At 67.3% G+C, this 56,664-nt stretch carries 52 protein-coding genes, 1 tRNA gene and 1 pseudogene (2 of these 54 only partly in view); 28 read left to right on the forward strand and 26 right to left on the reverse strand.

The window, feature by feature from the left end; all coding sequences use genetic code 11:
• Positions 1–424, reverse strand: the start of a protein-coding gene (locus CNE_RS02720) for a ClcB-like voltage-gated chloride channel protein (protein WP_013955609.1). It extends 1,262 nt beyond the left edge of the window; 424 of the gene's 1,686 nt are visible here — the first part of the coding sequence; it begins with the start codon at positions 422–424; its stop codon lies off the left edge, out of view.
• Positions 425–724: 300 nt separating this feature from the next.
• Here CNE_RS02720 and CNE_RS02725 point away from each other — a divergent pair, with 300 nt between their 5' ends.
• Positions 725–2,323 carry a DEAD/DEAH box helicase gene (locus CNE_RS02725; RefSeq protein WP_013955610.1) on the forward strand — a complete coding sequence of 533 codons (1,599 nt, stop codon included), beginning with the start codon at positions 725–727 and terminating at the stop codon, positions 2,321–2,323.
• 19 nt (positions 2,324–2,342) lie between these two features.
• A complete protein-coding gene (locus CNE_RS02730; protein WP_013955611.1) occupies positions 2,343–3,389 on the forward strand; it encodes a serine/threonine protein kinase in 1,047 nt (348 codons plus the stop codon).
• Positions 3,390–3,436: 47 nt separating this feature from the next.
• Here the strand turns inward: CNE_RS02730 and CNE_RS02735 are convergent, their stop codons facing one another.
• Positions 3,437–3,877 carry a universal stress protein gene (locus tag CNE_RS02735; RefSeq protein ID WP_041227749.1) on the reverse strand — a complete coding sequence of 147 codons (441 nt, stop codon included), beginning with the start codon at positions 3,875–3,877 and terminating at the stop codon, positions 3,437–3,439.
• 348 nt (positions 3,878–4,225) lie between these two features.
• Here CNE_RS02735 and CNE_RS02740 point away from each other — a divergent pair, with 348 nt between their 5' ends.
• The 5 genes from CNE_RS02740 (at position 4,226) to CNE_RS02760 (ending at position 8,882) form a co-directional block, all read left to right on the forward strand.
• Entirely contained in the window at positions 4,226–5,293 is a 1,068-nt protein-coding gene (locus CNE_RS02740) for a CaiB/BaiF CoA transferase family protein (protein ID WP_013955613.1), read from the forward strand.
• Positions 5,294–5,385: 92 nt separating this feature from the next.
• Positions 5,386–5,796 (forward strand): carboxymuconolactone decarboxylase family protein, encoded by a 411-nt coding sequence (locus CNE_RS02745; protein ID WP_013955614.1) that lies wholly within the window; start codon positions 5,386–5,388, stop codon positions 5,794–5,796.
• Positions 5,797–5,959: 163 nt separating this feature from the next.
• Positions 5,960–6,586: a LuxR C-terminal-related transcriptional regulator gene (locus CNE_RS02750; protein WP_013955615.1), complete on the forward strand. Its 627-nt coding sequence runs from the start codon at positions 5,960–5,962 to the stop codon at positions 6,584–6,586.
• Positions 6,587–6,671: 85 nt separating this feature from the next.
• On the forward strand, positions 6,672–8,264 hold the full coding sequence (locus CNE_RS02755; RefSeq protein ID WP_013955616.1) for a L,D-transpeptidase family protein: 1,593 nt from the start codon (positions 6,672–6,674) through the stop codon (positions 8,262–8,264).
• 30 nt (positions 8,265–8,294) lie between these two features.
• Complete coding sequence (locus CNE_RS02760) at positions 8,295–8,882, forward strand: YcbK family protein (protein ID WP_013955617.1); 588 nt, start codon at positions 8,295–8,297, stop codon at positions 8,880–8,882.
• 103 nt (positions 8,883–8,985) lie between these two features.
• Here the strand turns inward: CNE_RS02760 and CNE_RS02765 are convergent.
• The 5 genes from CNE_RS02765 to CNE_RS02785 all read right to left on the reverse strand — a co-directional run bounded on the left by CNE_RS02765 (position 8,986) and on the right by CNE_RS02785 (position 13,774).
• Positions 8,986–9,062 (reverse strand) — tRNA-Met (locus tag CNE_RS02765).
• 133 nt (positions 9,063–9,195) lie between these two features.
• Entirely contained in the window at positions 9,196–10,896 is a 1,701-nt protein-coding gene (locus CNE_RS02770) for an MFS transporter (protein WP_013955618.1), read from the reverse strand.
• Positions 10,897–11,140: 244 nt separating this feature from the next.
• Positions 11,141–11,476, reverse strand: coding sequence for a DUF4212 domain-containing protein (locus CNE_RS02775; RefSeq protein ID WP_013955619.1), 336 nt, complete (start codon positions 11,474–11,476; stop codon positions 11,141–11,143).
• Entirely contained in the window at positions 11,473–13,029 is a 1,557-nt protein-coding gene (locus CNE_RS02780) for a sensor histidine kinase (protein ID WP_013955620.1), read from the reverse strand. The genes CNE_RS02775 and CNE_RS02780 overlap by 4 nt, the downstream gene beginning before the upstream one ends.
• A 55-nt stretch (positions 13,030–13,084) precedes the next feature.
• Entirely contained in the window at positions 13,085–13,774 is a 690-nt protein-coding gene (locus CNE_RS02785) for a response regulator (protein WP_013955621.1), read from the reverse strand.
• Between the two features lie 226 nt (positions 13,775–14,000).
• On the opposite strand from CNE_RS02785, the gene recA reads away from it, so the two are divergent.
• The 8 genes from recA to CNE_RS02825 all read left to right on the forward strand — a co-directional run bounded on the left by recA (position 14,001) and on the right by CNE_RS02825 (position 22,523).
• The gene (gene recA, locus CNE_RS02790) at positions 14,001–15,065 is read left to right on the forward strand and encodes a recombinase RecA (RefSeq protein ID WP_010812222.1); all 1,065 of its coding nucleotides are present in this window, start codon (positions 14,001–14,003) and stop codon (positions 15,063–15,065) included.
• A gap of 102 nt (positions 15,066–15,167) precedes the next feature.
• Positions 15,168–15,632, forward strand: coding sequence for a recombination regulator RecX (gene recX, locus CNE_RS02795; protein WP_013955622.1), 465 nt, complete (start codon positions 15,168–15,170; stop codon positions 15,630–15,632).
• Positions 15,633–15,941: 309 nt separating this feature from the next.
• Positions 15,942–16,637 (forward strand): DUF2889 domain-containing protein, encoded by a 696-nt coding sequence (locus CNE_RS02800; RefSeq protein ID WP_011614567.1) that lies wholly within the window; start codon positions 15,942–15,944, stop codon positions 16,635–16,637.
• Between the two features lie 89 nt (positions 16,638–16,726).
• On the forward strand, positions 16,727–17,893 hold the full coding sequence (gene sucC, locus CNE_RS02805) for an ADP-forming succinate--CoA ligase subunit beta (RefSeq protein WP_013955623.1): 1,167 nt from the start codon (positions 16,727–16,729) through the stop codon (positions 17,891–17,893).
• Positions 17,894–17,992: 99 nt separating this feature from the next.
• On the forward strand, positions 17,993–18,874 hold the full coding sequence (gene sucD / locus CNE_RS02810) for a succinate--CoA ligase subunit alpha (protein ID WP_011614568.1): 882 nt from the start codon (positions 17,993–17,995) through the stop codon (positions 18,872–18,874).
• Between the two features lie 246 nt (positions 18,875–19,120).
• Positions 19,121–19,816: a TerC family protein gene (locus CNE_RS02815; RefSeq protein WP_013955624.1), complete on the forward strand. Its 696-nt coding sequence runs from the start codon at positions 19,121–19,123 to the stop codon at positions 19,814–19,816.
• 318 nt (positions 19,817–20,134) lie between these two features.
• The gene (locus tag CNE_RS02820; RefSeq protein ID WP_013955625.1) at positions 20,135–20,605 is read left to right on the forward strand and encodes a pilin; all 471 of its coding nucleotides are present in this window, start codon (positions 20,135–20,137) and stop codon (positions 20,603–20,605) included.
• A 106-nt stretch (positions 20,606–20,711) separates the two neighbouring features.
• Positions 20,712–22,523, forward strand: a complete 1,812-nt coding sequence (locus tag CNE_RS02825; RefSeq protein WP_013955626.1) for a PglL family O-oligosaccharyltransferase — start codon at positions 20,712–20,714, stop codon at positions 22,521–22,523.
• Position 22,524: 1 nt separating this feature from the next.
• Here CNE_RS02825 and CNE_RS02830 read toward each other — a convergent pair whose 3' ends face one another.
• The 3 genes from CNE_RS02830 to moaC all read right to left on the reverse strand — a co-directional run bounded on the left by CNE_RS02830 (position 22,525) and on the right by moaC (position 24,200).
• Positions 22,525–23,043: a glycine zipper family protein gene (locus CNE_RS02830; protein WP_013955627.1), complete on the reverse strand. Its 519-nt coding sequence runs from the start codon at positions 23,041–23,043 to the stop codon at positions 22,525–22,527.
• A gap of 14 nt (positions 23,044–23,057) precedes the next feature.
• Positions 23,058–23,492 (reverse strand): hypothetical protein, encoded by a 435-nt coding sequence (locus tag CNE_RS02835; protein WP_013955628.1) that lies wholly within the window; start codon positions 23,490–23,492, stop codon positions 23,058–23,060.
• Positions 23,493–23,720: 228 nt separating this feature from the next.
• Entirely contained in the window at positions 23,721–24,200 is a 480-nt protein-coding gene (moaC, locus tag CNE_RS02840; protein WP_013955629.1) for a cyclic pyranopterin monophosphate synthase MoaC, read from the reverse strand.
• Between the two features lie 97 nt (positions 24,201–24,297).
• Between moaC and CNE_RS02845 the strand changes: the two genes are divergently transcribed.
• Entirely contained in the window at positions 24,298–26,136 is a 1,839-nt protein-coding gene (locus tag CNE_RS02845; protein ID WP_013955630.1) for a beta-barrel assembly-enhancing protease, read from the forward strand.
• Positions 26,137–26,216: 80 nt separating this feature from the next.
• Here CNE_RS02845 and CNE_RS38630 read toward each other — a convergent pair whose 3' ends face one another.
• Positions 26,217–27,260 (reverse strand): helix-turn-helix domain-containing protein, encoded by a 1,044-nt coding sequence (locus tag CNE_RS38630; RefSeq protein ID WP_013955631.1) that lies wholly within the window; start codon positions 27,258–27,260, stop codon positions 26,217–26,219.
• Between the two features lie 244 nt (positions 27,261–27,504).
• On the opposite strand from CNE_RS38630, the gene CNE_RS02855 reads away from it, so the two are divergent.
• Positions 27,505–28,527: a serine hydrolase gene (locus tag CNE_RS02855; RefSeq protein ID WP_013955632.1), complete on the forward strand. Its 1,023-nt coding sequence runs from the start codon at positions 27,505–27,507 to the stop codon at positions 28,525–28,527.
• Between the two features lie 395 nt (positions 28,528–28,922).
• On the opposite strand, the pseudogene CNE_RS39040 reads toward CNE_RS02855, so the two are convergent.
• Positions 28,923–29,009, reverse strand: a pseudogene (locus CNE_RS39040) (IS200/IS605 family transposase); the annotation flags it as partial.
• A gap of 22 nt (positions 29,010–29,031) precedes the next feature.
• Here CNE_RS39040 and CNE_RS02860 point away from each other — a divergent pair.
• Together CNE_RS02860 and CNE_RS02865 are read left to right on the forward strand one after the other, a co-directional pair.
• The gene (locus CNE_RS02860; RefSeq protein WP_049800593.1) at positions 29,032–30,192 is read left to right on the forward strand and encodes an RNA-guided endonuclease InsQ/TnpB family protein; all 1,161 of its coding nucleotides are present in this window, start codon (positions 29,032–29,034) and stop codon (positions 30,190–30,192) included.
• 244 nt (positions 30,193–30,436) lie between these two features.
• Positions 30,437–31,459, forward strand: coding sequence for an IS110 family RNA-guided transposase (locus CNE_RS02865; protein ID WP_013955634.1), 1,023 nt, complete (start codon positions 30,437–30,439; stop codon positions 31,457–31,459).
• Between the two features lie 299 nt (positions 31,460–31,758).
• Here CNE_RS02865 and CNE_RS02870 read toward each other — a convergent pair whose 3' ends face one another.
• The 6 genes from CNE_RS02870 to CNE_RS02895 form a co-directional block, all read right to left on the reverse strand.
• Complete coding sequence (locus tag CNE_RS02870) at positions 31,759–32,340, reverse strand: DUF2946 family protein (RefSeq protein ID WP_013955635.1); 582 nt, start codon at positions 32,338–32,340, stop codon at positions 31,759–31,761.
• A 49-nt stretch (positions 32,341–32,389) separates the two neighbouring features.
• The gene (locus tag CNE_RS02875; RefSeq protein ID WP_013955636.1) at positions 32,390–33,484 is read right to left on the reverse strand and encodes a YheT family hydrolase; all 1,095 of its coding nucleotides are present in this window, start codon (positions 33,482–33,484) and stop codon (positions 32,390–32,392) included.
• 44 nt (positions 33,485–33,528) lie between these two features.
• On the reverse strand, positions 33,529–33,969 hold the full coding sequence (locus tag CNE_RS02880; RefSeq protein WP_013955637.1) for a YybH family protein: 441 nt from the start codon (positions 33,967–33,969) through the stop codon (positions 33,529–33,531).
• Between the two features lie 31 nt (positions 33,970–34,000).
• Positions 34,001–35,023: a lipopolysaccharide heptosyltransferase II gene (waaF, locus tag CNE_RS02885; RefSeq protein WP_013955638.1), complete on the reverse strand. Its 1,023-nt coding sequence runs from the start codon at positions 35,021–35,023 to the stop codon at positions 34,001–34,003.
• A 112-nt stretch (positions 35,024–35,135) separates the two neighbouring features.
• Complete coding sequence (locus tag CNE_RS02890) at positions 35,136–35,330, reverse strand: zinc-finger domain-containing protein (protein WP_013955639.1); 195 nt, start codon at positions 35,328–35,330, stop codon at positions 35,136–35,138.
• Positions 35,331–35,427: 97 nt separating this feature from the next.
• A complete protein-coding gene (locus tag CNE_RS02895) occupies positions 35,428–36,348 on the reverse strand; it encodes a branched-chain amino acid transaminase (protein ID WP_013955640.1) in 921 nt (306 codons plus the stop codon).
• Positions 36,349–36,530: 182 nt separating this feature from the next.
• On the opposite strand from CNE_RS02895, the gene CNE_RS02900 reads away from it, so the two are divergent.
• Positions 36,531–39,527 (forward strand): DEAD/DEAH box helicase, encoded by a 2,997-nt coding sequence (locus tag CNE_RS02900; protein ID WP_041227755.1) that lies wholly within the window; start codon positions 36,531–36,533, stop codon positions 39,525–39,527.
• A gap of 140 nt (positions 39,528–39,667) precedes the next feature.
• Positions 39,668–40,687, forward strand: coding sequence for a Bug family tripartite tricarboxylate transporter substrate binding protein (locus tag CNE_RS02905; RefSeq protein ID WP_013955642.1), 1,020 nt, complete (start codon positions 39,668–39,670; stop codon positions 40,685–40,687).
• Positions 40,688–40,762: 75 nt separating this feature from the next.
• Here CNE_RS02905 and CNE_RS02910 read toward each other — a convergent pair whose 3' ends face one another.
• Positions 40,763–41,905 carry a helix-turn-helix transcriptional regulator gene (locus CNE_RS02910; protein WP_013955643.1) on the reverse strand — a complete coding sequence of 381 codons (1,143 nt, stop codon included), beginning with the start codon at positions 41,903–41,905 and terminating at the stop codon, positions 40,763–40,765.
• A gap of 101 nt (positions 41,906–42,006) precedes the next feature.
• On the reverse strand, positions 42,007–43,113 hold the full coding sequence (locus CNE_RS02915; protein ID WP_013955644.1) for a helix-turn-helix transcriptional regulator: 1,107 nt from the start codon (positions 43,111–43,113) through the stop codon (positions 42,007–42,009).
• A 382-nt stretch (positions 43,114–43,495) separates the two neighbouring features.
• On the opposite strand from CNE_RS02915, the gene CNE_RS02920 reads away from it, so the two are divergent.
• From CNE_RS02920 to CNE_RS02950, 7 genes are all read left to right on the forward strand, one after another.
• On the forward strand, positions 43,496–44,692 hold the full coding sequence (locus tag CNE_RS02920) for a phosphoglycerate kinase (RefSeq protein WP_013955645.1): 1,197 nt from the start codon (positions 43,496–43,498) through the stop codon (positions 44,690–44,692).
• A gap of 54 nt (positions 44,693–44,746) precedes the next feature.
• A complete protein-coding gene (gene pyk / locus CNE_RS02925; protein WP_013955647.1) occupies positions 44,747–46,183 on the forward strand; it encodes a pyruvate kinase in 1,437 nt (478 codons plus the stop codon).
• Positions 46,184–46,351: 168 nt separating this feature from the next.
• Complete coding sequence (gene fba, locus CNE_RS02930) at positions 46,352–47,416, forward strand: class II fructose-bisphosphate aldolase (protein WP_013955648.1); 1,065 nt, start codon at positions 46,352–46,354, stop codon at positions 47,414–47,416.
• A 104-nt stretch (positions 47,417–47,520) separates the two neighbouring features.
• Positions 47,521–48,429, forward strand: coding sequence for a phosphoribosylaminoimidazolesuccinocarboxamide synthase (locus tag CNE_RS02935; RefSeq protein WP_013955649.1), 909 nt, complete (start codon positions 47,521–47,523; stop codon positions 48,427–48,429).
• Positions 48,430–48,482: 53 nt separating this feature from the next.
• Positions 48,483–48,980, forward strand: a complete 498-nt coding sequence (gene purE, locus CNE_RS02940) for a 5-(carboxyamino)imidazole ribonucleotide mutase (RefSeq protein WP_013955650.1) — start codon at positions 48,483–48,485, stop codon at positions 48,978–48,980.
• Between the two features lie 28 nt (positions 48,981–49,008).
• Positions 49,009–50,253 (forward strand): 5-(carboxyamino)imidazole ribonucleotide synthase, encoded by a 1,245-nt coding sequence (locus CNE_RS02945; protein WP_013955651.1) that lies wholly within the window; start codon positions 49,009–49,011, stop codon positions 50,251–50,253.
• Positions 50,254–50,275: 22 nt separating this feature from the next.
• Positions 50,276–51,265: an L-threonylcarbamoyladenylate synthase gene (locus CNE_RS02950; protein WP_013955652.1), complete on the forward strand. Its 990-nt coding sequence runs from the start codon at positions 50,276–50,278 to the stop codon at positions 51,263–51,265.
• Between the two features lie 7 nt (positions 51,266–51,272).
• Here the strand turns inward: CNE_RS02950 and CNE_RS02955 are convergent, their stop codons facing one another.
• The 6 genes from CNE_RS02955 to CNE_RS02980 all read right to left on the reverse strand — a co-directional run.
• Complete coding sequence (locus CNE_RS02955; RefSeq protein ID WP_013955653.1) at positions 51,273–51,599, reverse strand: AzlD domain-containing protein; 327 nt, start codon at positions 51,597–51,599, stop codon at positions 51,273–51,275.
• Positions 51,596–52,423, reverse strand: a complete 828-nt coding sequence (locus CNE_RS02960; RefSeq protein WP_013955654.1) for an AzlC family ABC transporter permease — start codon at positions 52,421–52,423, stop codon at positions 51,596–51,598. Before CNE_RS02960 ends, CNE_RS02955 begins: the two co-directional genes overlap by 4 nt.
• A 190-nt stretch (positions 52,424–52,613) precedes the next feature.
• Entirely contained in the window at positions 52,614–54,206 is a 1,593-nt protein-coding gene (dacB, locus tag CNE_RS02965; RefSeq protein ID WP_013955655.1) for a D-alanyl-D-alanine carboxypeptidase/D-alanyl-D-alanine endopeptidase, read from the reverse strand.
• Between the two features lie 48 nt (positions 54,207–54,254).
• A complete protein-coding gene (locus CNE_RS02970; RefSeq protein WP_013955656.1) occupies positions 54,255–54,842 on the reverse strand; it encodes a MarR family winged helix-turn-helix transcriptional regulator in 588 nt (195 codons plus the stop codon).
• Positions 54,839–55,990, reverse strand: a complete 1,152-nt coding sequence (locus CNE_RS02975) for an ABC transporter substrate-binding protein (protein ID WP_041227757.1) — start codon at positions 55,988–55,990, stop codon at positions 54,839–54,841. The genes CNE_RS02970 and CNE_RS02975 overlap by 4 nt, the downstream gene beginning before the upstream one ends.
• Before the next feature lie 50 nt (positions 55,991–56,040).
• Positions 56,041–56,664: the 3' end of a flavin-dependent oxidoreductase gene (locus CNE_RS02980; protein WP_013955658.1), read on the reverse strand. The gene runs 630 nt beyond the window's last position; only the last 624 of its 1,254 coding nucleotides appear in the window; the start codon falls outside the window, past its right edge; the stop codon is at positions 56,041–56,043.

The following is a 56,664-nucleotide window of genomic DNA, read 5'->3' on the forward strand; positions in this document are numbered from 1 at the left end:
GGAACAGCGAGCCGCACAGCGCCGCCAGCTGGATCATTGCGCCTTCCTTGCCGACCGAGCTGCCGCTGACGATCGAGAAAAACGATGAGAGCGCGCGCAGCAAGGTGATCCGCACCGGCAGGCGGCCGCTGCCGTTGGCCACCGCTTCCATGTAGTCGGTGGCGCCGCTGTGGCTGCCGGCCAGGCGATTGGCCAGCACCAGCAGGCCGCCCGCCAGCGCGCCGCCCGCGGCCGGCACCACCACGCGCCACGCCAGCGCCAGCGTGGCGAATACGGCCACCACGTCGGCATGGCTGGAAAACAGCACGACGCCGGCGCCCTCCAGCGCTTCCTTGAACAGTGTGGTGGCAATGGCCGCGACGATCCCGACCGGGATGGCCGCGAACAGGGTGACTTCCTGGTCTTCGAGGAAACGCAAGCGCATGGCGGCTTTCCGGGGCACATGTGGCGCGGGTGCGGAGCCGGAGAGGGGGCGGGCAGAGGCTGTCATGATAGCGCAGCGCCACCCGCGCAGACCCGATGTGCGCCGGCGCGCATGCGGGGCCGCGCCCGGTGCAGAACCCGCTTGTCACGGACTGGTACACTACCGCTCTTTCCTTCGCGGGCGGGCCGGTGCCCTGCCATGCCGGCTTCCCGGCGTTCGCGTTCCGATTCCGATCCGATTACCAGGAGCCATCCGGCGTTTGGCGCACCGCGTGCGCAGCGATGGCCCAAGCAGCAATACATGTCTTTTTCTGAACTCGGCTTGTCCGACAAGATTGTGCGTGCCGTGGCCGAACAGGGCTACACCACGCCGACTCCCATCCAGGCCCAGGCAATCCCCGCCATTCTCAAGGGCGGTGACCTGCTCGCCGGCGCGCAGACCGGCACCGGCAAGACCGCCGGCTTTACGCTGCCGATGCTGCAGATGTTGTCCGACTCCGCGGCGCGCGGCGCCAATGGCGCGCAGCGTCCGGCCCGCCTGCCGGTGCGCGCACTGGTGCTGACGCCCACGCGCGAACTGGCCGCCCAGGTCGAAGAGAGCGTGCGCAACTACGGCAAGTACCTGCGCCTGCGTTCCATGGTGATGTTCGGCGGCGTCGGCATCAACCCGCAGATCGAGCAGCTCAAGCGCGGCGTCGAGATCGTCGTGGCCACGCCCGGCCGCCTGCTGGACCACGTGTCCCAGCGCACCATCGACCTGTCGCAGGTGGAACTGCTGGTGCTCGATGAAGCCGACCGCATGCTCGACATGGGCTTCATCCACGATATCCGCAAGATCCTCAACGTGCTGCCGGCCAAGCGCCAGAACCTGCTGTTCTCGGCGACGTTCTCGGACGATATCCGCGCGCTGGCCGACCGCCTGCTGAACAACCCGGCCTCGATCGAGGTGGCGCGGCGCAATACCACGGCCGAGACCGTGGACCAGCGCGTCTACCCGGTGGACCGCGAGCGCAAGCGTGAGCTGCTGGCCCACCTGGTGCGCCAGCATGACTGGCACCAGGTGCTGGTATTTACGCGAACCAAGCACGGCGCCAACCGCCTGGCCGAGCAACTGACCAAGGACGGCCTGTCGGCACTGGCGATCCATGGCAACAAGAGCCAGTCGGCGCGCACGCGCGCGCTGTCGGAATTCAAGTCGGGCACGCTGCGGCTGCTGGTGGCAACCGATATCGCCGCGCGCGGCATCGACATCGACCAGCTGCCGCACGTGGTCAACTTCGACCTGCCCAACGTGCCCGAGGACTATGTGCACCGCATCGGCCGTACCGGCCGCGCCGGCGCCGAGGGCGAAGCGATCTCGCTGGTCTGCGTGGACGAGATTGCGCTGCTGCGCGATATCGAACGCCTGATCAAGCGCAAGCTCGAACAGACCGTGCTGCCGGGCTTCGAGGTCGACCCGAGCATTGCGCCCGAGCCGATCCAGAAGGGCCGCCAACAGCGTGGCGGTGGTGGCCAGGGGCAAGGACAAGGCCAGGGCCGCGGACGCGCCCAGGCGCGTCCGGCCGGCAACGAAGGCGAGGGCGCCCAGCGCCAGCGCCCGGCGCGCGAAGCGCAGGCTGCGCCGCGGCAAGCCCAGGGCGGCCAGCCGCGCACGCGCGCTGCCGAAGGCGGCCAGCGCGGCAACGGCGCGGCCAACGGCAACCGTGGCGGCCAGCCCGCCGGCGGCGCGCGCAATCCCGCACCGCGCCGCGACGGCCAGGAGCCGGCGCGCCAGCAGCGGACTGCGGCGCAACCCGCACGCCAGCCGCACGACGCGGCACCGGCACCGGCACCGGCGCGCAATCGCCGTCCGGCGCCGCAGGCCGCGCTGCTCGGCGGCAACCGCAAGCCGGCGCGCTGAGCGGATCAGGGCTGACACCATGCACGCGTCCGACGCCCCGGCCGACCCCGGCGTTCCCTACGCCGGCCTGACGCCGGAGCTGATGCTGGACGCGCTGGAAGGCGCCGGCCTGCGCCCCGACGGGCGCCTGCTGGCGCTCAACAGCTATGAGAACCGCGTCTGGCAGCTGGGCATCGAGGATGCCCCGCCCGTCATCGCCAAGTTCTACCGTCCGGGCCGCTGGACCGACGCGGCCATCCTGGAAGAACACGCCTTTGTGCAGCAGCTGGCCGATGCCGAGATCCCGGCCGTGCCGGCCATGGTGCTGGCACCGGGCGAGTCTGGCACGCTGCTGCATCACGCCGGCTTCCGCTTCGCGGTATTCCCCCGCTGCGGCGGCCGCGAGCCCGCGCTGGACCGTTCCGACACGCTGACCTGGCTCGGCCGCTTTATCGGCCGCATCCACGCGCTGGGGGCGACGCAGCCCTACCAGGCCCGCCCGGCACTGGATCTGGAAACCTTCGGCGTTGCCCCGCGCGACTGGCTGCTCGCCAGCGGCTGCATTCCGGCCGACCTGCTGCCCGCGTGGCAATCGGTGACGGACCTGGCGCTGGACGGCGTGCGCCGCTGCTATGAGCGCGCCGGCGAGGTGCGCCTGCTGCGCACCCATGGCGACTGCCATCGCGGCAATGTGCTGTGGATTGACGAGGACGACGCGCGCGGCGGCACCCATGGCGCGCCGGGCCCGCACTTCGTGGATTTCGACGACAGCCGCATGGCGCCGGCGATCCAGGACATCTGGATGCTGCTGGAGGGCGATCGCGCGGCCATGCAGGACCAGCTGGCCGACATCGTTGCCGGCTATGAAGACTTCTCCGAATTCCAGCCGCGCGAACTGTGGCTGGTGGAAGCGCTGCGCACGCTGCGGCTGCTGCACTACAGCGCCTGGCTGGCCAGCCGCTGGGCCGACCCGGCCTTTCCGGCCGCGTTCCCGTGGTTCGGCACCGCGCGCTACTGGCAGGACCGCATCCTGGAACTGCGCGAACAGGTGGCGCTGATGGACGAAGCGCCCCTGTGGGGCGCCTGAGGTCTACCGGACGGCGCCGCCAGGGCGCCGGTATTCCGCTGCTTTGGTCAGCTCTTCTTTTCCGGCGCCTTGACCAGCAGCACCGGGCACTCGGCCTGCGCCAGTACGCGGCCCGCGACTGAACCGATCACCGCATCGAAGAACGAACCCCGGCCATGCGTGCCCATCACGATGGCCGCGGCGTCGACCGAGCGCGCACAGGCGACGATGCGCTCCGGCGCGAAGCCGTGCAGCGGGTGCCGCTCGAATGGCACCTTGGCTGCGGACAGGATGTCGCAGACCGCCGCCATGGCCTTGTCGCTGGCCTCCTTGTGCCAGTCGTCGATGGTTTCCTTGCTGACAAAGGCGCGCACCTGGCCGCTCACTTCCGGCGCCACATGCACGACATGCACGGTGAAGCCGCTCTGCAGCAGCTTGCCTTCGGCGATAAAACGAGCCGCGGCGTCGCTGAAGGCCGAGCCGTCGGTGGCGAGCACGATATTGGTCATGTTGGGAATCTCCTGGGTGGGGGCTGTCGGCAGACGGTGCGCCATGAGGCGGCACCGCCACTGGAACCATCATGGCACCTAGTGTCCTGCCGGGACCCGATTTAGATCAAGTCGGATCGGATTTATCCGATCCGACCGTGCGATAGCCGGCCGGCCGACGGATTCCGTCAATCCGGCTGAAGCATTTGGCCATTGCCTCGTCAACGCGGTGGCGCGTAGCATGCTCCCGAGCCCCGTGGCAGGCATTGGCACGCCCGCGCTGCCGCAGGCACGGCCCATCCCAGACTAATTCAATGCAGCTGCCCCCGGCCATGGCGCGGGCGGGCGGCGATTCCGGAGACGACGATCATGAGTGAGCGTGGCAACCTGCTGCCCCTGCGCGGTATCAAGGTAGTGGAATTCGAAGGCATCGGCCCCGGCCCGTTGTGCGGCGCGATGCTGGCCGGCCTTGGCGCCGAGGTCACGCTGGTGACCCGCCCGGTCGCGCCGGATGCCCGCCGCATCCTGCGCGGCCAGCCCGTGCCGCCTGAGATGGAGCTGGAGCACGGCAAGCGCGTGGTGCAACTGAACCTGAAGTCGCCGCAAGACGTGGCCGTCGCGCTGGACCTGGTGGCCGGCGCCGACGCGCTGATCGAAGGGTTGCGCCCGGGCGCGATGGAGCGCCTCGGCCTGGGCCCGAAGGTGTGCCATGCACGCAATCCGCGCCTGGTCTACGGCCGCATGACCGGCTGGGGCCAGACCGGCCCGCTGTCGCAGAGCGCCGGCCACGACCTTAACTACATCGCGCTGACCGGCCTCTTGTCGATGGCCGCGCGCGAAGGCTCACTGCCGATGGTGCCGCCGACCGTGGTGGGCGATGCCACCGGCGCGCTTGGCCTGGCATTCGGCATCACCAGCGCCATCCTGAGCGCGCGCGCCAGCGGCGAGGGCTGCGTGGTGGATGCCGCCATCACCGATATCGTCGCCATGCTGGGCTCGCTGGTGCAGGTGTCGCGTGCAGCCGGCACGCTGGGCGGCCCGCAACCCAGCCCCTTCCACGATTCGCCGTTCTATGACGTCTTCCCTTGTGCCGACGGTCGCGCCATCACGCTGGGCGCGCTTGAGCCGCAGTTCTACCGCGAGCTGCTCGAGCGGCTCGAACTGACCGACATCGACCCCGCCGCGCAGTATGACCGCGCCCAGTGGCCCGCGGTGAAGGCGCGCATTGCCGCATGCATCGCAGGCAAGCCCAGCACCCACTGGGAGTCGGTGCTGGGCGGCACCGACGTGTGCTTTGCGCGCGTGCTGACCCTGGACGAGGCCGCGCGCCATCCGCACAACCAGGCACGCGGCACATATCGGCTGTACCAGCAGGGCGAGCGCGAGGTGCCGCGTTCGGCGCCGGCGCCGCGCTTCCTGCCCGCCGGCACGGAATGACCTGGGGCCGCGGCACAGATGCCGCGGCCTCTCGAATCTGTCTGATCGGTTCGGCTACCATGCGGCATCGACCCAAACCGGAGACCCAAGCCATGGCCGAACCCAGCCAAGCCCCCGCCTATACCTCCACGCCGGCCTTCGAGGCCGGTCTTGAGGTGCGCACCGAAGTGCTCGGCCCCGAGCACGTCCGGCGCGCGCTGGACGCCGCCGCGCAGCAGGGCGACACCAGCCTGCAGCAACTGGTGACGGAGTTCGCCTGGGGCACGGTCTGGACCCGCGACGGCCTGGACCGCAAGCAGCGCAGCCTGGCCACGGTGTCGATGCTGATTGCGCTGAACCGGCCGCAGGAGCTGGCCGGGCACCTGCGCGGCGCGCTCGCCAACGGCGTGACGCCGCATGAACTGCGCGAGCTGATGGTGCACAGCGCGGTCTACTGCGGGTTCCCCGCGGCGCTGGATGCCAGCCGCAAGCTGACTGAAGTCCTCGACGCTGCCAACGGGTAACGCTGACCGCGGCATCGATACGAAAACAGCGCGACGCAGAAAAGACTGACTCTGATGCAGATTCTGCTGCATCTGCGCGGAGAGGATTCGGCGCGTCAGGACCTCTCCGGCTCCTTAACTTTGGCAGCAGGCCAAGCCATGCCAGTCATTAAGGAGCCTCAAATTGCATCTCACGCTGATCGTCGACGAACCTTCCCAGTTCCACACCACGCTGTCCGCTGAACTCGGCGCTGAGCTGGGCGCCGGTGAAGTACTGGAAATGGACGGCATGCAGGAAGCGTTCCGGCTGGTCCGCGAGCACCGGCCGGGGCTGGTGCTGGTCGATGTCGACCGCTTCGGCAATCCCGGCATCGACTTTGTCCGGCGCGTCTCGGCGACGCTGCCCGCCGTGCCCTTGCTGGTACTGTCCGACACCGACGCCACGCTGGCGTTGGTGCGGGCGCTGCGCGCGGGCGCCCGTGGCTTTGTGGTCAAGCAGCGTGGGCTGGCCGAGGTGATGCACGCGGTGCGCGGCGCGCTGTGCGGCTACCTGGTATTTCCCATGCATACGCTGGAGACCGTGCGCCAGATCGGCGCGCAGCGGGAATCGGGCTTCGCGCGGCTGAGCAACCGCGAAATCACCGTCCTGCAGTATCTGGCGCGCGGCCATTCCAACAAGTCGATCGCGGAGCAACTGGTAATCAGCAGCAAGACGGTCAGCACCCACAAGGCCAACATCATGGCCAAGCTCAATGTCGGCTCCCTGGTCGAAATGGCGGACTACGCGCGCCGGCATCAGCTGGTGTGGTGACGCGCACCCTGGGGCGGCTTGCCGCACCATGCCGCCATCGCGGGTAGACTGTGGGCGTGTGTGACGAATCCGAGCTTTCCGCCCGATGCCTCCGACCCTGAATGCCGCCGCGCGCCGCCTAGGCGCTGTCGTGCTTGCCTGTGCCGCCGCGTGCCTGGCCATGCCTGCCTTCGCCAATGAGCCGATGTGGTTTGCGCAGGGCCGTCCGGTGCCGGCTGCGCGCCAGGCCGTCGATGCGCTGGCCGCGGCCGCGGCCGACGGCCTCGATCCACGCGACTACGATGCCGACGCCTTGCGCCAGGCGGTGGTCCAGGCCGCCAGCGGGCCAGCCCTGCCGCCGGACGCGGCCGCACGCGTGGATGCCGCGCTGAGCGCCGCGATGGAGCGGATGCTGGCAGACCTGCACGGCGGACGCGTCAACCCGCGCGCGGTCCATGCCAACTTTGCCCCGCAGGCGGAACGGCCCTTCGATGCCGCCACCTGGCTGCGCGATGCCGTCACGCAGCAGCGGCTGCCCGACGCCATCCGCCAGGCAGCGCCCACCTTCCCGCTCTATGGCACGCTGCGGGAGGCCCTGGCGCGGTACCGCGAGATCGCGAAGCAGCCGGCCTGGGGGCAGCCGCTGCCACCGTTGCCGGGGAGCAAGCTGACGCCGGGCCAGCCCTGGGCCGGTGCCGCGGCGCTGAATGCACGCCTGGTTGCGCTGGGCGACTTGCCCGCCGGCGCCCAGGCGCCGGCCCGCTACGAAGGCGCCCTGGTCGGCGGCGTCAAGGCGTTCCAGTCGCGCCACGGCCTGGAGGCCGACGGCGTGATCGGCGCGGGCACGCTGGCACAACTCAACCTGCCCATCGCCAGCCGTGTGCGGCAAATCGAACTGACCATGGAGCGGCTGCGCTGGACGCCGCTGGACGGTCCGCGCATGATCGTGGTCAATGTGCCGGAGTTCATGCTGCGCGCCTATGAGATCCGCGACGGCAAGCTCGACATCAAGCTCGAGATGAAGGTGATCGTCGGCAAGGCACTGGATACGCGCACGCCGCTGTTCGAGGAGGATATGCGCTACATCGAGTTCAGCCCGTACTGGAACATCCCGCCCTCGATCGCGCGCCGCGAGACCGTGCCGCACCTGCGCAGCGATCCGGCTTACTTCAACCGGCAGGGCCTGGAGTTCGTCAGCGGCGACGGCAAGGCCGTGACCACGCTGTCCGACGAGAATCTCGACGCCGTGCTGAACGGCCGCATGCGCATCCGCCAGCGGCCGGGCCCGCTGAACGCGCTGGGCGATATCAAGTTCGTGTTTCCCAACAACGAGAACATCTACCTGCATCACACGCCCTCGCCGCAGCTGTTCAAGCGCGACCGGCGCGACTTCAGCCATGGCTGCATCCGCGTGGAAGCCCCAGTAGCATTGGCCCAGTTCGTGTTGCAGGATATGCCGGACTGGAACGAGACCCGGATCCGCGAAGCGATGACGCGTGGCAAGTCCAATACGGTGCGCCTGCAGCAGCCCTTGCCGGTGGTGCTGGCCTACGGCACGGTCATTGCGCGCGCCGATGGTCGTGTATCCTTCTTGCCTGACATCTACGGTCACGACAAATTGCTGGACAAGGCACTGCGGCAACGCAACGGACGGCCCCAGCAACCAGCTATTGCGAGCGCCTCCGGCACCACCCACTGAGGCGCCACTGGCACATTCAGAGGAAGTACCATGACTGACGCGACGCGCAAGGCACGCCGCCGCTTTCTTCATACCACCGGAGGCCTGGCCCTTGCCGCCGGCCTGATGCCGCTGACGCCGCGCCAGGCGCTGGCCAGCCTGCCTGCAAACCAGGCCCTGGCAGGCCTGCCGGACGCCCGCACGCTGGCCTTCGACCACACCCACACCGGCGAACGCGTGTCGTTGGTCTATGCTGTTGGCGACCGCTTCTTGCCCGAAGCGCTGACGACGCTCAACGGCTTCCTGCGCGACCACTACTCCGGCAAGGTCGGCATGATCGACCCGCAGCTGTTCGACCTGCTGTTCCAGGTCCGCCGCGAGCTTGGCACCGACCAGCCGTTCCAGGTCATTTCCGGCTACCGCAGCCCCGCCACCAACTCGCGCCTGCGCAACACGCGCGGCGGCGGCGTGGCCAGGCACAGCCTGCACATGGACGGCAAGGCCATCGACATCCGCCTGGCCGGCGTGCCGCTGGCGGACGTGCGCGACGCGGCCAAGTCATTGCAGGGCGGGGGTGTCGGCTTCTATGAGTCTGACCAGTTCGTGCACATCGATACCGGGCGCGTGCGTTACTGGTAAGCGTTGTCTGTGGCCGCCCATGATGGGCGGCTCGCTTGCGCCCTGGTAACGACCCAAAGAAAAAAGCCGCGAACCCATGCGGGATCGCGGCTTTTAAAATAGATGGTGGCGAATCAGGGACTCGAACCCCGGACCTGCGGATTATGATTCCGTCGCTCTAACCGACTGAGCTAATTCGCCAACGAAGACTGAGATTATACCTGGGCTTTCGAGGCTGTCAACACCTTGCTGCGAAGATTTTGCATGAAGGGCCCATGCATAAAAAAACGGCAGGCCGGATGGCCTGCCGTTTCCGTTAGTGCCGGGCGACCGCTCAGTCGTTGGCGTAGATGTTCACGTCCTTGGTCTCGCGGATGAACAGCGCGCCGATCACGAAGGTGATGGCTGCGATGATGATCGGATACCAGAGCCCGTAGTAGATGTTGCCGTTCTGGGCCACCAGCGCAAACGAGATGGTGGGCAGCAGGCCGCCGAACCAGCCGTTGCCGATATGGTAGGGCAGCGACATCGAGGTGTAGCGGATGCGGGTCGGGAACAGTTCCACCAGCATGGCGGCGATCGGGCCGTAGACCATGGTGACGTAGATCACCAGGATGGTCAGCAGCACCAGCACCATGATCGTGTTCATCTGTGCCGGGTCCGCCTTGGTGGGGTAGCCGGCGGCGGCCATGGAGTCCGCCACTTGCTTCTTGAAGCTGGCAATCTGCTTCTTGCTGGCGTCGTCGAAGCTATGGCCGGCGGGGACCAGGCTGGCGTTGAAGGAGGGGATCTCCGTGTCGCCGATCTTTACCGTGGCGGTGGTGCCGGCGGGCGCGTCGACGACTTCATAGCTGGCCGATGCCTGGGCCAGGGTGCGCTTGACGATGTCGCACGAGCTGCGGAAGTCGATCTCGCGGGCGATCGGGCTGCCCTGGAAGGAGCACTGCTTCGGATCGGCGGTGACGACGATCTGTGCGCTTTGCTGGGCGCGCTCGAGCGAGGGGTTGGCGTAGTGGGTCAGGCCCTTGAAGATGGGGAAGTAGGTCAGCACTGCCAGCGCGCAACCGGCCATGATGATCCACTTGCGGCCGATCTTGTCGGACAGCGAACCGAAGAACACGAAGAAGGGGGTGCCCAGCACCAGCGCGCCGGCGATCAGCAGGTTGGCGGTCTTGGCGTCGACCTTCAGCACCTGGGTGAGGAAGAATAGCGTGTAGAACTGGCCGGTGTACCACACCACGGCCTGCCCGGCGGTCAGGCCGACCAGCGCCAGGATCACGATCTTCAGGTTGCGCCACTGGCCGAAGGATTCGGTCAGCGGGGCCTTGGAGGTCTTGCCCTCTGCCTTCATGCGCTGGAACGCCGGGGATTCGCTCATCGACAGGCGGATATACACCGACACGCCCAGCAGCAGGATCGACACCAGGAACGGGATGCGCCAGCCCCAGGTCTCGAAGTTGGGCCCGGTCATTTCGCGGCACAGCAGGATCACGATCAGCGACAGGAACAGGCCCAGCGTGGCCGTGGTCTGGATCCACGAGGTATAGGCGCCGCGCTTGCCGTGCGGTGCGTGCTCGGCCACGTAGGTGGCGGCACCGCCGTACTCGCCGCCGAGCGCCAGGCCCTGCAGCATGCGCAGTGCGATCAGGATGATCGGCGCAGCCCAGCCGATGGTGGCATAGCCCGGCAGCAGGCCGACGATGAAGGTCGACAGGCCCATGATCAGGATCGTCACCAGGAAGGTGTACTTGCGCCCGATCATGTCCCCCAGGCGGCCGAACACCAGCGCGCCGAACGGCCGCACGATAAAGCCGGCGGCGAATGCGAGCAGCGCGAAGATGAAGGCCGAGGTGGGATCCAGTCCGGCGAAGAACTGCTTGGCAATGATCGCCGCCAGCGAGCCGTAGAGATAAAAATCGTACCACTCGAACACCGTGCCAAGCGATGAGGCAAAGATCACCTTGCGCTCTTCGGCTGTCATCGGTGCGTTCTGCGCGCCCCCTCCGGGCACCGCAACGTTTTGCACGTTTGCCATATCGTCTCCTCCGTCTGGAATGGATCTCGGGTGGGCGTGGCGCGGAAAAGACCGCGCGGCTGGCCGCTATGCCTGAGTTGCAGAGGATTGTGGGTGGCGAAACTTACTGCGTTCTGACAGAACCGGGCACGGAATCGTCAAAGAATGTCGGGGTATACGCTAGCCGCCGGCGGGCGGCTGGATGCTGCGCTGCGGGGGGGCGATGTGCTTGTGTGGCGCAATGGCGCGCGTTGCAGGGGTGCGGCTATGCAGCATCGGCGCCCGTGCCGCGCGACGCGCCCTGCGAAGGCGCCGGGGCGGGCGCGGCCAGGCTGTCGGTGTCGGTTTCGCCGTCGGCGCGGTTCATGCGCCAGGCGTAGAGCGCGGCCATCAGCACGTACACCACCAGCGCGCCTTGCGCGCCGACCCAGAACGAGAACGGCCAGCCGAAGAAGTCGAAGCGCAGGTCGCGCGCAAACCATGCCACCACGAAGGTGACGATGAACCAGATCGCGAGCAGTCCGCAGATCCAGCGCAGGTTGCGCCGCCAGGCCTGGCGCTGGCGGGCTTCGGCACTATCGGGGGCGGGGCTGTCGTTCATGCGGGCGGGAGGTAGTCGGGCCGGCGCAGCGTCACGCGGAAATGCGCGCCGGCCAGCCGTGGCGATTGCTGGTACACATGGTCGGAAATCTGGACGTCGCCGCCGTGCTGCTGCACGATCTCGCGCACGATCGCCAGGCCCAGGCCGCTGCCTTCGGTATTGGTGCCGAGCACGCGGTAGAAGCGCTCCATCACGCGCTCGCGCTCGGCCGGCGCAATGCCCGGGCCGGTGTCTTCCACATCCAGGTAGGCGAACGGCTCGAAGGCATCGGCGCTGACGCGCACCGTGGCATGCCCGCCGCGCGGCGTGTAGCGGATGGCGTTGTCGAGCAGGTTGTTCAGCATCTCGGTCAGCATCAGGCGGTTGCCCTGCACCATCACCGGATGGTCGTCCGCATCCAGTCCCAGGTCGATGTCGCGCGCCCAGGCCTGCGGCAGCCAGTCCTTGACCACCTCGCGCGCGAGCGCCGCCAGGTCCAGCGCCGCCATGCCGCCGGTGCCCGCCAGGTTTTCCATGCGCGCAAGCGACAGCAGCTGCGTGACCAGGTGCGCGGTGCGCTCAGAGCTGCCGGCGATCTGCGCCAGCGAGCGCCGCAGCTCTTCCGGCGACTGCTCGCGCTGCGCCAGCTCGGCCTGCATGCGCAGGCCCGCCAGTGGTGTCTTCATCTGGTGCGCGGCATCGGCGATAAAGCGCTTCTGGGTCTGCACCGACTGGTCCAGGCGCGCCAGCAGGTCGTTGAACGAACCCACCAGCGGCGTGATTTCCTGCGGTGCGGCGCGTTCGTCGATCGGGCTGGTATCGCCGGGGTTGCGCGCGCGGATGCGCTGCTGGATCGCGGTCAGCGGCGCCAGCCCGCGCGACAGCCCGAACCACACCAGCACCACCGCCAGCGGCAGGATCACGAACTGCGGCAGGATCACGCCCTTGATGATTTCGTTGGCCAGGCGCGCGCGCTTGTCCAGGGTCTCGGCCACCTGCACCAGCACCGGCTGGGTGCCGCTGACCTGCTTCAGGTCAATATAGGTGTAGGCCACGCGCACGTCGTTGCCGGCCACGTGGTCATCGCGCAGGGACACCAGGCCCGCATGGCCCTGGTCTTCCTCGGACGGCAGCGGCAGGTCGTGGTCGCCGGCGATATACTCGCCGCGCTTGCCGACCACCTGGTAATAGATGTTGTCGGTCTCGTCGGCGCGCAGGATCTCGCGCGCCGACAGCGGCAGCTGCAGCGTGATGCGCCCGTTGACCTCGCGCACCTGCTGCGACAGCACGATGGCGCTGGCTTCCAGCGCGCGGTCGAAGGGCCCGTTGGCGATCGACTTGGCCACCAGGTAGGTCACCGCGATGCTCATCGGCCAGAGCAGCAGCAGCGGCGCCAGCATCCAGTCGAGGATCTCGCCGAACAATGAGCGCGGCGACGGATGCGCGGTGCTTTCCTCCAGGTGCGGCAGTGCGTCGGCCAGGTCCTGGTCGGCGGCGTCCGGGGCCGGGGCGGTGGAAGGAGGGGGTGGCGCGGCGCGGGGCGCGCGCCGCCAGGGCAGTCGCAGCAGGCTCATCTCGGCGGTTTGCGCTCAGGTCGGTCGCTTGGCCTGCGGTTGCGTCGGGTGGGGATCAGTGGTGCGTGGCCACCGCCGGCTGGAATTTCTCCAGGCAGTAGCCAAGCCCGCGTACAGTGGCGATGCGGATGCCGCCGACTTCGATCTTCTTGCGCAGTCGGTGCACGTAGACCTCGATGGCGTTGTTGCTGACTTCCTCGCCCCACTCGCACAGGTGGTCCACCAACTGCTCTTTCGATACCAGGCGGCCGCTGCGTGTCAGCAGGATCTCCAGCAACCCGATCTCGCGCGCGGACAGGTCCAGCATCTGGTCGTTGATATAGGCGATGCGCCCGACCTGGTCGTAGGCCAGCGGCCCGTGCCGCATCAGCGTGGCGCCGCCGCCGGCGCCGCGCCGCACCAGCGCGCGTACGCGCGCTTCCAGTTCGGACAGGGCAAAGGGCTTGGCCATATAGTCGTCGGCCCCAAGGTCCAGGCCCTTGACGCGCTCGTCGACGCTGTCGGCGGCGGTCAGGATCAGCACCGGCAGCATGGCGCCGCGCGCGCGCAGGCGCTTGAGCACTTCCAGCCCGGACATGCGCGGCAGGCCCAGGTCCAGGATCAGCAGGTCGAAGGTCTGGGTCGACAGCGCGGAATCGGCTTCCAGGCCATTGGTGACGTGGTCGACGGCATAGCCCGAGTGGCGTAGCGAGCGCGTCAGGCCGTCGGCCAGCACGTCGTCATCTTCGGCGATCAGAATGCGCATGGTTGTCTCCACCCTGGCCGGCATAGCCGGCGCCGGCGGAATGAGGCGCGATGGGGCTTGCCAAGCATACTGTTTTTTTATACAGTACCCGCACGTTCCGCTGGGGCTGCCCGGGGAGACCCCCTGGAGAGCGGCCGCGCAGACAGCCGGGCCGGCGCTGGCGCCAGAAAATGCCGGTGCCGCGCCACATGCGGCCTATTTATACACCATTGATTCAAGGACGACCATGGACGACAAGAAGGCAGGTGCCGGCGTGAGCGCCGAGAAGCAGAAGGCGCTTGCCGCCGCGCTCTCCCAGATCGAGAAGCAGTTCGGCAAGGGCTCGATCATGCGCCTGGGCGACGGCGAGGTCGAGAAGGACATCCAGGTGGTATCCACCGGTTCGCTCGGCCTGGACATCGCGCTTGGCGTCGGCGGCCTGCCGCGCGGCCGCGTGGTCGAGATCTATGGTCCGGAATCGTCGGGCAAGACCACGCTGACGCTGCAGGTCGTGGCCGAGATGCAGAAGCTGGGCGGCACCTGCGCCTTTATCGACGCCGAGCACGCGCTGGACGTCAGCTACGCCAACAAGCTGGGCGTCAATGTCGGCGACCTGCTGATCTCACAGCCGGACACCGGTGAGCAGGCGCTGGAAATCACCGACGCGCTGGTGCGCTCGGGCTCGATCGACCTGATCGTGATCGACTCGGTGGCGGCGCTGGTGCCCAAGGCCGAAATCGAAGGCGAAATGGGCGATTCGCTGCCGGGCCTGCAGGCCCGCCTGATGAGCCAGGCGCTGCGCAAGCTGACCGGCACCATCAAGCGCACCAACTGCCTGGTGATCTTCATCAACCAGATCCGCATGAAGATCGGCGTGATGTTCGGCTCGCCGGAAACCACCACCGGCGGCAATGCGCTGAAGTTCTACGCCTCGGTGCGCCTGGATATCCGCCGCATCGGCTCGATCAAGAAGGGCGACGACGTGATCGGCAACGAGACCAAGGTCAAGGTGGTCAAGAACAAGGTGTCGCCGCCGTTCCGCGAAGCCTTCTTCGACATCCTCTACGGCCAGGGCATCTCGCGCCAGGGCGAGATCATCGACCTGGGCGTGGACGCCAAGATCGTCGAGAAGTCCGGCGCCTGGTACAGCTACAACGGCGACAAGATCGGCCAGGGGAAGGACAACGCGCGCGAATACCTGCGCGAGAACCCGGACATTGCCGACGAGATTGAAAACAAGGTGCGCGCGGCGCTGGGCGTGGTGGCCATGAACCCCACGGCGGCTGCCACGCCGGTAGCGGTCGAAGACTGACCGCGCCAGCGGCCATTGCGCCATCCGGAAGGCCGGGGCATCGCCGATGCCCCGGCCTTTTTGCTTGGCGCGGACCCCTCCATCCACAGAATTCGGTAACCCATGGCACGTCCCCCGCTCTCGCTGAAGGCCCGCGCCGTCGGCTACCTGTCGCGCCGCGAGCACAGCCGTGCCGAACTGGCGCGCAAGCTGGCGCCGCATGCCGAGTCGGCCGAGCAGCTGGAGCAGTTGCTGGACGCGCTTGAGCGCGAGAACTGGCTGTCGAACCAGCGCTTTGCCGACAGCCTTGTGCACCGCCGCGGCGCCCGCTACGGCACCGCGCGCGTGATGCAGGAGGCCAAGACCCACAAGCTCGGCAGTGAGCAGCTGGGTGATCTACAAGAGCGGCTGCGCGCCACGGAAGTGGAGCGCGCCCGTGAGGTCTGGCGCAAGCGCTTCGGCACTCCGCCCGACACACCCGAGGCGCGGGCCAAGCAGATCCGCTTCATGGTCGCGCGCGGGTTTTCGCGTTCGGTCGTCAGCAAGATCATCCAGGGTGCGGACGAAGACTACGGCGACGAGGGTTAAGTAGGATGTATGGCGCATGCGCCATTTCCCCCCGGAGTACCTGCACTGCCATCAGGGTAAATTCGCTGCATTGCGTCATCTCCCGATCGGACTGCAGACGATTTTGTTGCCATCGCTGAGCCCGTGTTTGCTGGTGCGTTGCGCCAAGCCGCCGTGCCACGCCGGGTACCATGGTCGGCCGACAATCCCGCCGCGACAGTTGCTGCGCAAGGATGTTCCCGGCCAACGCGGCGCGGCATGTTAAACTCCCCGGGTTATTCGGTGCTCCGGCACCGCCGTTCCCCAGCCCCCCGTATTTCCAGCCTGGCCATGCCTCTGTCCCAGCCCGTCAACCGCTCCCAGCGTCACCGTCGCGCCATTACGGCCGAGGCGTACCAGAGAGAGGACGGCTTGTGGGATATCGAGGTGCGCCTGACCGACACCAAACCTCGCGACATCGAACTGGCCGGCGACCGCGTCCGGCCGGTAGGCCAGCCCCTGCACGACCTGTGGCTGCGCGTCACGATCAATGAGGAAATGACGGTGCTGGATGCCGAGGCCTGCTCGGACTGGGTGCCGTATCCGTCCCATTGCGACACGATCGGCCCGGCTTACCGCAAGCTGATCGGCCTGAACCTGCGCAAGGGCTTTCGCAAGGCCGTGCGTGAGCGCCTGGGCGGCATGCACGGCTGCTCGCACCTGACCGAGGCCGCGGGCGTGCTGCCCAGCACGGCGATCCAGGCCTTTGCCGGTGAAGTCATCAATATCCGCGACAACGGCGAGGACGACCCGAATCCGGAGCCGCCCTATCAGTTGAACGGCTGCCACGCCCTGCGTTTCGATGGCGAGGTGGTTCGTCAGTTTTACCCGCGCTGGTATGGTCACCAGCCGACGCCCAAGGTACGGGCCGAGGCAGCACCTGCCGTCGCGACTGCGCCTCAGGCGCCGCCCGCGGCCAATGGCGACCGCGGCAATGATGGCAACGACGCTGTCCCGGCCGAGCGGCCGACCGGCACCTCCGGCTGATTCTCAGGATTGGCCAGCCTGACGAGAGAGTTCGTCTTCTTTCAGATTCTTCCCTTCTACCTTTTACGCCTACCCGAAAGGAAACACGCATGAATATCCATGAGTATCAAGGCAAGGAAATCCTGCGCAAATACAATGTGCCGGTTCCGCGCGGCATCCCCGCGTTCTCGGTTGACGAGGCCCTGAAGGCCGCAGAAACGCTCGGCGGACCGGTGTGGGTCGTCAAGGCCCAGATTCATGCGGGTGGCCGCGGCAAGGGCGGCGGCGTGAAGGTTGCCAAGAGCATCGACGACGTCAAGACCTACGCCTCGAACATCCTGGGCATGCAGCTGGTCACGCACCAGACCGGTCCGGAAGGCAAGAAGGTCAACCGCCTGCTGATCGAAGAAGGCGCCGACATCAAGAAGGAACTGTACGTTTCGCTGGTGGTGGACCGTGTTTCGCAGAAGGTCGCGCTGATGGCCTCGAGCGAAGGCGGCATGGACATCGAAGAAGTCGCTGCCCACAGCCCGGAAAAGATCCACACCCTGATCATCGAGCCGTCGGTCGGCCTGACCGACGCTGAAGCCGACGACATCGCCCGCAAGATCGGCGTGCCCGACGCGAGCGTGGCGCAAGCCCGCCAGGCGCTGCAAGGCCTGTACAAGGCGTTCTATGAAACCGACGCTTCGCTGGCTGAAATCAACCCGCTGATCCTGACCGGCGACGGCAAGGTCATCGCGCTGGACGCCAAGTTCAACTTCGACTCGAACGCGCTGTTCCGTCACCCGGAAATCGTTGCCTACCGGGACCTGGATGAAGAAGACGCCAACGAAATCGAAGCCTCGAAGTTCGACCTGGCCTACATCTCGCTGGACGGCAACATCGGCTGCCTGGTGAACGGCGCCGGCCTGGCCATGGCCACCATGGACACCATCAAGCTGTTCGGCGGCGAGCCGGCCAACTTCCTCGACGTGGGCGGCGGTGCCACCACCGAGAAGGTGACCGAAGCCTTCAAGCTGATGCTGAGCAACCCGAACGTGGAGGCCATCCTGGTCAACATCTTCGGCGGCATCATGCGTTGCGACGTGATCGCCGAAGGCGTGATCTCCGCTTCCAAGGCCGTGCACCTGACGGTGCCGCTGGTCGTGCGCATGAAGGGCACCAACGAAGACCTCGGCAAGAAGATGCTGGCCGACTCGGGCCTGCCCATCATCTCGGCCGACACGATGGAAGAAGCCGCCCAGAAGGTGGTGGCCGCTGCCGCTGGCAAGTAAGCCGTCGCACGAACGCAACCATACGCGAACGCGGGCGGTGCGCAGGCGCTTTGATGCGCCCTCGCGCGCGTCGCTCGTAGCCAAGCAAAGGATTACAGCATGTCGATTCTGATCAACAAAGACACCAAGGTCATCACCCAGGGCATCACCGGCAAGACCGGCCAGTTCCACACCCGTGGCTGCCGCGACTACGCCAACGGCAAGAACTGCTTCGTCGCGGGCGTGAACCCGAAGAAGGCCGGTGAAGACTTCGAAGGCATTCCCATCTACGCCAGCGTCAAGGACGCCAAGGCCCAGACCGGCGCCACCGTGTCGGTCATCTATGTGCCGCCCGCAGGTGCCGCTGCCGCGATCTGGGAAGCCGTTGACGCCGACCTGGACCTGGTGGTCTGCATTACCGAAGGCATCCCCGTGCGCGACATGATGGAAGTCAAGGACCGCATGCGCCGTGAGAAGAAGAAGACCCTGCTGCTGGGACCGAACTGCCCAGGCCTGATCACGCCGGACGAAATCAAGATCGGCATCATGCCGGGCCACATCCACAAGAAGGGCCGCATCGGCGTGGTGTCGCGCTCGGGCACGCTGACGTACGAAGCCGTGGGCCAGCTGACCGCGCTGGGCCTGGGCCAGTCGTCGGCTGTCGGCATTGGTGGCGACCCCATCAACGGCCTGAAGCACATCGACGTGATGAAGATGTTCAACGACGATCCGGAAACGGACGCCGTGGTCATGATCGGTGAGATCGGCGGTCCGGACGAGGCCAACGCGGCTTACTGGATCAAGGAAAACATGAAGAAGCCGGTGGTTGGCTTCATCGCTGGCGTGACCGCGCCTCCGGGCAAGCGCATGGGCCACGCCGGCGCGCTGATCTCGGGCGGTGCCGATACCGCCCAGGCCAAGCTGGAAATCATGGAAGCCTGCGGCATCAAGGTGACCAAGAACCCGTCGGAGATGGGCCGCCTGCTGAAGGCAATGCTGTAATTTGCTGACGATGTTCAGTACGTCGTTTCCGCCTGCGCGGAAATGATAAGACATTGCCCCCGCCGCGTGCGGGGGCAATGTCATTCTGGTGGGACACTTACTAGGGTATCTCCCAAGCGGCACCAGCCGGAATTGAAACCGAATCGTAAGGTTCGTGCGTTAAACAGTCATGTCTGTGTTTTCAGACATCCGAATTGCCGTCATATGACGGGTCGGACCTATAGATAGAACTCGAGGAGCCTCCCCGTGGAACTGCTGTCTTCCACCACTTTCTGGATTGCGTTGGGATCGATCATCCTGACCAATATCGTCCTGTCCGGCGACAACGCGGTGGTGATCGCGCTCGCCTCGCGCAACCTGCCGCCCGCCCAGCAGAAGAAGGCCATCTTCTGGGGCAGCGCCGCCGCCATCATCATGCGCGTGGTGCTGACCGTGGCCGCGGTCAAGCTGCTGAGCCTGCCGTACCTGAAGATCGTCGGCGCCGTTCTGCTGGTCTACATCGGCGTGCAGCTGCTGACCGGCGATGACGACGAGGAAGGGCACGATGGCAAGGACAATATCTGGGCCGCCATCCGCACCATCCTGATCGCCGACCTGGTGATGTCGCTCGACAATGTGGTGGCCGTGGCCGCCGCTGCGCAGAAAGGCCCCGAAGGCAGCCAGCTGATGCTGCTGATCATCGGCCTGGGCCTGTCGATCCCGCTGATCGTGTTTGGCAGCACGCTGCTGCTCAAGGTCATGGAGCGCTTCCCGGTCATCATCGTGCTGGGTGCCGCGCTGCTGGGCTACCTGGCGGGTGAGATGCTGGTCAGCGACCCGGTCGACGCCGCCTGGTTCGAAGTCCACGTGCCGCACGCCCACCTGGTATTCGGCGCCGCCGGCGCGATCCTGGTGGTGCTTATGGGCAAGCTGCTGAGCCGCCGGTCGGCACAGACCGCCTGACGAGGTTCCGCCCAGGCGAGAAGGGCGGCCAGCTGGCCGCCCTTTTTCGTTGGCGCGCCGGCAAGGCGGTCGTCGGTGCCTTGGCCAACTAACTCATGTGAGTGATCGCACATTTTGTCGCTTCGCGCGGTGGTAGCGGGCGCAAGTGACAAATTTTGGCGCATCCGGCAAGCATCCCCCTGACGGGTGACGAAATTTGTCGCTTTTTACCCCCGACGGATGGGGGATGCCCCTGGCACGCTTACTGCTCAATGGTCCCCGCGTCACGAAACCGAAGACGTGCAACGCTTAACCAAAATCTCTTCGAGGGGTCAAATCATGCAACGGGTACAACAACTGAAGAAACTGGGCCGTCGTGTCCAGAAGGGCTTTACGCTGATCGAACTGATGATCGTGGTTGCGATCATTGGTATTTTGGCGGCGATTGCGATTCCGCAGTATCAGGATTATGTGACGCGCTCGCGCTGGTCGGACGTCTATTCGCAGGTTGCGCCTCTGAAGATGGCGATTGCTGAGTGCAGCCAAGTCAACAACGGTGTAATCGATGCCAAATGCGATACTGACGTACTTCTGAAGGCGGCCACTGGCTATCCGACACTTCCGGCGCCGACCAATGCCACTGTAACCTTGACGGCCAAGACCGGCGCAGTTGTGATGACGGGCAAGGCTGCACTGGCCGGTTGTGAAGTCACGCTGACGCCGGACAATACTACCAACGCGAACGCGATCCAATGGGCTGCCACCAACACTGGTGCCGCGCCTTGCACCAAAGCAAAAACGGGAATCTAATTCTCGGCTTGTCTGAATGCTAAGCAAAGAAAAAGCGCCTTCGGGCGCTTTTTCTTTGCCCAGCCACCAAGCTATCATGCGCGTTTCCCTATAAACAGGCGCCCCGATGCAGCCGTCCAGGCCCTTCCTACCGTCGGCCGCCCTCATCGCAGCAATCGTCATCCCGCTGCTAGTCTCCCGGCACACGCTGCCGCTGGCGACGTTCTATGGCGAATGGACCGCCGCATTCTGTGCCATTACCGTCTTCGCCTTCCATGCGATCCACAAGTCCCCAGCAGCGAGTTCGGAAACCCATATGTGGCTTCCGTGGGGCTGCCTGCTGTTTGTCTGGCTAAGCCTTGTCAGCCTTTTACTCGGCGCCCTCGGTCACGCTGACATCACTGGCAGCCGGCTGATCACGATTCTCACGCTGATCCTTGGAGCCGCAGTGACTTGCGCTGGATGGTGGTATCGACGCGCGCCAGCAACAACCACGCAGGACATCGGCGATGCCTTCGCCACGGCCTTTCTCATTGCGGGGTCGCTCGGTACGCTCACGCAATGGGTGCAGCTCTTCCACCTCGAACCCCGCGCCTTCGGCCTCGTCTCCACCTACTTCTACGACAACAATCGCCGCCTCTGGGGCAACCTGAACCAACCCAACCACCAGGCCACCGTTGAAGGCCTGGCGTTGGTGGCGTCAGTGTGGCTGGCTTCGCGTGGCCGCTTGCGTTTCCCGATGTGGCTCGCCGCCGTGGTCTTGCTGGAAAGCGGCATCGTGCTGTCCGGTTCGCGCACCGGCGTGCTGCATGTTGGCCTGGCTGCGGTCTATGCACTGGTCGCAGCGTGGCTCGCACGAGGCGGGCGGAGCGACTCGGATCCAATGCAGCGACCAGTCGGTCTGCTCGTCGCAGCAGTAGCAATGGTGGCGATGCTGCTGATCCTGCAGCCCGCGATCCGCGCGGCAGGGCAAGCCTTCGACTGGCGCCTGTTCGACACCATCGCCCAACTCGAAGCAGAAGACCAGATGTCCGCGCGCGGCGCGCTGTGGACCCACGCGCTGGCAATGTTCCGCTCCCACCCCTGGTTCGGTGTCGGCTGGGGCGAGTTCGGCTGGGCGCAATTCCAGCAAATGCAGCAAGTCGGCGTGAAGGTGGAGATGTCCCTGCACGCCCACAACGCCATCCTCGACCTGCTTGCGAAGACGGGCATCGTCGGCACCGCCGGCGTAGGCCTGATCCTGCTGGCGTGGCTATGGCGCGTGGTTCGGGTTCGCCTGTGGCACGGCGATAGCGAAGAGCGCAAGCAGACCGTGCTGGTTCTTACCTGGCTGGCGATGCTGTGCGCGCATTCGATGCTCGAATACCCGCTGCATTACCTCTATTTCTTCCTGCCGTTCTGCTTCATGCTCGGTTGGCTGGAGCCGTCAGGCTTCGGGCGTTGGCGCGTGCCGATGCCAGTGGCACGGGCGCTGGCGATCGCGTTTGTCGTGGTGGCCGCGGCCGTGCTGGCCACCATGTGGCAAGACTACCGCCGCGCCGAAGCCCGCGAATACGCCAGCAGCGAAGGCCACCGCAATGCCTTGCCGATGCCGCGCTTCTGGTTCCGCCAGCACGCGCAGGCCGACGCTGCCGGCCTGGCCACCATTACGCCGGCTAATGCGGCAGATTTGTTGCCCGCCCACATCGCCGCCGTGCACCTGCTGCCTACGCCGACCATGATCGCGCGCACCGCATGGCTGCTGGCGCTGACCGGCGATCCTGCGCAAGGTCGCCAGTGGATGGAACGGCTGCGCTGGTACTACCTTGGCGATGAAGTCGCGCAATACGCTGAGATTGCGAAGGCATGCCGCGACCTGACGCCAGATGAACGCCCGCAGGCATTCTGCGCATGGGTTGGCGACCGTTCGCGTCGGTACTCCGAATGGCCCCGGGGCTGACCTAATAGTACGGATACGGGCTGTAATAGGCCGGTGGCGGAGGCGGCGGATTGTAGTAGTACCGCGGTGCCGGCTGCGGCGTAGCGGCGACGCGTCCGGGAGCGGGCACCCGGTTGCCGCTGGCGTACATGCACTGGACATAGGCCGCATCGTATTGCTGCTGCGTGCCGTAACCGGCGTACTGGGCATTGCCCGCGCCGACCGCCGCGCCAGTCAGCAGGCCGACGCCTGCACCCACCGCCGCACCCGATCCGCCATTAAAGGCCGCGCCCGCCGCTGCGCCCAGCGCGGTGCCGACCACGGCGCTGCCGACGGCGGCATTGTTGGCGGCCTGCGAGGATGAGACACCGCCCACCCGCCCGAAGGCGAACTGGCGACAGTTGTAGTCGTCGGCGCGGAACTGGTCGAAGCTCTTGCCGGTGCCCGGCAGCACCATCACGCTGGGGCCGGCAGGCATCACGGCGCACGCGCCGAGGGTCAGGGTGGCCACGGCCAGCGTGGCGCGGGTCAGGGCATGCATGGTGTCACCCCGCATCAGGAGTTGGCCGGCGGCTGCGCCGGTATGCGCTGCCAGCCGCCGGGACAGGACTGCACATAGGGGTAGTAGCCTTCGGGCTGGTCGCAGTGGTACCACCAGCCCTGCTGCGGCGCTACGCCGTCCGGGCCGGGTACCGGCACGGGGCCGTTCGGTCCCTGTTCGATGTACTGCGGCGGCGCCGCGGGTGCGGTGACCACGGCGGGCGGGTAGTAGTACGGGGCGGGGTAGCCATACGGGTAGCCGCCGTAGAACACGCCGGGCCCGAAATAGAGGCCCACGCCGACGCTTGTGCGCGTCTTGATAAAGCCGCCGCGTGCGTCGCTATCGTGCAAAGCGGCATCGTGGAGATCCGCCCGCCCGGCGAGGGCGGCGCCGCTTGCGGCCGTGGCCGCCAGTGCCAGGGCGATCTGGCAGAGCATGCGCCCGTTCATGGTATCCACCTCTTCCCCGCGCGCACCGCATGGCACGCCACGGACAGGGTCAGCAGGCCGCAACTAGCGCGGGCCTGCAATCATATTGAATACCAAATTGTCCCGTGCCGGCGCCACGGCGGTGCGGCTGGAAATGCGGCGTTACCTTTATTACCGAGGAACGACGTTGGCGTAAGACGTCGTGACCCAGCCCATCGCGGCGCGTGTTGCAGGCGTCACGTGGGGAGGTCAGCCGGCCGCCACCCAATCCCCCGACTTGCCCCCATGCTTTTCCAGCAACTTCACATTGCCGATTACCATGCCGCGGTCCACTGCCTTGCACATGTCGTAGATCGTCAGCAGCGCCACCTGCACGCCGGTCAGCGCTTCCATCTCCACGCCGGTCTGGCCGCGGGTTTCGGTGCGCACGGTGCAGGCGACGGTGGCGGTGGCCTCGTCCAGTGCGAACTCGACCGCCACCTTGGTCAGGCCGATCGGGTGGCATAGCGGGATCAGGTCGGCGGTGCGCTTGGTGGCCATGATCGCCGCCACGCGGGCGATGCCGATCACGTCGCCTTTTTTTGCGCTGCCGTCGCGCACCAGCGCGAAGGTGGCGGGCTCCATGGTTATGGTGCCCGTGGCCACGGCGACGCGGTGGGTGCTGGCCTTGTCGCCGACGTCGACCATGTGGGCCTGTCCGGCGGTATCGAAATGGGTGAGCTGGGTCATGATCGTGAGCTTCAGTGCGAACTGCGTGCAGGTGGCCGCCAGCGTCCCTGGGAAGCATCCGATGGGAACGGCCACGGGAGGCCGCTATGATAGCAACATGCCAAAACACCCATCGCTTCGCAGGTCTGCCGCTCGCGGCCCTGGTGCCGTGGCGGACGCTGTTCCTGCCGGTTCCGCGTCACATCGCGGCGACGACAGCCATTGCCGCGCTGGCGGCGCATGGACGCCATGGCGGCGGCCGCTGGCGGCGCTGCTGGCGCTGACGTTGGCGGCGCCGGCCTGGCCCCAGGGTACGCCGCGCACGACCACGGCGCCAGCCACGCCGGTGGCGGCCACGCCCGCGGCCAAGCCGCCGCAGCCGGTGCCCGCCATCTCCGGCGAGGCCAGCGACCAGGTCTATGACAACCTGAACCGCAGCGTGAAGGCGGGCCAGAAGTCCGAGTTCGGCCTGCGCACCAACAACGCGGTGGTGGAGGCCGGCGGCGTGCAACTGCCGGACCTGGGCGACCCGTCCACGGCGTCGCTGTCGCCCGACATGGAAAAGCGCCTGGGCGACCGCATCATGCGCGATATCCGCCGCGACCCGCTATACGTGCCGGATCCGCTGCTGTCCGATTACCTGAACGCGCTGGGCTACGGGCTGGTGCAGGCGGCGCGGCGCCAGAGCATCTCCGGTTCGACCGGCGCGGGCACCTTTGCCACCGGCTTCGACCTGTTCGCGGTGCGTGACCGCAGCATCAACGCGTTTGCGCTGCCGGGCGGCTATATCGGCGTGCATACCGGGCTGCTGGTGCAGTCCGATACGGAATCGGAGCTGGCCTCGGTGCTGGGCCATGAAATCGGCCACGTGATGCAGCGGCATATCGCGCGCGGCATCACCTCGCAGGACCAGTCGATGTGGATCGCGCTGGCCTCGATGGTGCTGGCGGGCCTGGCCGCCACGCGCAGCCCGGATGCGGCGGCGGCGCTGGCGATGGGCGGGCAGGGCGCGGCCATCGCCAACCAGCTGTCGTTCTCGCGCGGCGCCGAACGCGAGGCCGACCGGGTCGGCTTTCAGATCCTGACCGCGGCGGGGTTTGACCCGCAGGGCATGCCCGATTTCTTCATGCGGCTGCAGCGCACATCGGGGACTGCGGAAAACTCGGTGCCGTCCTATGTGCGGACCCACCCGCTGACCTCCGAGCGGATTGCCGACATGCAGGATCGCGTCAGCCATGCCAGCAAGCGCAAGGTCGCCAATACGCCCGAATACGAGTTTGCGCGGATGCGGGCCCGCGTGATCCAGGAATCGTCGCCCAGCGACCTGCAGAACCTGCGCGCGGCGCTGCGCACGCAACTGCCGGGAGCAACGGTACTGCGCGCTCCGGCGCTGCACTACGGCCTTGCCTTTACCGAGCAGCGGCTGGGCCGCTACCCGGCCGCCGAGCAGGAACTGGCCGAGGCGCGCCGCCTCTACGGCAATATCCCCGGCGCCACCTCGGGCAGCCCCATGCTGGACGTGATGACAGTGGAACTGGCGCGCGCCCAGGGCCGCGTGCCCGAGGCGCTGTCCCAGGCCACTGCCTCGATGAAGGCGTTCCCGCTGTCGCATGCGGTGGCGATTGCCTATGCCGATACCCTGGTCGGCTCAGGCCGCTATGAAGAGGCCGTGCGCTTCCTGCGCGACCGCACGCGCCAGGAGACCAGCCGCAGCGATTGGTGGGAGCTGCTGGCGCGCGCCTACGCGGGCCAGGGCAAGCGCTTGCAGCAGCACCAGGCGCTGGCCGAAAAGTATGCGATGGACGGCGCCTACCAGGCCGCGATCGAGCAACTGCAGATCGCGCGCAAGGCCGGCGACGGCGACTTCTACACGCTGTCCGAGGTCGATGCGCGCCTGCACCAGCTGGAGCGCCAGTACCGCGAGGACAAGCAGGACAGCAAGGGCATGCCTAACTGAGGCACGCTGCACTTGTTGTCACGAAGTCATCGAGAGTACCAGCGTCGTCCCCGCATGCAGCCGGGGACTCCCTCTTCCATTCACTCTGCAAGCCTGGCCGGCCCGATGTCTCCGGCCAGTGCCTGCCGCGGTGTCATGCCGAAACGCTCCCGGAACAATTTGCCGAACGCCGACGGATCGGCAAAGCCGCAGGCATGCGCGATCGCGCCGATGTGCGCGGACTGGCCGGCCCGCTCCAGGTATTCGCGGCTGCGGCGCAGGCGAATCTCGCGCAGGGCCGCCATGACGCGCAGGGGCTCTCCCTCGAACAGCCGGTACAACTGTGCGCGCGAGCAGTGCAGGAACGCGGCAATCCGGTCGGGCGTGAGGTCGTGCTCGTGCGCATGCTGCTCCATGAAGCGATACGCGGCCTGCAGTTGCAGCTTGCCGGAGCGCCACCGGGCATTCCCGGCATCCGCTCTGGCGATGTCCGGATGCGTGGCGATAAGCTGCAACGCCATGCCGACTGTACTCTCCATGACCACGCCAAGGGCGGCGCGGTCAAGCCGGGGACCGTGAGCGGCAAGCATGCGCAGCTGCATGGAAACAAACGGGGCAAGCGAGGACGCCGTCAGCAGCGTGGCGATACGGCCCGGATTCGCGGGATCGTGGCCAAGCGCCTGGCGCACGGTCTCGCGCGGCAGGCGCAGGTAGCAGGTGGAGGACTCGGTCCAGTCCGATGACATCGGCTGGCCGCAATCGAACATGAAGAGTTCGCCGGCACGCACGACGGTGCGCATGCCGTCCTGCTGCTCCACCCGGTACTCGCCGCGGTCAAGCAGGCAGATGGCGATGTGCTCGTCGGTGCTGCGCACGCGCTGCGGTGTCAGCCAGGTGCGAACGGCCGAGCTGGTGCAGTGGATAAACTGGGCGCCGGCGCCGGCGCCTTCGCAGCTCGCGACGCTGCCGTACAGCGCGACGTCCGGGTCGGGGCGCGCCTCGACCGAGCGATAGGCATTGGCCATCCAGAAGTCGAGACGGTCGGACTCGGCCAGGTCGCTGGTGGAGAAACTGCGGAACGTGGCTTCCGTGCCTGCGCGTGGCTTCGGCATGACGGCATGCGCGTCGCGGCTTGTTGTTGTCATGACCCTGCCCCCGAAACAAGAAACCACCATGGCGTGGCAACCCATGCAGCGGTGGCGCTTGCCTTGCATGCCCTTGCGACGCTTTGACCAGACTTCGAGACCCGTTGACTACTTTTGATGGCTGATTCTGGCATAAACTCGCCGCAAAATCAGCCAGCTTGTGCAGCGCGGCAACACCGTGCCGACACAGGCCAACTCAACGTGCCGGCGCGCCGGCCAGTCTTTTCAGTACGGGAACCTTCGCATGTCTGCCTTCCAGCCCGCCAAGCGGCGCACGCTCAAGCTCGCCGCCACGTCCCTGGTATTGCCCGCCATTGCTGCCTGCGGCGGCAGTGCCGAAGCTGCGGCGCCGCCGAACGTGGAAGGCGCGATCGCGCGCTTTGCCGCGCTGGCGCCGGATACCGCCAACTGCCTGGTGCGCGCGGAGCCGGCTGGCGGCGGCGCCAATGCATGGTCGGCTGGCTACAATCCGGACCGCCAGCTGTTCGTCGGCAGTGCGGTCAAGACTTTCATCCTGGCGCAGTTCCTGCGCGACGCCGAAGCCGGCCGCGGCGGGCTGAGCGAGAACCAGGCCTGCGACGTCAGCGATACCTTCCGTTCCCCCGGCAGTCCGGTGTTCCTGGGGCTGACCGGCAAGACGCCGTACCGCAATGCGCTGGAGGCCATGATCACGCACAGCGACAACACCGGTACCGATATCGCGCTCGCCGCCGTCGGCCCCGACCGCGTGCGCGCGCTGATCGCCGAAGCGGGCCTGGCCCAGACCCGCATCCCGGATTCGACCCGCAAGCTGTTCTCCTACCTGGCCGGGGCGGAATCCGGCGTCGACCTCGGCTGGGACGGCATGGTCAGGATGGACAATGGCGAGGATCTTGGCCTCACGTCGCGCACCAATGTCATCAACGACAAGCAGGCGATGCTGAGCACCGCGACCGAAATGGTGAACTGGTACCGGCAAGCGCTGGCGGGCAAGTTCTTCGCGCAGCCGGCGACGCTGACGGAGTTCAGGCGCATCCAGGCCATGGCCGATGCGGTGTGGATGGCCGTGCCGGCCGGTGCGCAGGGCTTCGGCAAGGGTGGCAGCATCGACTGGGAGAGCTTCCATTGCCTGTGCTTCGCCGGGCAGATGCTGGTGGGCGCGGTGCCGGTGACCTTCTGCCTGACGCTGAACTGGAACGGCGGACCGCTGAGCACCGAACGCACCGGCGAGTTCATCCGCGCCGCGGCCGACGTGCTGGGCGAAGCGGCAAAGGCCGCCCAGGCCTGACGCACCGGCCTGCGCGTCATGAAGCCACGGATTTCCCCCCTGCCGCTCGCGTTGGCGCTCGGCGTCCCCCACCTGACGCTCGGCACACCAGTCTTTGCGCAATCGGGACCGGTGGTGCAGGACTTGCGCGGGGCCGACGGCGGCCACTGCGCTGGCAGCAATGGCTGCGCCGGCGCAGACGGCAGAAGCGACCTGGTGCTGACCCAGTCGGGCCTGAACATCAAGGCGGCTGGCACCGCCGTGACGCTCGATGTGAGAGGCAGCAATGGTGGCGACTGCGACGATGTCGACAGCCAGAATCACTGGGGCGGCAAGAGCGGCATGGGCCGGATCATCGAGCTGTCCGCGGTGGCGAACATGCGTGGCAGCTCGATGTCCCGCCGCTGCGTCGACGCTTTTCGGTATTTGGTCACAAAGACCAAATGCACGTGCAGGAGGAAAACGCAGTGTCTTCCATGCCCAATGTCATTGTCGTCGCTCATAGGCCAAGAGTATGATTGGGCCATGCAGCGTCTTCAAGCCTTCAAATACGAATTGATGCCGAACGGCGAGCAGCAGCGCAACATGCGCCGTTATGCCGGATCGTGCCGGTTCGTCTATAACAAGGCGCTGGCGTTGCAGAAACAGCGTTACGATCAAGGCGAAAAGAAGCTCAGCTATGCCGGTCTGTGTAAGCAACTCACGGAGTGGCGCAACAGCACGGAAACAGCATGGCTGGCCGATGCACCAGTCCATCCTCTTCAACAGACGCTCAAGGACTTGGAGCGGGCCTACACAAATTTCTTCGCAAAACGGGCCGACTTCCCGCGTTTCAAGAAGAAGGGTCTGGGCGACAGTTTCCGCTATCCCGACCAGAAGCAAATCAAGCTTGATCAGACCAACTCGCGTATCTATTTGCCCAAGCTGGGCTGGCTGCGATACAGGAACAGCCGCGACGTACTCGGTGAGGTACGCAATGCCTGCGTCAGTCTTTCGGGCGGCAAGTGGTTTGTTTCGATCCAGACTGAGCGGAAGGTCGAGCGACCTGTGCCGAAAGCCACCAGCGCCATCGGCATCGACATGGGCATCGCTCGCTTTGCCACCATGAGCGATGGCACTTTCCTCGCGCCGCTCAACAGCTTTAGGAAGCACGAAGCCAGGCTGCGCCGTGCGCAGCGGGCGATGAGCCGCAAGACGAAATTCAGCAACAACTGGAAGAAGTCCAAGGCCCGAATCCAGCGTATCCACGCACGCATCGGTAACGCCCGCCTCGACTACCTGCACAAAGCCACGACCACGATCAGCGAAAATCAAGCGATGGTGTGTATCGAGGACCTGAAGGTACGGAACATGTCCAAGTCAGCGGCCGGTTCAAGCGGGCAACCGGGCAAGAACGTCAGGGCCAAGTCCGGCCTGAACAAGGCCATCCTCGATCAGGGTTGGTACGAGTTCGGGCGTCAACTGGAATACAAGCTAGCGTGGAATGGCGGCTGGCTAATAGCTGTGCCGCCACAGCACACCAGTCGCACGTGCCCTTGCTGCGGGCATGTATCTGCCGAGAACCGGCAGAGCCAGGCGAGCTTCGCCTGTGTGGCATGCGGCTATGCGAATCACGCCGACGTGGTCGGCGCGATCAACATTTTGGCGCGGGGGCACCGCGTTGCAGCCTGTGGAGAGTCGGCGTAGTCAAGCCGCTCTACGAAGCAGGAACCCACCGAAGTGACTACGTAGAGCATCACGTAGCGCCGTAGGAATCCTCGTCCTTTCCGCCGTAAGGCGGCAGCCGAAGGCTGAGGACGGGGAGATGGAATGAACACCGCCCGTCAGTAACGCTAGCGGGGGTTCCACGATGAGGGGCTCTCGCTTGACCGACGGCATCGATGTGCCAAAGTGAAGATCCGAACCATCACTTGAGGTAAGGAGAGCCCAAATGAATGCTACGACATATGGGCTGGATCTTGCAAAGTCGATCTTCCAACTCTACTGGGTCGACCCAGAGACGGGCGAGACGCACAGCCGGCGCCTCAGCAAGACCCAACTGATTTCCTTTCTGAGCAATCGCACCCCCGGCAAGTTCGTACTGGAGGCGTGTGGCGGCGCGCACTGGTGGGCAAGAAAGATTATCAGCCTGGGCCATGAAGCCATCCTGCTCCACCCAAAGTACGTGCGACCGTTCGTGCGGACCAACAAGACCGATGCGGCCGACGCGCGCGCGATCTGGACAGCCGCGCAGCAACCTGGGATGCGACCGATACCGGTAAAGACTGAGGCACAGCAAGCCTTACTTGGATTGCACCGAATTCGCTCGGAACTAGTCGACAGCCGCACGCGGCAAGTGAATCAGATTCGCGGCTTGCTGGGCGAATACGGCCTGCACTTCGTGCTTGGTCGCAAGGCTGCCATGGCGCAGTTTGTCACCCGACTGAGCGAGATCGAGCAAACCATCCCGGCTCCCTTGTGGCGACTGTTGTCGCGCCAGTTACAGCGACTCAGGCAGTTGGACGCTGAAATCCTCGCGGCCGAGCAAGAGATCGCTGCATGGCTAAAAACCGAGCCTGCCGCCCAATGTGTGGATGCGATTCCGGGAATTGGCCCGATCACCGCCACGGCCCTGGTTGCCACCATAGGATCTCCCCAGGCTTACCGCTCAGGCAGAGCCTTCGCGGCCAGCCTGGGCCTGGTACCAACCCAGAGTGGCACCGGCGGCAAGGTTCACCTCGGCCATATCAGCAAACGTGGCGATCCCTATTTGCGCAAACTGCTGATCCATGGCGCACGCATCGTGCTGACCCGCTCGAAGCGGCGCCCGTGCTGGGCTGAGGCCCTGCTGGTCAGGCGCCCGACCAATGTTGCCATCGTCGCGCTAGCCAACAAGATGGCGCGCACCGCCTGGGCATTGCTTGCCCATCGCCGCGTCTATGAACCCGGCTATGTCAGCGCACGGCCTGCGTAGCGAAAGCACGACCACAGTAGGGCACAAACGAATACCTTCAGGGTTGCACAGGGTAAGGAGATAAGGTGTGATGGCAAACTAGGTCGGACCGCGGGAACGCAAACCCGATGACATCCAAGCGGCTTACAGCCCGTCGTGGGAGATAGGGACGTTCCCGGCTGATTCCATCAAGGCCCGCAGGCACGTTCCTGCAGCAAGGTCGGATATAAGACAGCAACCCATACCTACAAGCCAAAGCCCTTCAATTTACCTTGGCATCCGGGCGGTGTTCATATAAGGATGTCAAGGGGGCGGTTTCGTCAGGCCGCCGGCTGGCGCACGAAGCCAAAGCGCTTGGGCACCTCGCTCTCGGCAATCGGCTCGATCGGGATGTCGCGGCCATCGTGATGGAATACGCCCAGGTCCGTGCCGCAGGCTTCGCCATGCCAGGTGCTGGCGCCGCTGAACAGTTCCAGGTCGTGGTCGTGCAGCAGGGCGCCCTGCTGTGCCGGCAGGCTGCCTTGCGCCATGCCTTCGACCGTGCCGGCCAGCACCACATTGCCGTGCTCGTCGGCGAAGCAGGCCTGCAGCGTGAAGGGCTGCTGCGTGGTGGTGCGCAACGCGCCTTCATGCAGCCGCACGACCCACGGCGCATAGCCCAGCGATACGAACACCCGTTGCGGACCGTTCTGGAAGTACCAGGCGCCGCGCTCGTCGCACAGGTAGTTGCGTTCGATAAAGCCGATCAGCGCTTCATGGCGGATGGGGTCGCCCGACAGCCCGTGCTGCTGGGCGTATTCATTGCGCAGGCGCCACTGCCCGCGGCGGTCCAGTGCCAGCCAGCCGTAGGCATTGGGCACGTTGGGCCAGCGTGCCATGGCTTGCCTGACGATCTCGTCCATGTCTGTCTCCTCGGGGGGGGCGGTGGCTTATCGTGCCGCTGCACCCGCCCTACATCATGCGGTCAAAAAATCCCAGGATCCGTGCCGGCAGCCATTCGATATCTCCGCTGAAGCGCCCGTCGGGCAGCAGCGGCAGGTGCCGGCGCCAGCCCTCGGGCGGGGTCATGAAGCCGACATGGCCACCGTGCTCGGGCTGTTCCAGCCATACCTGGGGGCTGGCGTCGGCCGGGCCGGGCAGGTGCCGGGCCGGCAGGAAGGGATCGTTGCGCGCATTGAGCACCAGCGTGGGCACGGCGATGTCGCGCAGCACGGGTTTGCTGGCGGCGCGGCGCCAGTAGTCGTCGGTATCGACAAAGCCATGCAGCGGCGCGGTGACGACGTTGTCGAAGGCGTACAGGTCGCGGCTGGCCAGCATCGTGTCGCGGTCGAACAGCCCCGGGAACTGCCCCAGCTTGGCCAGCGACTTGCGCTTGAGCGTCTGCAGGAACATGCGCGTGTAGACCAGGTTGAAGCCGGCCGACAGCGCCGCGCCGCCGGCAGCCAGGTCCAGCGGCGCGGAGATCGCCGCGGCCGCATGCACGTGGCCGGCGCCGGCGCCGTCTTCGCCCAGGAAGCGCAGCAGCGCGTTGCCGCCCAGCGAGATCCCCACCACCAGCAGCTTGCGCCCGTTGGCGCAATGGCGCTGGCGCATGCGCTCCAGCACCCAGCGGATCTCGGCCGAATCGCCCGAATGGTAGAAGCGCGGGGCCAGGTTGAGCTCGCCCGAGCAGCCGCGGAAATGCGGGACCACGCCCTGCCAGCCGCGCAGGGACAGCGCATGCATCAGCGCCTGCGCGTAATGGCTGCCGGAATCGCCCTCCAGGCCGTGGAACATCACCACCAGCGGCGTGTCCGGGCGCACCGGGTGGGTGGTCCAGTCGAGGTCGATGAAGTCCTGGTCGGGGGTGTCCCAGCGTTCGCGGCGGAAGCTCACGCGCGGCGGGCGGCGCGTGAAGCGCGCGGGGATGATGGTCTGGGCATGGCCGCCGCGCAGCCACCAGGGCATCGGCACGCCTTCGCCGTAGCCATGGCCGGGTGCCGTGGCGGGATCAGCCTGGGCGGCGTTGACGACCTGGGGAAGGCGGTGGTGCGGAAGCTGCGTCATGCCGGCGTGGTGTTGCAGCAGGCCGCGGCGCGGCCATGCGGGGTTCAGTGCAGCGCCTGCCCCGGCGCGGCGGCCACGGCGGCAACCTGCACCGCGTTGGCCGGGCTGCAGTGGATATGTGCCAGGCGCCAGCCTTCGTGGTTCTGCATCAGCACATAGGTGGTGTGCACGTACAGGTCGGCCTCGACGCGGTCGCCGCCGAAGCGCAGTGCCTCGGTCACGTCGAAGATCGCCACGGCCATCGACGCATGACTGCTGGTCTCGATCGCATCGACCAGCACCGGTTGTTCTTCCAGCAACTGCAGGAAGGCCTGGCGCAGCTGTTCGTGGCCGATCAGGCGCTGGCCGTCGGGCAGCACGCAGGTGATCGAGTCTTCGTCTAGCCACAGGCGCAGCGCGCCGTCGGCGTCGCGCAGCTTCAGTGCTTCGCGAAAGGCTTCGACGATGTCTTCGGCGGAATCGAACAGGCGGGCAAAGCGAGGCATGGTGGCAGTAGAAGTGGCGAGGGCGGTGAAATCAGGGCCGGTGCAGCAGCTTGCGCAGCTCGACGAACACCATTTCAGGTTCGATCTCTTTCAGGCAGCGCAGGTGGCCCAGCGGGCACTCGCGCTTGAAGCAGGGACTGCACTCCAGCTGCAGCCACATGATACTCGCTGCCTGTGACAGGGGCGGCGTGTGGCGCGGGTCGCTCGAGCCAAACACCGCCACCTGGGGCCGGTTCAGCGCCGCGGTGACGTGCATCAGGCCGGAGTCGTTGCAGACCGCGGCTTCGGACAGCGCCAGCAGGTCCACGGCGTCATCCAGCGAGGTCTGGCCGCACAGGTTGCGCACGAACGGGGCCTCGCTGACGATCTCGGCGGCGATCTCGGCGTCCTTGGCCGAGCCCAGCGTGATCATCTGCGCATACGGGTAGGAACGCCGGAGCATCTGCGCGAGCCTGGCGAAATGTCCGGCCGGCCAGCGCTTGGCCGGGCCGAACTCGGCACCCGGGCAGAACGCGATCACGCGCGTGTGCGGGGCGATGCCAAAGCGCTCGGCGGTGGCCGCCATGCGCGTCGGGTCGACGCGCAGACGCGGCTCTGGCAGGTCTTCGGGCAGGCGCGCGCCGGGCCTGAGCGCCAGGCGGGCGTAGTGCTCCACCATCGGCGGGCGCTTGTCGCGCGGCGGGTTGGCGTGGCGCACGTTGAGCAGGCCGAAGCGGGCTTCGCCGCGGTAGCCGATGCGCAGCGGGATGCCGGCCAGCCAGGGGACCAGTGCCGACTTGAGCGAGTTCGGCAGCACGTAGGCGAGGTCGTAGCCTTCGTTCTTGAGCTGCTGCGCGAACATCAGCCGTGCCGACAGCTGCAGCTTGCCGTGCGCGAGGTCGGACGGGAACACGCGGCCGATCTCCGGCATGCGCGCGAGCACGGGCGCGACCCACTTGGGCGCGAGTGCGTCGATGACCAGGCGCGGATGGCGCGCCTTGAGCAGCGCAAAGAGCGGCTGCGCCATCAGGGCGTCGCCGATCCAGTTGGGGGCGATGACGAGGGCTTTCTTCATGGGCGGGGCGCTTGGAGCCGGCACGCCGGCGCGGACGCCGGGAACGCCGACGCTCCGGGGCGCCTGCAAGCGGCCCGGAGCGTCAGGATCGTGCGAATGCGGGCGGCTCGGGTCAGTGGTGGCCCTTCAGCACGGTGCCCGGCTTGAGCTTGTAGACGGTGCCGCAGTAGGGGCACTTGGCTTCGCCGGTGTCTGCCACGTCGAGGAACACGCGCGGATGGTAGTTCCATGCCGGGGTGCTGGCGGTCGGGCAGTGCAGCGGAATGTCTTCAGCGCCGATTTCGATGATGGTGGCGGTTTGCGTCATGGTGTTGCAGGGAGTGATGCTTATTGTTCGATGAAAACAGCGGGTGTGCCGCGCCCGGCAGTACCGGGCGCGCGCAGAAGGGGCTGGCAGCCAGTGCTCAGACCAGCGTCAGCCACTTCTTGTACTTTTCGTTGGTGCCACCCACGGCGGCAAAGAACGTGTCCTGGATCTGCTTGGTCACCGGGCCGCGGCGGCCTTCGCCGATGACGCGGTCGTCCAGTTCGCGGATCGGCGTGACTTCGGCGGCGGTGCCGGTGAAGAAGGCTTCGTCGGCGCAGTACATCTCGTCGCGGGTGATGCGCTTTTCACGCACCTCGATGCCCAGGTCGCGGGCGATGGCCAGGGTGGCGTCGCGGGTGATGCCGTCCAGGCAGGAGGCCAGGTCCGGCGTGTAGATCACGCCGTTGCGCACGATGAAGACGTTCTCGCCCGAGCCTTCGCTGACATAGCCTTCGGTATCCAGCAGCAGCGCTTCGTCGTAGCCCAGGCCGGTGGCTTCCTGGTTGGCCAGGATCGAGTTGATGTAGTAGCCGCTGGCCTTGGCGCGCACCAGCGACACGTTGACGTGGTGGCGCGTGAACGACGAGGTCTTCACGCGGATGCCGCGCTCCATGCCTTCCTCGCCCAGGTAGGCGCCCCACGGCCAGGCCGCGATCGCCACGTGGATGGTGTTGCCCTTGGCCGAGACGCCCAGTTTCTCGTCGCCGACCCACACGATCGGGCGGATGTAGCAGGATTCCAGCTTGTTGGCGCGCACCACTTCGCGCTGCGCCGCTTCCAGCGTGGCCTCGTCGAAAGGCATGACCATCTGGAAGATCTTGGCCGAGTTGAACAGGCGCCGGGTGTGCTCGTGCAGGCGGAAGATGGCGGTGCCTTCGGGCGTCTTGTAGGCGCGCACGCCTTCGAACACGCCCATGCCGTAGTGCAGCGTATGCGTCAGCACATGGATCTTGGCGTCGCGCCATTCGATCAGCTTGCCGTCCATCCAAATCTTGCCGTCGCGATCAGCCATCGACATGTCTTTTCTCCCAGCGCCGTCAAATTAGCAAAAACGACATTGTAAGCCGCGGGGGCATGGGTCACAACGCGATGCAGGCGTTGCGGCGGTCTAGAATCCTCTTTTCCGGGCGTTTGCCGAATTTCGGACGTCATTTCCTGCTATTCCCCCGTTGTTGCACGTTTCCCTATCCCAGAACCGCCGTGCCTTTGACCACACATCCCGGCCATGACGACCTGCCTGAACCCGGCGAGGACGGCGCCAGCCCCGCGCCGGGCCCGGACTGGCAGCAGGCGCTGGCAGCACTGCGTGCACTGGCCGGCGCCGAACCCGCCGCCGGCGCCGAGGCCCGGCGCCTGCTGTGGGCGCTGACGCTGGACGCCGACGGTGTGCCGGGCACGATCGAGCCGCTCGAGCAGGTGCGCGGCGCGCGCGGCTGGGGCAAGCCGAAGCCGGTGCCACTGGCCCGGGTCGCCGAGGACGACCGGCTCGAGCCGTGGGATGCCCGCGTGGCGCGCACCATCCGCCGCGACCAGTCGCATAACCGGCGCTGCGTGCTGGACCGCGCCGCCGCGGTGATGGCGTTGGTGGGCCACCCGGGCGTGGTGCTGGCGCATGCGCCATCGCAGACGCTGGAGGTGGTCGAGGACGCCCCCGCGCTGGAAGCGGTCCACAGCGCCGGCCGTTATGTGCTGCGCATCTTCCCGCCGGTGCGCGAGGCGCCGGCGATGGAAGCCTTGCTGCCCGCCGCCGCACGCCAGGAGGCCGAGGCGCTGCGCCAGCTCACGGTGGTGCGCGATGGCCCGCACCGGCTGCGGGTGATCCGCTACACGCCCGCCCAGTTCGATGCCGCGCGGCTGCTCGGCGACGGTCTGGCGATCCCGGAGGACGGCCAGGCGCAGCTCGACCAGACCCTGCGCGCGCTGGCCGGCCACTTCCAGGTCCATGCCGACCAGGCCGTCGGCACACGCGCGGTGGAGGCCGAGACACGGCTGCGCGCCGAGGTGGCGCCGGTGGCCCGCGGCATTTCGCTGCGGCTGGTGGTGACGCCGCTGGGGCCGCTCGGGCCGCGGCTGGCGCCTGGCGCCGGGCGCGAGCGCCTGATGGCCGCCGTGCGCGGCGAGACCCTGGCCACGCAGCGCGACCTGGATGCCGAGCTGGCCAGCGTGGCCGAGGTCTTCGCGGCATTGCCGCAGTTGGTGGCGCTGTCGCCGCCGGGCGGCGATTACACCTGGACACTGGACGATCCGGAGGACGCGCTCGCCGTGGTCGAGGCACTGCCCGGCCTGCCCGCCGTGCAGGCCGTGGAATGGCCGCGCGGCAAGGAGATCCGCGTGCTGCCGGCCGACCTGCCGCAGCTGGGGGTGCAGATCGAGAGCCGCGGCGCGTGGTACCGGCTGGCCGGCGAACTGCGCGTGGCCGAGGGGCTGGTGCTGGAGCTGGGCAAGCTGATCGACTGGACCGGCAGCCACGCCGGGCGCTTCGTGCCGATGGGGCAGGGCGTCTACGTGGCGCTGACGCGCGCGCTGCGCGGCCGGCTGCGCGACCTGGCCGGCGTCGGTGAGCATGTGCCCGACGGCATTCGCGTCCCGCAGATGGCCACGCCGTGGCTGGACGACGTGCTGGCCGGCGCGGGCGTCGATCCCGACGCGCATTTCCGCCAGCGCATCGCCCGGCTGCGCGCCGCGCGCGAGGCTGACATCGCGCTGCCTGCCACGCTGGCGGCTGAGCTGCGGCCCTACCAGGAGGCCGGCTACCGCTGGGCCATGACGCTGGCGGCCTCGGGCCTGGGCGCCTGCTTGGCCGACGACATGGGCTTGGGCAAGACCCTGCAGGCGCTGGCGGTGCTGGTGGCGCGCGCCGGCGGCGGCGGCGCGCTGGTGATCGCGCCGACCTCGGTGTGCGGCAACTGGGCGGCCGAGGCGCGGCGCTTTGCGCCCACGCTCAACGTCCATGTCTATGCCGAGGGCGATCGTGAGACGCTGCTGGCGCAGGCCGGGCCGCATGACCTGGTGATCGTCTCGTACACGCTGCTGCAGCAGGCCAGCAAGGCGTTCTGCGCGCGCGAATGGCATACCGTGGTCGCGGACGAGGCGCAGGCCTTCAAGAACGCGGTCACGCGGCGGGCGCAGGCGATGTTCGCGCTGCCGTCGGGCTTCCGCATGGCGCTGACCGGCACGCCGGTGGAGAACCGGCTGGCGGAACTCTGGTCGGTGATGCGGTTCTGCAATCCGGGCTTGCTGGGCTCGCTGGCCCGCTTCAACGAACACTTTGCCAACCCGATCGAGCGCGGCGGCGTGCGTGAGGCGCGCCAGCGGCTGCGCCGCATGATCGCGCCGTTCGTGCTGCGCCGGACCAAGGCGCAGGTGCTGGACGAACTGCCGCCGCGCACGGAGCTGGTGATCCGGGTCGAGCCCGAGCCGGTCGAAGCCGCGCACTACGAGGCCCTGCGCCGCCAGGCCCAGACCGAGGCCGAGGCCGCGCTGGCGCGCTTGGAAGCGGCACGCAAGGCCACCAAAGGCGCGCCTGCCGGGGCCCGTGCGCGCGCCCTGGCGCAGGCCCAGCACCAGGCGCAGGCGCGCATCCACGTGCTGGCGCAGCTGATGCGGCTGCGGCGCGCCGCGTGCGATCCGCGCCTGGTCACGCCGGAACTCAGCGGCCAGCTGTCCGAAGGCGCCAAGGTGCGCGCCTTTGTCGAGCTGGCCAGCGAGCTTGCCGCGAGCGGCCACAAGACCCTGGTGTTCAGCCAGTTTGTCGATTTCCTGCAGCTGCTGCGCCAGGGGCTGGAGCGGGCCGGGCTGGCGCTGCAGTACCTGGACGGCGCCACCCCCGCGGCCGAGCGCACTCGCCGCGTGGCCGCCTTCCAGGCGGGCGAGGGCGATGTCTTCCTGATCAGCCTGAAGGCCGGCGGCTTCGGCCTGAACCTGACCGCGGCCGACTACGTGATCATTGCCGACCCCTGGTGGAACCCCGCCGCCGAAGACCAGGCCATGGGCCGCGCGCACCGCATCGGCCAGCAGCGCCCCGTGACGGTGTACCGACTGATCAATGCGGGCACCATCGAAGAGCGCATCGTCGACCTGCACCGCGACAAGCGCGCGCTGGCCGACGGGCTGCTGGAGGCCGACGACGACAGCACCGCGGGAACCGGCGCGCCGCTGCCGGACGTGGATGAACTGGTGGGCCTGCTGCGGCGCTGAGCGGCACCGGGCAGCACCATATGCCCGCACGGCATACCTTCAAACCAACTCGGTCGTTTGGTTTTGGCAGGAACCTTGCTATCGTGTGGCGCTGGCCCGGGGCTCAGATCCCGGTCATTAAACTTACCGACGGTGCCCCCATGCCTACTTCGTCCCGCCTGCTTCCGCGCTTGTCCTTCCGTCCCGCGACCGGCCTGGCCGTGCTGTGCGCCGCCGCTGCCATCAGCACGGTCAGCATGCCCGCCCGCGCGCAAGGGGAGTGGCCGACGCAGCCGGTGACGATCCTGATGGGCTTCACCGCCGGCTCCGGCGTCGACATCGTCGGCCGCACGCTGCAGGAATCGCTGCAGAAGTCGCTGAAGACCACCATCATCTACGACTACCGGCCGGGCGCCGGCGGCAACGTCGCCTCCGAAGCAGTGGCGCATGCCAGGCCGGATGGCTACACGCTGCTGCTGGGCACCGCCGCCACGCACGGCATCAACCCGGCGCTGTACAAGAGCCTGCCGTTCGACGCCGAGGCCGATTTCACCCCGATCGCGCCGCTGGTCGAGGTCTCCAACGTGCTGACCGTCAACCCGGCGGTGATCGACGTGAAGTCGGTCAAGGAGTTTATCGAGAAGGTCAAGGCCAACCCGGGCAAGTACAACTTCGCGTCCACCGGCAACGGCACCGGCACGCACCTGGCCTTTGCCGAGTTCAATGCGCGCGCCGGCCTGGACATGGTCCACGTGCCCTACAAGGGCGGCCCGGACGCGCTACAGGCGGTGGTGAAGGGAGAGGTCTGCTGCATCTTCAACCAAGTGCAGAGCGTGCTGCCGCAGTACCGCGCCGGCAAGGTGCGCCTGCTGGGCGTGACCACCAGGCAGCGGGTGCAAGTGATTCCCGACGTGCCGACCATTGCCGAGAGCGGCCTGCCCGGCTTCAACAGCACCATCTGGTTCGGCTTCTTCGGGCCGAAGGGGCTGGATCCGAAGATCGCGCGCAAGGTCAACGATGCGGTGAAGGTGGCGCTGGAAACGCCGGCGATCCGGCAGAAGCTGATCGATGCGGGCAACACGCCGCGGGTCGAGACTGTGGATCAGTTCAAGGCGACGGTGAAGGGGGATCGGCAGAAGTGGGCGGGGGTGGTTAAGACTGTGGGGGCGTCGGTGGATTGAGGGTGGTTGGGGGATGGTTGGCTATCGCAGAGCCTGCATCCACGAGAAGCGGCAAGCGCCCCCCAAGCCCCGCCCCTAAGCTCTTACCCCCAACCGAGTCAACAAATGCGCCAACTGCGCCTGCGTCCCCGTAGCCGTCTTGGTAAAAATAGCCTTCAACTGCGTGCGCCCAGTCTCGCGCCGGATGCCGATCAGCTCGCACGCCTCGGGCAGGCCGATGCCCGATGACAGCTGCAAGGCCAGCCGGGTCTCGGCCGGCGTGAGGCCGTAGAGGTCGCGCAGAACCGCCGGCAGTGTCATCGGCGCGGTGCCGGGCTCGTGGATCGCCACCAGCACGCTGGGGCGCTGCCAGTCCATCGCCAGATGGTGCGCGGGTGGCAGCGGCAGCAGGACGACCTGGGCCTGGCGGCCGGCGCTGTCGGCGGCGCGCAGCGCCTGTGCCGGCTGCGGGTTGGCGGGGTTGCATGCCGCCCGCAGCGCTTCGGCAAATGGGCGCGACAGCTGCCAGTCGGCTTCCTCGCGCACGGCCGCGGCAGGCGACGCCACGGCGCTGGTTTCGATCGACGCCGCCGGCAGCAGCCGGCGCACCCAGGCCTCGCCGATGCTGTTGGCCAGCAGCGGCTTGCCGTCATCGCGGAACACGATCACGCCGAACGGCAGCCGCTCCATCAGCTGCGCCGACGCATGCGCCAGTGCCGACACCTGGTGGGTGCGGTCGCGCAGCGCCATCGCTTGGCGCACGTGCGGGATGGCCCAGTCGAGCGCGCGCGCGTCTTCGGGCGAATAGTGGTCGTGGCCATGCGGGCGCTGCAGCGACAGGAACACGTCGTAGTGCGGCTGGCGCTCGATCAGGCAGGCCATCACCGACGACTGCTCGAATTCCCGCAGGAACTCGCCATAGAAGGGCGACCTGCGCATCGCCGGCACGCCCAGCTCGCGTGAATCGATATACCAGTTGCCCACCGACATGCGCCTGGCGAACGGCAGGGCCGGGTCGATGGCCACGTACTGTTCGCTGTAGGCGGCCACCGCCTCCGGCATGGGGTTGACCTCCTGGTTCACCAGCACGCGCTCGTTGACCGTGTCGAGCACCAGCAGATGGGCATGCGTGCTGCCGCTGGCCTGGCACAGCGCGCCCAGGCTGCGCTGCCAGGCGTCGGCATCGAAGATCCCCTCGTACAGCGCGCGAATGGTGTCGTGCATCTGTGTATCGCTCATGGCTTCCCTTCTTTTTACTTCTTGTATTTTTAGCACTTTCTTCGCGGGGCAACGGGCGGGCCGCAGGCGCGGCGCTGGCCCGATGCCGGGCGCGGTGGTGTTCAGGCCTCGTCCAGCGCTGCGCCGAGGCGCGAGAGCAGATGCGTCAGCTGGGCCTGGCTGTTGCAGCCGGTCTTGTGGAACACGGCCTTGAGCTGGGTGCGCGCGGTTTCGTGGCGGATGTTCAGCTGCTGGCTGGCTTCTGGCAGGCCCTGGCCGGTGGCCAGCTGGTTGGTCAGCCGGGTCTCCGCCGGGGTGAGTCCGTACAGGTCGCGCAGCACCGGCGCCAGCAACAGCGGCGCGCTGTCCTGCTCATGCACGATCACCAGCGCCGCCGGTTCCTGCCATTGCGCGGCAAAGGCGTGCGAGGGCGGCAGCGGCAGCACGATCACCTGCGCGCCGGCGCCGCTGCCGTCGGTGGCGCGGGCGGCCTGCGCCGCGACCGCGCGTTGCGGGTCGCAGGCGGCCTGCACCATGTCGGCGAACGGGCGCGACAGGGTCCAGTCCGACACCTTGCCGGCCGGGTCCAGGCGCCGCGCCCAGCGCTCGCCGGCGCGGTTGCTGAGCAGCACGTGGCGCTGCGGCGAGAACACCAGCAGCGCAAAATTGAGCCGTTCCACCAGCTGCGTCGACAGCCGCGCCAGCACCGTCAGCCCCAGGGTGCGGTCGCGCATGGCCATGGCGCTGCGCATATGCGGGATGATCCAGTCCATGCCGCGGGTGTCGTCGGGCGAGAACAGCGGCTGCGTGCGCGCGCGCTGCATCGAGAAATAGACTTCGTAGTGGGGCTGGCGCTCGACCAGGCAGGCCACGTAGGAGCGCAGGTCATAGCGGTGGAAGAAGTCGCGGTAGAACGGATGGCGGGCCATGGTGCCTTCGCCCAGTTCGCGCGCGTCGATATACCAGTCGCCCGGCCGCAGGCGCGGCGCGAACTGCTTGGCCGGATCGATGGCCTGGTAGTCCGATTCGTACTCGGAAAACAGTTCCACCACCGGATTGACGATCTCATTGACGGTGACCTGGTCGCGGACGGTGTCCCAGACCATCATCGAGGCATGTGCCGTGCCCGCCAGTTCCGTCAGGGTGCGCAGGCTCTGCTGCCAGGCACCGGGATCGAGAATGCCCTCGTACAAGCCACGGATCGCTCCGTGCATGTCGGCTTCTTTCATCTGACTCACCCCCTGCATTCGCGACAAGGAAATGCGCGGCGCCGGCGGTGCGTCTGATCGCACACCGGCTGCATTCTTTTTGGCTGCTTGTTATTTTGGCCGCCTGTTGTCATGGCCGTTTCAAGACCGGCTCTGGCGCTTTTTGCGTGTCTGTTGTAGCAGACGTTGCATACATTACCGCACTCGGGGGTCAAGAGGGGCATGGAGCTGACCCTTCTTTCGTGGGGAAGTATGTCACCAGCTCCCTGTGGGGTTGCACTGAATGTGATGCAAGGGCCATATCACAAGTGCGTAACGGTCCGGAATCGGCAAAGCGTTGACCACGATCAGGTAAAATGCCCGTTTCCCCGAATTCCAGCGAAATCTCGCGCCATCCATCGCCATGACCTCTGTCCTGCGTCTTTCCGACCTGATTTCCCAAGGCAAAATCTCCGGCAAGCGGGTGTTTATCCGCGCCGACCTGAACGTGCCGCAGGACGACGCCGGCAACATCACCGAGGACACCCGCATCCGCGCCTCGGTGCCGGCCATCGAGGCCTGCCTGGCTGGCGGCGCCGCGGTGATGGTCACCTCCCACCTGGGCCGCCCGACCGAGGGCGAGTTCAAGCCCGAAGACTCGCTGGCGCCGATCGCCACGCGCCTGTCCGAGCTGCTGGGTAAGCCGGTCAAGCTGGTGCAGAACTGGGTCGACGGCGTCGAGGTGGCGCCGGGCCAGGTGGTGCTGCTGGAAAACTGCCGCGTGAACAAGGGCGAAAAGAAGAACAGCGACGAACTGGCCCAGAAGATGGCCAAGCTGTGTGACGTCTACGTGAACGATGCCTTCGGCACCGCCCACCGCGCCGAAGCCACCACGCATGGCATCGCCAAGTACGCCCCGATCGCCTGCGCCGGCCCGCTGCTGGCCGCCGAGATCGACGCGCTGGGCAAGGCGCTGGGCCAGCCGGCGCGTCCGCTGGTGGCAATCGTGGCCGGCTCCAAGGTCTCGACCAAGCTGACCATCCTGAAGTCGCTGGCCGACAAGGTCGACAACCTGGTCGTCGGCGGCGGCATTGCCAATACCTTCATGCTGGCAGCCGGCCTGAAGATCGGCAAGTCGCTGGCTGAAGCCGACCTGGTCGGCGACGCCAAGACCATCATCGACATCATGGCCGCCCGCGGCGCCTCGGTGCCGATCCCGGTCGACGTGGTGTGCGCCAAGGAATTCAGCGCCACCGCCGCGGCCACCGTCAAGGACGTCAAGGACGTGGCCGACGACGACATGATCCTGGACATCGGCCCCAAGACCGCCGCGATGCTGGCCGAGCAGCTCAAGGCCGCCGGCACCATTGTCTGGAACGGCCCGGTGGGCGTGTTCGAATTCGACCAGTTCGGCAACGGCACCAAGGTGCTGGCCCAGGCCATCGCTGAATCGAAGGCGTTCTCGATCGCCGGCGGTGGCGACACGCTGGCGGCCATTGCCAAGTACGGCATCGCCGACCGAGTGGGCTATATCTCCACGGGCGGCGGCGCGTTCCTGGAGTTCCTGGAAGGCAAGAAGCTGCCCGCATTCGAAGTGCTGGAGCAGCGCGCCGCAGGCTGACGCATCCGCCGGGCCCGGCGGTGTTGCCGGGGCCCTGAACCAGGAAATCCGCGCATGACTCGTTCCACCAAGATCGTCGCCACCATCGGCCCCGCCTCCAGCTCGCTGGAAATCCTGACCCGCATGATCGCGGCGGGGGTCGACGTGGTGCGGCTGAATTTTTCGCACGGTACCGCCCAGGACCATCTCGACCGCGCCCGCCTGGTGCGCGAAGCCGCGCAGGCATGCGGGCGCGAGGTCGCCATCATGGCCGACCTGCAGGGCCCCAAGATCCGCGTCGGCAAGTTCGAGCACGGCAAGATCACACTCAAGCCGGGCGATCCGTTCATCCTGGATTCGAACTGCCAGCTCGGCAACGAGCAGCGCGCCGGCCTGGACTACCAGGACCTGCCGCGCGACGTCGGCCCGGGCGACCTGCTGCTGCTCAACGACGGCCTGATCGTGCTGGTGGTGGACCGCGTGTTCGGCAGCGAGATCTTCACCACCGTGCGCGTGGGCGGCGAGCTGTCCAACAACAAGGGTATCAACCGCCAGGGCGGCGGGCTGTCGGCGCCGGCGCTGACCGCCAAGGACATGGACGATATCAAGACCGCCATGGCCCTGGGCGCCGACTACGTCGCCGTCAGCTTCCCCAAGAACGCCACCGACATGGAAATGGCCCGCCAGCTGACCGCCGTGGCCGGCCAGCCGCACGGCCACAAGGCCCGCATGATCGCCAAGATCGAACGCGCCGAGGCGATCCGTCCGGGCGTGCTGGAAGAAATCCTGCAGGCGTCCGACGGCATCATGGTGGCGCGCGGCGACCTGGCCGTGGAAGTGGGCAATGCCGCCGTGCCGGCGCTGCAGAAGCGCATGATCAAGCTGGCGCGCGAGGCCAACAAGCTGACCATCACTGCCACCCAGATGATGGAGAGCATGATCGTCAACCCGGTGCCCACGCGCGCCGAGGTCTCGGACGTGGCCAACGCCGTGCTGGACGGCACCGACGCGGTGATGCTCTCGGCCGAGACCGCCGCCGGCCGCTACCCCGTGGAGACGGTCGAGGCCATGGCCGCGGTCTGCGTCGAAGCCGAGAAGTCCGAGGTGGTGCAGCTCGACACCGATTTCCTGAACCAGACCTTTTCGCGCATCGACCAGTCGGTGGCGATGGGTGCGCTGTTCACGGCCTATCATTTGCAGGTGAAGGCGATTGCCGCGCTGACCGATTCCGGCGCCACCGCCTTGTGGATGAGCCGTCACCGCATCCATGTGCCGATCTATGCGATGACGCCCAACCTGGCCTCGCAGCGCAAGATGCAGCTGTACCGCAACGTGGTGCCGCTGCCGCTGCAGTCCAGCGCCGACCGCGACACCGCGCTGGAGCAGGCAGAAGAACTGCTGCTGGCGCAGGGCGTGGTGCAGCGCGGCGATTTCATCGTGCTGACCATTGGCGAGCCGATGGGCCAGCCGGGCGGCACCAACACCTTGAAGATCGTCAGGGTGGGCAGCTGAAGGTGAGATGAGGCAATGCGTGCCTTGCCGGACGGAGCGCCAGCGCGGAATGCGCAAGGCTGACGGCGCCGGCAGGCACGGGCGATGCGCTACGTAAGTCGATGCACTGCGTAAGCGCCGACTAGAAGAATACGCGGAAGACACCCCATTTTTTATTAGGAGTTAGACATGCCACTCGTATCGATGCGCCAGCTGCTGGACCACGCGGCCGAGAACAGCTACGGCCTGCCGGCCTTCAACGTCAACAACCTCGAGCAAGTGCAGGCCATCATGCAGGCTGCCGACGAGGTCAACGCCCCGGTGATCATGCAAGCCTCGGCCGGCGCGCGCAAATACGCCGGTGAGCATTTCCTGCGCCACCTGATCGAAGCCGCGGTCGAGGCTTATCCCCATATCCCGGTCGTGATGCACCAGGACCACGGCCAGTCGCCGGCAATCTGCCAGGGCGCGATCGACCTGGGCTTCTCGTCGGTGATGATGGACGGCTCGCTGCGCGAAGACGGCAAGACCCCGGCCGAGTACGACTACAACATTGACGTCACCCGCAAGGTGGTGCAGCTGGCCCACGCCGTCGGCGTGACCGTGGAAGGCGAACTGGGCTGCCTGGGCTCGCTGGAAACCGGTGAAGCCGGCGAAGAAGACGGCATCGGCGCCGTCGGCGTGCTGGACCACTCCATGCTGCTGACCGATCCGGAGCAGGCCGCCGACTTCGTCAAGGCCACCCAGCTGGACGCCCTGGCCATCGCCATCGGCACCTCGCACGGCGCCTACAAGTTCACGCGCAAGCCCACCGGCGACATCCTGGCGATCAGCCGCATCAAGGAAATCCACGCCCGCATCCCCAACACCCACCTGGTGATGCACGGCTCGTCGTCGGTTCCGCAGGAACTGCTGGAAGAGATCCGCAAGTTCGGCGGCGACATGAAGGAAACCTACGGCGTGCCGGTCGAGGAAATCCAGGAAGCGATCAAGTACGGTGTGCGCAAGATCAACATCGACACTGACATCCGCCTGGCCATGACCGGCGCGATCCGCCGCTTCTTCGCCGAGAACCCGAGCAAGTTCGACCCGCGCGAATACCTGAAGCCGGCCCGCGAAGCCGCCAAGCAGGTGTGCAAGGCGCGCTACATCGCCTTTGGCTGCGAAGGCCAGGCCGGCAAGATCAAGCCGATCGGCCTGACCGACATCGCGCAGCAGTACAAGGCGGGCAAGCTGTCGCAGGTCGTGCAGTAAATGTCCCTAGTCCGCCTTCCGCGCAAGGGGAAGGCGGATTGCAGTTCCGGCCGCCGCGGCATGCATCCAGCGCCCGGCGGCTTCGCCGTTTTATCGGAACCATCATGTCCAACGCTCTCTACCAGTCCTCCATCAATTCGCTGCCGCTGCTGGGCCACGGCAAAGTGCGCGACAACTATGCCGTCGGCAACGACAAGCTGCTGATCGTCACCACCGACCGCCTGTCGGCGTTCGACGTCATCATGGGCGAGCCGATCCCTGACAAGGGCCGCGTGCTGAACCAGATGGCGAACTTCTGGTTCCGCAAGCTCGCGCACATCGTGCCGAACCACGAGACCGGCATCGCGCCCGAAACCGTGGTCGCGCCGGAGGAAGTGGAGCAGGTCAAGGGCCGCGCCGTGGTGGTCAAGCGCCTGAAGCCGATCCTGGTCGAAGCCGTGGTGCGCGGCTACCTCGCCGGCAGCGGCTGGAAGGACTACCAGGCCACCGGCAAGGTGTGCGGGATCGAACTGCCCGCCGGCCTGCAGAACGCGCAGAAGCTGCCCGAGCCGATCTTCACCCCGGCCGCCAAGGCCGAGATGGGCGAGCACGACGAGAACATCTCGTTCGGCGAAGTCGAGGCCCGCATCGGCATCGCGCTGGCGCGCCAGATGCGCGAGATCTCGATCCGCCTGTACAAGGAAGCGGCCGAGTTTGCCGCCACGCGCGGCATCATCATCGCCGATACCAAGTTCGAGTTCGGCCTGGACGACAATGGCGTGCTGACGCTGATGGACGAAGTGCTGACCGCCGATTCGTCGCGCTTCTGGCCGGCCGATTCGTACCAGGTGGGCACCAACCCGCCGTCGTTCGACAAGCAGTTCGTGCGCGACTGGCTGGAAGCCGTGCGCATCGACGGCAAGCCCTGGCCCAAGACCGCGCCGGCGCCGCAACTGCCGGACGACGTGATCGAAAAGACCGCCGCCAAGTACCGTGAAGCGCTGACGCGCCTGACGGGCGAAGAACTGCAGTAATGCAGGGCGCCGTTCCCGCGCGTGCGGGAACGGCCAACGAAGGAACAGACAAAGTGAGCAAGCAAGACAAGCCGCTGGTCGGCGTGGTGATGGGCAGCAGTTCCGACTGGGACGTGATGCAGCACGCAGTGGCCATGCTGAAGGATTTCGGCGTGCCGTTCGAAGCCCAGGTGGTGTCCGCGCACCGCATGGCGGACGACATGTTCCGCTATGCCGAGCGCGCACGCAGCCGCGGCATCCGCGCCATCATCGCCGGTGCCGGCGGGGCCGCGCACCTGCCCGGCATGATCGCCGCCAAGACCATCGTGCCGGTGTTCGGCGTGCCGGTGCCGTCCAAGTACCTGCGCGGCGAGGATTCGCTGCTGTCGATCGTGCAGATGCCCAAGGGCGTGCCGGTGGCCACCTTCGCCATCGGCGAGGCCGGCGCCGCCAACGCCGCGCTGCACGCGATCGCCACGCTGGCCACCACCGACGAGGCGCTGGCCGGCGCGCTGGAAGCGTTCCGCGCGAAGCAGACCGAAGCCGCGCGCGCGATGACGCTGCCGCTGTAATCATCCGGACATCCCACGGAACCTAGCAATGCCTACCGATATCCATCCCTACCTCTCCGAAGCCCACACGCCGGAATCGCGCGCCGAGTTCGGCGTCGACCGTCCCGACGCGCCCATCCTGCCCGGCGCGTGGCTCGGCATGCTGGGCGGCGGCCAGCTCGGCCGCATGTTCACGCATGCGGCGCAGGCGATGGGCTATCGCGTATGCGTGCTCGATCCGGACCAGGACAGCCCGGCCGGCTCGGTGGCGGACAAGCATATCTGTGCGCAATACACCGACGAGGCCGCGCTCGCCGAGATGGGCAAGCTGTGCCAGGCGGTAAGCACCGAGTTCGAGAACGTGCCGTCGCTGTCGCTGGACCGGCTCGAGCAACTCGGCGCCTTTGTCGCGCCGCGCGGCTACTGCGTGTCGATTGCGCAGAACCGCATCGGCGAGAAGAAGTTCTTTGCCGCGTGCGCCGAGCGCACCGGCGTGTCGCCGGCCCCGCACTGGGTAATCCAGCACGATGCCGATGTCGACCAGCTGCCCGACCACGTGCTGCCCGGCATCCTCAAGACCGCGCGCATGGGCTATGACGGCAAGGGCCAGGCGCGCGTGAAGACGCGCGACGACGTGCGCGCCGCCTGGAACGCCATGCAGCACGTGCCGTGCGTGCTGGAGCAGATGCTGCCGCTGGCCTATGAGGTCTCGGTGCTGGCCGCGCGTGCCGCGAACGGCTCCACTGCCACCTGGCCGCTGGCCGAGAACGTGCACCGCGACGGCATCCTGTTCTCGACGGAAATGCCGTCGACCAGCGTGTCGCCTGAGATCGCCGACCGCGCGCGTGCCGCAGCCGCTGCCATCGCCACGGAAATGGGCTACGTCGGCGTGCTGTGCATCGAGTTCTTCGTGCTGACCGACGGCTCGCTGGTCGCCAACGAGATGGCGCCGCGCCCGCACAACTCCGGCCATATCACCATGGATGCGTGCGAGACCAGCCAGTTCGAACAGCAGGTGCGCGCCATGGCGCGGCTGCCGCTGGGCAGCACGCGCCAGCACTCGGCCGGCAAGATGCTGAACCTGCTGGGCGACGTGTGGTTCGAGTTCGGCCTGGAGCGCACGCCGTCCTGGGACGAGGTGGTGGCGCAACCTGGTGCCAAGCTGCACCTTTACGGCAAGGGCGATGCGCGCCCGTCGCGCAAGATGGGCCACGTCAACTGCGTGGGCGAGCATGCCGAAGCGGCTGCCGCCGCCTTTGCCGCCGCCGCGCAGGCGCTGCATATCCCGCTCTGAAGCCATAGCTCCAAGGAACACGATGTCGCCGCGCATGCCCACGGCCGCTGAACTGGACGAAGCCGTCCGCCTGCTCGAGGCCGGGCAACTGGTCGCCTTTCCCACCGAAACCGTCTACGGGCTCGGTGCGGACGCCGAGAACCCCGAGGCGGTCGCCCGCATCTTCGCGCTGAAGGGCCGGCCGTCGAACCATCCGGTGATTGTCCACGTGGTGGACGGTGCCGATATCGGCTACTGGACCGACGAGGTCCCCGAGGCCGCGCAGCAGTTGATCGACGCCTTCTGGCCCGGCCCGCTGACGCTGATCCTGAAGCGCGCCGCGCATATCCATTCGGCCGTCGCCGGCGGCCAGGACAGCATCGGCGTGCGTTGCCCGTCTCACCCCGTGGCGCAGGCGCTGCTGGCGCGCTTCAAGCGCGGCCGCGGCGGCATTGCCGCGCCGTCGGCCAACAAGTTCGGCCAGGTCAGCCCGACCACCGCGCAGCATGTGCGCGATGAATTCGGCGATGCGGTCTATGTGCTGGAAGGCGATGGCGTGGAGGTCGGTATCGAATCGACCATCGTCGACCTGTCGCGGCTGGACCAGGGCATCGGTCCGGTGCTGTTGCGGCCGGGCGCGATTACCGCGGCGATGATGGCGCAGGTACTGGGCGCGGCCCCGCTGCCGCCTGATGCGGCTGCGCCGCGGGCCTCAGGCACGCTCAAGGCCCACTACGCGCCGCACACACCGCTGCTACTGGCCGATGCGCAAGCGGCTTCGGCGCAGCTGGCCTCGCTGCCGGACGATGCACGCGTGGTGTGGGTCGGCCGGGCGCCGCTGGTGGACCAGCGGTGCACCTGGGTGCAGGCGCCTGCGGATGCGGCGGCTTACGCGCGTGAGCTTTACCGCTTGCTGCGCAAGCTCGACAAGCAGGGCTATACGCAGCTGATGTTCGAGGTGCTGCCTGTAGGGCAGGATTGGGCCGGGGTGCGGGATCGGCTGGAGCGGGCGGCGGCGGCGTTCGAGGGGTGAGGGTCCCTTACCCCCCCAGCAAGCGCAACGCCGTATACACGGCCATCCCCACCATAATCATCCCCACCATCTTCCGGGTCAGCAGGTAGAACAACGTGGCCGCAATCCCGGCCATCAGCTTGTCGTTGGAAAACGCCACCGTGAAATGCCCCTGCCAGGTCATCAGGTCCGGCAGGATGATTGCCGCCAGCGCCGCGGCCGGCGCATAGCGCAGCGCCCGCGCGATGCGGTCCGGCACGGTGACATGCTCGCCGGCCATCAGGAACAGCGCGCGCGTGACGATGGTGACGACCGCCATGCCAAGGATGGCAATCCAGATTTCAAGATGGCTCATGCGCGGTCTCCCGGCGGCGTTTCCGGCGCGGCGGCGTTGGTGATCTCGGGGACCTTGGGCTTGCGCCGGCGGATGCCGCGCAGCGCCGCGCGCGCGGCCAGGTCGTCGCTGGCCATGCCGGCCGCGATCGCGCCCACCACCGCCACCACCAGGCTGAGGCGGTACGGCAAGTCGAAGCACAGCAGTGCCAGCACCGCCGACACCACCACTGCCAGCAGCGTCGAGCGCGAGTTGATGGTGGCGATCATCACCGGGATCAGCGCCATGGTGCCCGCCAGCCCCAGGCCCCAGCTGTCTGGGAACAGGCTGGCCAGCACGATGCCGATGATCGACGACAGCTGCCACATGCAGAAGTTGGTCAGCGCCATGCCCCAGAAATAGCCTTCCTTGCCGGGCTCGTAGCCGGGCGTGCTGTATTTCTGCAGGAAGTAGACGAAGTGCAGGTCGCCGTTGAAAGAACCCAGGATGGTGCGCCGCCATAGCGGCATGTAGCTGAAGTGCGGCTGCATGCCGGCGCTGAAGATCACGAAGCGCAGGTTGACCACGGCCGCGGTCAGCCAGATGGTCCACAGCGGCAGGCCCGCGGCGAACAGCGGCAGCACCGCCAACTGCGCCGAGCCGGCGTAGACCAGCAGCGACATGCCGATGGCTTCGGGCACGGTCATCACGGATTTGCTCATCGCCACGCCGGTCACCAGGCCCCAGGAGAAGACCGCGGGCAGGGACGGGGCAAAGTAGCGCGCGCCGTCGATAAAGCCGGCGCGTTCGGCGGGTGCGAAGCGATGCCAGAGGCGCAACCACACCGGGGGTTGTCGGGAAGTCATGTCAGAGGGCGAGGGGGCAATGCAGGCCCGGGGCCGAGGGCCGGCCCGGAAGGCTGCCGCCGCAGGACGCGGCCGGCACCTTGGCATTATAGGGGGCGGATCGGGCGCTGGTAAGTGTCCGCTTAACAAAATGCGGCCGCGGCGTTGGCGCCAGGCCACGGTGCCGCGCCGCAGCCCGCCCGGCGCGGACTCAGGGTGCGCCGCGGTACACCCATTGCAGCAGGGCGTCGTGTGCTTCCAGCGCCTGCGCGGCGTTGGGATGGTTGATCATGCTGACCACCACGTAGCGGCCGCCGTCGGCAGCATCCACATAGCCGGCCAGCGCGCGCACGTCGGCCAGCGTGCCGGTCTTCAGGTAGCCGTTGCCGGCCGCGTTGGCGCGCGTCAGGCGGTTGCGCAGCGTGCCGTCGACGCCCAGCACCGGCAGCGAATCGATCAGCACCGGCCCCACATTGCTGGCCGCGGCCTGCTGCAGCAGGCGCGCCATGTCATAGGCGCTGATGCGTTCCTCGCGCGACAGGCCCGAGCCGTTGTCCAGCACCAGGCCGGGCATGTCCAGCCCCTGGCGCGCCAGCCAGCGCTGCACCACGCGGGTCGAGCGGGCCGTGCTGGCCGGGCCGCCGCGGTCCATTTCGGCGCCGATGGTCAGGAACAGCTGGCGTGCCATCACGTTGTTCGAGAACTTGTTGATGTCGCGCACGATGTCCGCCAGCGGCAGGCCGTAGTGGCGCGCCAGCAGCACCGCGCCGCGCGGCACCTTGCCGCTGCGCAGCCCGGGCAGATGGGCAAAGCGCCCGCCGGCGCGCTGCCACTCGGCGACGAAGCCGCCCCAGGTGAATTCCGCGTGCGACAGCGTGGCGATATTGAGCACGTGCTCGCCGCAGTCGCTGGCATAGTTGCCCGAGAACGACGCCAGCACGGTGCCGTCCGCCTGCGGCAGCACGCTCGGGCTGGCGCTGGACTGCCAGTCGCCGCAGCGGCCGTTGGTCAGCGTCAGCCGGTTGTCCAGCTTGAGCTGGGCCAGCTCGGGCGTGACGCTGACTGCCACGGTCTGGCTGGCCGGGTCCGGCGTCAGCGTGAATGACAGCGTCTTGAACGCATAGAGCAGTGCATCCGGGCCGACGTTGTAGGCGCGCTGCACCTCGCCGTCGATGGTGCCGTTGCCGTCCAGGCCATCGGCAAAGTAGCTGCGGTCCAGCACCAGGTCGCCGTTGATGCCTGTGGCGCCCGCGGCGCGTGCCTTCGCCACCAGCTTAGCCATTTCCTCGGGCACCAGCTTGGGGTCGCCGTGGCCGCGCAGGTAGACATTGCCGTTGACGGTGCCGTCGAAGCCGGGCTGGGCATCGGCGTAGAGCGAGGTCTGCCAGCGGTAGTCGGGCCCCAGCAGCTGCAGCCCGGCAAAGGTGGTGACCAGCTTCATGGTCGAGGCCGGATTCATCGGCTGCTGCGCATTCCAGCTGGCGCGGGCGGTGCCCGCGCCCAGCCTGACCACGTAGAAGCTGGCGGCCGAGGCCGGCACGCCGGCGCGGCGCAGCGCCGCGGCCACCGGGGCCGGCACGCCGGCGCTCACCAGTGCGGGATCGGCAGCGGCTTTTGCGGCGGTGGCAGTCTTGGCTGCCTTGGCCGCCTTGGCGGGGGCTTTGGCTTGCGCCGGGGTGAGTGCGGGACCGCCGGCCAGCAGCACGGCGGCAAGAATGGGCGAGAGCAGTGGCGACAGGCGGCGCAGCAGGGCGCCGGGTCGCGATGCGGTAGGCGCGGCGATTGTTCTTGGCATGGCGGCCATGTTAACGCATGGCCGCTGGCAGGCGGATGACAGTCTTGCCGGCTGCCCTCAGCCGGCGCGCGGCGGCGCCAGCCGTGCCAGCAGCGACTTCAGCGTGACCTGCTCGGTATCGGTCAGCGCCGAGCCGACGTGCGCGTCATGCGCCACCACCGCCTGCGTGGCGGCTTCCAGCGTGCGGCGGCCGGCTGCCGTCAGCACCAGGCTGTAGGCGCGGCGATCCCCGGCTGCCGGGCGGCGCGCCACTAGGTTCATCTCTTCCAGCGCGTCGACCAGAAGCACCGCCCCGGAGCGGGCGATGCCGAGGATCTGCGCCAGCTCGGTCAGCTTCAGGTGCGGGTTGCGCGAGATGATGATCAGCGCGGAAAAGCGCGGTGGCGTGATCTGCCACTGCGCCAGTGACAGCACGAAGTCTTCATAGATGCGGATCTGCGCGCGGCGGATGGCGTAGCCGATCAGGTTGTCGAGCACGCCATAGTCGATATTCGGCACATGCGGGTCGAAACCGGCATCGGCACCGGCGCTTGCGGCCGGATCCGGCGCGAGCGGGTCCCGCGCCTTGCGCCGCGCGGACGCGGCGGTGGTGCTGCGCGGGCGCGGGGGCGCGGCGGGCGGTGTGCCGGATGCGTCGGGATTCATTTCAGCAGTTTCCAGTTGCCGTTGTCGATGGTCAGCATAACCCGCCCGCGCTGGTCGAAGCCATAGTGGTCTTGCCCACTGTAATTCAGCACGCCGTGCGAGACCACGATGTCGCGCTCGGTCTCCAGCGCCTGCCGCAGCGCCTGGCGGAACGCCGGCGTCCCCGGCTTGGCATGCTTGAGCGCCACGGGCACGATGCGCTCCAGCACCAGCCCGGCGTCGTAGGCATGGGCGCCGAACTGGGTGCGGCTGTCGGCGCCGTACTGCTTCTCATAGCGGGTGACGTAGTCCAGCCCCGGCTTGCGCACCGGGTCGCCCGCGGGCAATTGCTCCGGCACGATCACCGGCCCGGCCGGCAGGATTGCGCCATTGACCATGCGCCCGCCGATGCGGATCAGGTCCTTGGTGGCCGCGCCGTGGGTGTGGTAGATGGTGCCGCCGTAGCCGCGCTCGCGCAGCGTGGTGTGCGGCAGCGCGGCGCCGGTGCCGGCGCCGGCGATCAGGATGGCGTCGGGTTTGGCGGCAATCAGCTTGATGGCCTGCGCGGTCACGCTGGTATCGGCGCGGCCGTAGCGCTCGGTGGCGATCAGGCGGATGCCGTTGGCACTGGCGGCGGCGGTGAAGTCCTTCAGCCAGGTCTCGCCGTAGGCATCGGCAAAGCCGATAAAGCCGATGGTCTTGACGCCGTTGGTCTTGGCGGTGGCGGCCACGGCATTGGCCATCAGCCGCACCGGCTGCGCCAGCCGGAAGGTCCAGGCGCCGCGCCCGGGCTTGAGCTCAATCGGCGAGAACGCCAGCTGCACGGTCTGGGCTTCATCGGCCACCTCGGCAATGGCGATCGACGGCGCCACCGCGGACGAGCCCAGGACGATGTCGACCTTGTCCTCGGAGACAAAGCGGCGCGCCACCTTGGCGCCCTGCGTGGGGTCCGACGCATCGTCCAGCACGATGTAGCGCACCGCCTCGCCGCCGATCTTCTGCGGCAGGTAGGCCAGCGAGTTCTTCTGCGGGATGCCCAGCGACGCCGACGGGCCGGTGGTGGACAGGCTGACGCCGACGGTGATGTCGGCCAGCGCGCTGCCGGCGCTGAAGGCGAGGGCCGCGGCCAGCGCGAGGCGGGCCAGCTTGGTGGTGGTCAGGGGCGCCATGGTGTCTCCTCTCTCGATGGTCTTGTTCTGCATGTCAAACCTGCCGGATCCTACCGGTTGCCTTGCATCGACTGCCGGTCGAATCCCGCCAGCTGCTTGTACCGCAGCGAAATCGCCTCCAGTTCGGCGCGCGGGATCACCTGGTCGATGTCGGCAAAGCCCTGCGGCGCACGTTCCTCGGCCAGCTGCATCACTTGCTCGGGCCCGTTCATGCGGTTGCGCAGCACGATGCCGGCGGTGCGCGGCAGGCGCTCGGCCTCGTATTCGCGCAGCGCGTAGCCGGTGTCGGGCGTGCCGAGCAGGCTGTCGACCAGGTAGCGCGCGTCCAGGATGGCCTGGGCGCTGCCGTTCGAGCCGATCGGGTACATCGGGTGCGCGGCGTCGCCCAGCAGCGTGACGCGGTCGAAGGTCCAGCGCGGCAGCGGGTCCTTGTCGACCATCGGGAATTCGTAGATCGCCTGGGCACCGTCGATCAGCGCGGGGATGTCGATCCAGTCCCACTTCCAGTCGGCAAACGCGGCGCAGAACACGGATTTGTCGACCTGCTTGTTCCAGTCGCTGCGCGGCGGGGTGTCGGGAACGCTGTCGGGCACGCGCAGCTCGGCGATCCAGTTGACCAGCGAGCGGCCCTGGCGGCGCAGTGGTTCCGAGATCGGATAGGCCACGAACTTCTG

Origin of the sequence: Cupriavidus necator N-1 (genome assembly GCF_000219215.1) — a bacterium.
GTDB classification, from domain to species: domain Bacteria; phylum Pseudomonadota; class Gammaproteobacteria; order Burkholderiales; family Burkholderiaceae; genus Cupriavidus; species Cupriavidus necator.

Bases quoted from the DNA above. Each gene is read 5' to 3' on its own strand.
- CNE_RS02725 (WP_013955610.1), top strand. From the start codon at position 725: ATGTCTTTTTCTGAACTCGGCTTGTCCGACAAGATTGTGCGTGCCGTG.
- CNE_RS02730 (WP_013955611.1), top strand. From the start codon at position 2,343: ATGCACGCGTCCGACGCCCCGGCCGACCCCGGCGTTCCCTACGCCGGC.
- CNE_RS02735 (WP_041227749.1), bottom strand. From the start codon at position 3,877: ATGACCAATATCGTGCTCGCCACCGACGGCTCGGCCTTCAGCGACGCC.
- CNE_RS02740 (WP_013955613.1), top strand. From the start codon at position 4,226: ATGAGTGAGCGTGGCAACCTGCTGCCCCTGCGCGGTATCAAGGTAGTG.
- CNE_RS02745 (WP_013955614.1), top strand. From the start codon at position 5,386: ATGGCCGAACCCAGCCAAGCCCCCGCCTATACCTCCACGCCGGCCTTC.
- CNE_RS02755 (WP_013955616.1), top strand. From the start codon at position 6,672: ATGCCTCCGACCCTGAATGCCGCCGCGCGCCGCCTAGGCGCTGTCGTG.
- CNE_RS02760 (WP_013955617.1), top strand. From the start codon at position 8,295: ATGACTGACGCGACGCGCAAGGCACGCCGCCGCTTTCTTCATACCACC.
- CNE_RS02770 (WP_013955618.1), bottom strand. From the start codon at position 10,896: ATGGCAAACGTGCAAAACGTTGCGGTGCCCGGAGGGGGCGCGCAGAAC.
- CNE_RS02775 (WP_013955619.1), bottom strand. From the start codon at position 11,476: ATGAACGACAGCCCCGCCCCCGATAGTGCCGAAGCCCGCCAGCGCCAG.
- CNE_RS02780 (WP_013955620.1), bottom strand. From the start codon at position 13,029: ATGAGCCTGCTGCGACTGCCCTGGCGGCGCGCGCCCCGCGCCGCGCCA.
- CNE_RS02785 (WP_013955621.1), bottom strand. From the start codon at position 13,774: ATGCGCATTCTGATCGCCGAAGATGACGACGTGCTGGCCGACGGCCTG.
- recA (WP_010812222.1), top strand. From the start codon at position 14,001: ATGGACGACAAGAAGGCAGGTGCCGGCGTGAGCGCCGAGAAGCAGAAG.
- recX (WP_013955622.1), top strand. From the start codon at position 15,168: ATGGCACGTCCCCCGCTCTCGCTGAAGGCCCGCGCCGTCGGCTACCTG.
- CNE_RS02800 (WP_011614567.1), top strand. From the start codon at position 15,942: ATGCCTCTGTCCCAGCCCGTCAACCGCTCCCAGCGTCACCGTCGCGCC.
- sucC (WP_013955623.1), top strand. From the start codon at position 16,727: ATGAATATCCATGAGTATCAAGGCAAGGAAATCCTGCGCAAATACAAT.
- sucD (WP_011614568.1), top strand. From the start codon at position 17,993: ATGTCGATTCTGATCAACAAAGACACCAAGGTCATCACCCAGGGCATC.
- CNE_RS02820 (WP_013955625.1), top strand. From the start codon at position 20,135: ATGCAACGGGTACAACAACTGAAGAAACTGGGCCGTCGTGTCCAGAAG.
- CNE_RS02825 (WP_013955626.1), top strand. From the start codon at position 20,712: ATGCAGCCGTCCAGGCCCTTCCTACCGTCGGCCGCCCTCATCGCAGCA.
- CNE_RS02830 (WP_013955627.1), bottom strand. From the start codon at position 23,043: ATGCATGCCCTGACCCGCGCCACGCTGGCCGTGGCCACCCTGACCCTC.
- CNE_RS02835 (WP_013955628.1), bottom strand. From the start codon at position 23,492: ATGAACGGGCGCATGCTCTGCCAGATCGCCCTGGCACTGGCGGCCACG.
- moaC (WP_013955629.1), bottom strand. From the start codon at position 24,200: ATGACCCAGCTCACCCATTTCGATACCGCCGGACAGGCCCACATGGTC.
- CNE_RS02845 (WP_013955630.1), top strand. From the start codon at position 24,298: ATGCCAAAACACCCATCGCTTCGCAGGTCTGCCGCTCGCGGCCCTGGT.
- CNE_RS38630 (WP_013955631.1), bottom strand. From the start codon at position 27,260: ATGACAACAACAAGCCGCGACGCGCATGCCGTCATGCCGAAGCCACGC.
- CNE_RS02855 (WP_013955632.1), top strand. From the start codon at position 27,505: ATGTCTGCCTTCCAGCCCGCCAAGCGGCGCACGCTCAAGCTCGCCGCC.
- CNE_RS02860 (WP_049800593.1), top strand. From the start codon at position 29,032: ATGCAGCGTCTTCAAGCCTTCAAATACGAATTGATGCCGAACGGCGAG.
- CNE_RS02865 (WP_013955634.1), top strand. From the start codon at position 30,437: ATGAATGCTACGACATATGGGCTGGATCTTGCAAAGTCGATCTTCCAA.
- CNE_RS02870 (WP_013955635.1), bottom strand. From the start codon at position 32,340: ATGGACGAGATCGTCAGGCAAGCCATGGCACGCTGGCCCAACGTGCCC.
- CNE_RS02875 (WP_013955636.1), bottom strand. From the start codon at position 33,484: ATGACGCAGCTTCCGCACCACCGCCTTCCCCAGGTCGTCAACGCCGCC.
- CNE_RS02880 (WP_013955637.1), bottom strand. From the start codon at position 33,969: ATGCCTCGCTTTGCCCGCCTGTTCGATTCCGCCGAAGACATCGTCGAA.
- waaF (WP_013955638.1), bottom strand. From the start codon at position 35,023: ATGAAGAAAGCCCTCGTCATCGCCCCCAACTGGATCGGCGACGCCCTG.
- CNE_RS02890 (WP_013955639.1), bottom strand. From the start codon at position 35,330: ATGACGCAAACCGCCACCATCATCGAAATCGGCGCTGAAGACATTCCG.
- CNE_RS02895 (WP_013955640.1), bottom strand. From the start codon at position 36,348: ATGTCGATGGCTGATCGCGACGGCAAGATTTGGATGGACGGCAAGCTG.
- CNE_RS02905 (WP_013955642.1), top strand. From the start codon at position 39,668: ATGCCTACTTCGTCCCGCCTGCTTCCGCGCTTGTCCTTCCGTCCCGCG.
- CNE_RS02910 (WP_013955643.1), bottom strand. From the start codon at position 41,905: ATGAGCGATACACAGATGCACGACACCATTCGCGCGCTGTACGAGGGG.
- CNE_RS02915 (WP_013955644.1), bottom strand. From the start codon at position 43,113: ATGAAAGAAGCCGACATGCACGGAGCGATCCGTGGCTTGTACGAGGGC.
- CNE_RS02920 (WP_013955645.1), top strand. From the start codon at position 43,496: ATGACCTCTGTCCTGCGTCTTTCCGACCTGATTTCCCAAGGCAAAATC.
- pyk (WP_013955647.1), top strand. From the start codon at position 44,747: ATGACTCGTTCCACCAAGATCGTCGCCACCATCGGCCCCGCCTCCAGC.
- fba (WP_013955648.1), top strand. From the start codon at position 46,352: ATGCCACTCGTATCGATGCGCCAGCTGCTGGACCACGCGGCCGAGAAC.
- CNE_RS02935 (WP_013955649.1), top strand. From the start codon at position 47,521: ATGTCCAACGCTCTCTACCAGTCCTCCATCAATTCGCTGCCGCTGCTG.
- CNE_RS02945 (WP_013955651.1), top strand. From the start codon at position 49,009: ATGCCTACCGATATCCATCCCTACCTCTCCGAAGCCCACACGCCGGAA.
- CNE_RS02950 (WP_013955652.1), top strand. From the start codon at position 50,276: ATGTCGCCGCGCATGCCCACGGCCGCTGAACTGGACGAAGCCGTCCGC.
- CNE_RS02955 (WP_013955653.1), bottom strand. From the start codon at position 51,599: ATGAGCCATCTTGAAATCTGGATTGCCATCCTTGGCATGGCGGTCGTC.
- CNE_RS02960 (WP_013955654.1), bottom strand. From the start codon at position 52,423: ATGACTTCCCGACAACCCCCGGTGTGGTTGCGCCTCTGGCATCGCTTC.
- dacB (WP_013955655.1), bottom strand. From the start codon at position 54,206: ATGGCCGCCATGCCAAGAACAATCGCCGCGCCTACCGCATCGCGACCC.
- CNE_RS02970 (WP_013955656.1), bottom strand. From the start codon at position 54,842: ATGAATCCCGACGCATCCGGCACACCGCCCGCCGCGCCCCCGCGCCCG.
- CNE_RS02975 (WP_041227757.1), bottom strand. From the start codon at position 55,990: ATGGCGCCCCTGACCACCACCAAGCTGGCCCGCCTCGCGCTGGCCGCG.